The organism is Microbacterium sp. ZW CA_36, assembly GCF_044987475.1.
Lineage (GTDB): Bacteria > Actinomycetota > Actinomycetes > Actinomycetales > Microbacteriaceae > Microbacterium.
On sequence record NZ_JBJDRL010000035.1, the window covers coordinates 1 to 44179 of the forward strand.

The window sequence follows — 44179 nt, forward strand, 5'->3', positions numbered from 1 at the left end:
GCACCGCGGCGGCGCCGAGAGCGGCGGCATCCGCCGCCAGCGCGTCGTCGCCGACGATCACCGCGACCGGCGTGCCGACCGTGGCGGCCGCGCCCAGCAGCTCGGCCGCCGACTTGGCGAGCCCGCCCGACGGGGTTGTGTCGAGGAAGACCAGGATGGAGTCATCTGCAAACGTCATCACGCACGCACCCTCACGCAAGCCGGTTCTGGATCAGGAACTCCGCGAGCTTCTGGCCTGCGTCGCCCTCATCGACGATCTTCACGCCGGCTTCGCGCGGCGGCTTCTCGCTCAGCGCGATGACGATCGACCGCGACGCGGCCGGGTCGTGCGGCTCGATCTCGAGCTCGGCGAGCGACAGTGTCTCGAACGGCTTCTTCTTCGCCGCCATGATGCCCTTGAAGTTGGGGAAGCGCGCGTCGGGAAGCGCCTCGGTGATCGAGATCACGGCCGGAAGCGGTGCCGTCACCTGCAGGCTCGCACCGTCCGACGCGCGTGTGCCCGACACGGCGTCGCCGGCGATCTCGACCGAGCTGAGGTAGGTGGCACTCGGCACGTCGAGGATCTCGGCCACCATCACGGGGATGACCCCGCCCGTGCCGTCGGTGGACTGGTTGCCGGCGATGACGAGGTCGAAGCCGGTCCGCTGCAGGGTCGCCGCGAGCACTTCGGCGGTCAGGCCCAGATCGGCGCCCAGGAGCGCCTCGTCGACGACCTGCACGGCCGACGACGCGCCCATCGCGAGGCCCTTGCGCACCGTCGCGGAGGCGGACTCCGGCGTCATCGAGAGCACGACGACCTCGGTGCCGGGCGTCTTGTCGGCGTACGACAGCGCGACCTCGAGGGCACGCTCGCCGATCTCGTCGAGCACCGTCTCGCTCGCGGCGCGATCTGCCAGGCCGGTCTCCAGCGACAGCTTGCGATCCCCGTAGGTATCCGGGACTTCCTTGACCAGGACGACGATCTTCATGACGATCTCCTCACGCTGGGCACGAGTCTATGGCGCGGCGCGCAATGTACCCAATCCCGCGGAATGCGCCGATCGGACCGACCCGTGACCCGCCGTGTGTATACATAAACACCCCTTCGCGGCCCCCGGATCGGGCGCTGCAACCGGGGACCGGTACGGTGGGAGGAGGAGGTCGTCATGGCAGCACCCAAGCGTCTTCCGGTCGACCCGATCGCCGAAGCCAAGCGCCAGTGGATCGCCCATGGCTGGGAACCCGCGGCTGCGGGCATGACCGCCGTGACGTCGATCATCAGGGCGCAGCAGCTCTTGTTCGCGCGCATCGACACGGCACTGCGGCCCTTCGGACTCTCGTTCGCCCGGTACGAGCTGCTGCGCCTGCTCGGCTTCACGCGAGAGGGACGGATGCCGATGGCCAGCGCCATCGCACGCCTGCAGGTGCACCCGACCAGCGTCACCAACACCGTCGACCGGCTGGCCCGCGACGGCCTCGTCTCGCGCGAGCCGCACCCGGGCGACGGGCGCGCGGCGATGCTCGTGCTCACGGACACCGGTCGCGAACTCGTGGAGCAGGCGACCGAGGCCCTCAACAGCGAGGTGTTCGAGGATCCCGGACTCACCGACGCCGACACCACGGAGCTGGTGCGGATCATCGCCCGGTTCCGCAAGGACGCCGGCGACTTCACCGACCCGAAGCCCCAGCCCGAGCCCCTCTGAGAGACCGGTCGTTGAGCGAGGGAGCGCAGCGACCGAGACGAAACGCCCCGAACCGAACGGATACGCCGGGTGCGGCTTGTCGTCTCTGCGTTTCGTCTCGCAAGCTCGCTCAACGACCGCGTTCCTCGCTCGCTCAACGACCGGAAACAGGTTCAGCGACCCTCGAACTCCGGAGCACGCTTCTCGCGGAAGGCGGCCATGCCCTCCTTCTGATCAGCGGTGTCGAAGAGGCTCGCGAACACGTGCTTCTCGAGGCGCAGGCCCTCGGCCAGCGACGTCTCGAGGGCGGCGTCCAGCACGGCCTTCGCGGCATACAGCGACGGCAGGCTCTTCGACGCGATGGCCTCAGCCGTCTTCTGCGCCTCGTCGAGCAGATCGGCGGTCGGCACGACCCGCGAGACGAGCCCGGAGCGTTCGGCCTCTGCGGCATCCATCACCCGTCCGGTGAGGATCAGCTCGGCGGCCTTGTAGTAGCCGACGGCGCGGATGAGCCGCTGCGAGCCGCCCATGCCGGGGATGACGCCGAGGTTGATCTCGGGCTGCCCGAACTTCGCGCTGTCGGCCGCGAGGATGATGTCGCACATCATCGCCAGCTCGCACCCTCCGCCCAGCGCGTACCCCGAGACGGCGGCGATGACCGGGGTCCGCACCGCGGCGAACTGCGCCCAGCCGCCGAAGTGGTCGCCCATCAGCATCTCGAGCCCTGACTTGGACTCCATCTCCTTGATGTCGGCGCCGGCCGCGAACGCGCGTTCCGAGCCGGTGAGCACGATGGCGCCGATGCCCTCGTCGGCATCGAACGCCGATGCCGCGGCCACGACCTCCCAGCACACCTGCGTGTTCAGTGCGTTGAGCGCCTCCGGCCGGTTCAGCGTGATCCACCCGACTCGGCCGCGGGTCTCGACGAGGATCGTCTCGTACTCGGTCATCTCTACTCCGTCCCGCTTGCGCGTGTGCTGCTCCGCTGTCACATTGTGTCGGCTCCGCTGCAGATCGTGACAGGTGAGCAGATCCGCCTCCATGCATGGGCCGCTCGACTGTCACGTCCTGTGGGCTCCGCCGCCACAGGGTGACAGGCGAGCCGACCGAGGTCAGGCGCTCTCGGCGCGGATCGTGTTGATGATCCCCGAGAAGTCCTGGCCGGCGCCATCGCCGGCAGCGTACTGCGCATAGATCTCGCGGGCGAGCATACCCATCCGTGCTTCGACGCCCGTCGCCGAGATCGCGTGCTCGGCGAGCCCGAGGTCCTTGTTCATGAGCGCGCCGGCGAAGCCCGGCTGGTAGTCGCGGTTGGCGGGGCTCGTGGGCACGGGTCCCGGCACCGGGCAGTTCGTCGTCAGCGCCCAGCACTGGCCCGACGCATTCGATGCGACATCGAACAGCGCCTGGTGCGAGAGCCCGAGCCGCTCCCCCAGCACGAACGCCTCGGCGACCGCGATCTGCGATACCGCGAGGATCATGTTGTTGCAGACCTTCGCGGCCTGCCCCAGCCCTGCGCCGCCGCAGTGCACGGCGCGGCGTCCCATCGCCTCGAGCAGCGGGCGCGCGGCCTCGAAGTCCTCGTCCGTCCCGCCGACCATGAATGCGAGCGTGGCGTTCTCGGCGCCGACCACTCCGCCCGAGACCGGGGCGTCGAGCGACCGGTGCCCGGCCGCCTCGGCGAGCGCGTGAGCGGCGCGCGCCTCGTCGACGGCGATGGTCGAGCAGTCGATGAAGAGTGCTCCGGATGCCGCGACACCGAGCAGCCCCGCAGTGCCGTCCGAACCGCGATAGGCGTCGAGCACCTGCGCACCGGTCTGGAACATGGTGATGACGACGTCGGCGCCGGTGGCGGCATCCGTTCCCGACTCCGCGGTGGTGAGTCCCCCGTCACGCGCTGCGGCGACGGCGGCAGGCATGACGTCGAAGCCCGTCACCTCGTGACCGGCGGCCGCCAGATTCTTCGCCATGGGCAGGCCCATATGGCCGAGCCCCAGGAATGCGATCTTCATTTCGGACCTCCTCGTCGGTGCTTCTCGAACGCGCGGCGACCGTCAGTCGGCGAGCAGCTGGCGTCCGATGATCACGCGCATGATCTCGTTGGTCCCCTCCAGGATCTGATGGACACGCAGATCCCGCACCACCTTCTCGATCCCGTACTCGTGAAGGTAGCCGTAGCCGCCGTGCAGCTGCAGTGCCTGGTTCGCGACGGTGAAGCCGGCATCGGTCGCGAAGCGCTTGGCCATTGCGCACTGCAGCGACGCATCGGGCGCCTTGGCGTCGAGCGCCGCCGCGGCACCGCGCACGAGGGCGCGCGCGGCGTGCAGTTCGGTAGCCATGTCGGCGAGGGTGAACACGACGGCCTGCTTCTCGGCGAGCGGCTCGCCGAACGTGAAGCGCTCGTGCACGTAGCGCAGGGCGCGGTCCAGTGCCCACTGCGCGCCGCCCAGCGAGCAGGCGGCGATGTTGATTCGTCCGCCGTCGAGCGCCGACATCGCGATCTTGAAGCCCTGGCCCTCGCCGCCGAGGATGCTCGCGGCGGGCACGCGCACCTCGTCGAGGATCACCTGGCGGGTCGGCTGCGCGTTCCAGCCCATCTTGTGCTCGATCGCGCCGAACGACAGTCCGGGGGCGTCGGCGGGAACGAGGAACGCCGTGATGCCGCGAGCCCCCGGCTCGCCCGTGCGCGCCATGACGATGTAGACCGATGCCTCGCCCCCGCCCGAGATGAACTGCTTCACACCGGTCAGCACGTAGTCGTCGCCCGACCGGATCGCGCTGCTGGTGATGGCCGCGGCATCCGATCCAGCCCCCGGCTCGGTGAGGCAGTAGCTGCCGAAGCCCGACATCGAGGTGAGGAGCGGCAGCCACTCGCTGCGCTGCGCGTCACTGCCGTACGTGTCGATCATCCACACGACCATGTTGTGGATCGAGATGTAGGCGGCGATCGCAGGGTCGCCCTGCGCCAGCTCTTCGAAGATGGCAGCCGCATCCGAGCGCGACAGCCCTGATCCGCCGAGGTCGTCGCGGGCGTAGATGCCGCCGAGCCCGAGCTCGCCGGCGCTGCGCAGCGTGTCGCGGGGGAAGAACGACTTCGCGTCCCACTCCAGCGCGTGCGGCGCCAACTCGTTCTGCGCGAACTCGCGGACGGCATCGAGGATCGCGGCGCGCTCCTCGGTGGTCAGGCTCGAGGTGAGAGGGGTGATCGTGGACACCGTTGCTCCTTCAGAGATGCAGCACGCCCTCGTGGGGCATCCTGATCAACGCGATCGTGCCGGCATTGGCACCTCGATCATTTTACATGGACTTCCAACTATCTGTTAGGTGAACCATGGAACAACCGTCGGTCACGCTCGCCCGCCCCGTCGAAAGGGCGACTCCCGCAGGAGCCGCCCTTTCGTGATCGCGGATGCCGCCGCTCAGGCCCCGGCGGCCGGCTCCGCCTCGGGCCAGACCATGAACGGCCGCAGCTCGAGCTGTCCGTTGCGGGCCATCGGATGCCGCGACGCGATCTCGATCGCCTCCTCGAGGTCGTCGACCTCGAGGATGTCGAAGCCGCAGATGACCTCGGCCGTCTCGACGAAGGGGCCACGAGCGGTGAGGACCTTGCCGCCGCGGACCTTCACGACGGTGGACTCCGCCTGCGGGGCGAGCACTTCGCCGATGACGCGCTTGCCGCTGGCGTCGAGGGGATCGACCCACAGGTCGACGTCTGAGTCGTCCGCTTCGGTGTCGGGCTCGAGCGAGGTGACGACGAACATCATGTACTTCATGGTCTGATCCTTCCGTTGCGGGCGGGCGCTCGCCAGCCTCACTCCGGTCGTCGCGCGGGGCCTGACGATGTCGACACTTCTCTCGAGAATCTTTTCTGGCTCGGCTCGGGCTCGGCGCCGACTCCGACGGAGCGCGGACGCTCGCGCGACGAGCATCATCCTCTGGACGGACGACGATGAGACTCAGGAGGGACGCGGCAGGACGGGCGGCTCCGTAGCGTCGAAGCATGGCCAGCACCACATCGACCGTCCCGATCGCCCGCCGCCGCGAGTTGCCCGCGGCGGCCGCGCTGCTGCTCACGATCGGCGGCAACATCCTCGTCCTCGCGATCTCCGCCGTCGCCGTGGCCGGTGTCGCCGTCGCAGCGGTCGCCGTCTTCGGCCCCGGCATCCTCGACGCCCTCTGATCCCCTGTCGCCGGGCCGCCCCATCGGGCTAGCCTGCGTCTGTGAACGAGCGCGCCGTCCCGATCCTCCTCAGCCGTGACCTTCGTGAGACCCTCGCGTTCTTCGAGAGGCTGGGGTTCGAGAATCGCGGAGCGCCGCCCGAGGAGTGGGGCTACCTCATCATCGGCCGCGGCACCGCCGACCTGCACTTCACCGAGGACCTCTCGGTCGATCCGCTGCGCACATCGTCGATGTGCTACCTCTACGTCGACGACGCGCAGCGCGTATACGAGGAGTGGGCGGACGCGGTCGATCCCGACCCTGCGACCGGCAGCCGGATCGTCGCGCCGGTCACCACGGACTACGGCATGCGCGAGTTCGCCGTCGTCGACCGGAGCGGAAACCTCGTCCGCGTCGGAAGCCCGCTCTGACGCTAGGCTCGCGCCATGACGGACGTCGCGACGAAGCCCCGGCCCGGAACGAGCCTGCGAGGTTTCTCGGCACCCATTCTGCTGGTCGGCGCTCTCGTCGTCGTGCCGGTGGCGTTCGGCCTCCTCTTCAACAGTTGGACCGCGCCCGACGACGAGGCCCACGTGCGGATGGCCTTCGCGACCGTGGCGGGGGCGACCCTCGCCATCGCCACGGTGCTGGGGCTGCTCGTCGACCGGATCATCCGCCGCGCGACCGTCTCGACGATCGCGATCTTCACCGTGATCGCGTTCGTCGTGGTGCCATACGAGCTCAACGCGATCTCGCGCGCCGCGGAGCTGCTGCTCACCCGACTGAACATGTGACGAGGCGGCACACCCGGTGCCTGGATGAGCATCGGCGCCCGGCGCATTCCCGTTGGCCGCTGGCCGCGGGCACCGCGATCACGTGCGCATCGCGATCTGATCTCGCCGCCTGGTCGGGGATTTCGTGGCAGGCCGCCACTTCACCTCGGCGTCCCACCAGTACGGGCCCCTCACGTGCGGCACGCCGTCGATCATGCGCACCTGCCATCCACCGGTGTCGATGGTGCGATGGTGGAACCAGCACAGCAGCACTCCGTTGTCGGTGTGCGTCGGGCCGCCCCGTGAATGCTCTTCGACATGGTGGATTTCACCCCATTGCGGCGGCACGTGACACCCCGGGATGACACAGCCGCCGTCACGCAGCGTGATCGCACGCCGCTGATGGTGGGTGAACACGCGATCGAGCGTCACCAGGGACACGATCCGGCCGCGCTCGCCGAGCATCACCCGCTGCACCGCACCCGCGCAGGCGATGTGCCGGGCTGCGGCGATCGAGATCGGCTCGTCGTCACCCGGCAGGTGCGCATACCCGCGCCCCGTCGCGAGGTCGTCTTCACGCACGTGCACCACGAGTGTCGGGGCCGCGCCGCCGAGCATCGGCAGTTCACCGGATGCCGCAGCCGCCGTCAGCAGCACTGCCAGGGCATCATGCCGCCGCTGCGCCGGGGTACGGGAGTCGGCGGCGTCCTCGTACGGACCGTCCCCATCGGGCTCGGCGCCCGTCTCGATGAAGCACGGGCCGGGCACCGGCGCGCCGTCGACTCGCGGGTTCAGCACGCTGTCGATTCCGAGCTGCAGCTGCGCGGCGACCTCGGGCAGCAGGCCGCCCCGCACCGGAACCAGCCCGTCGCCGTCGCGTCGCCCGAAAGTCAGCCCCCGCTTGCGCAGCGCCCGCGCCTCGACCGGCTCGGCACCGTCCGGATCGAGATACGCCGCCCACACCTGCGCAAGGGCGCCCAGTTCGTCGGCGCACGCCGGCCCCGCAGCATCCGCGCCCTCGCCGCACGCTGCCGCGGCGAGCTCCTCATCAGCCGCGAGCAGCCCTGCTCGCCCCGCGCCTGCACGCCGGAACGCCGACGCGACCGCGACGACCCCGTCCACACCCACGTGCGCGCCCGCCAGCGCCGCGCGCAGTCGAGGGAACTCCGCCGGCAGCAGCTCCCCCGTCGACAGCGCCGTGCGCCGCTGCACGGCACGCGCGGCGGCGGCCAGACCGGTCGCGCTGCGGCTCGACATACGCGTCGCCCGCTGCACCAGCTCGCTGAGGTTGCGGCATCCGTAGCGGGTCGTGATGCGGTCGGAGTGCGCACGCAGCTCGTCACGCTCACGCACCGTCGCGACCGCCTCGATCATGACTGCCTCGACACCACGCTGTACGCGGCCCGCCGCCGCAAGAGCCGAAAACACCTCGGCGTCATCGCGGATGCGCATTCCGTCGTCAGCGAGAGCCGCGGACGACAATGCCACGAGCGCATCGCCGACCGCCGCGAGGGCCTCGGCGAAGTTCGTCATACCGCCATTCTGACCAGGGGTTCCGACATTCAAACTCCCAGATCAAATGCCGTTTCGCACCTGTGGATAACTCCGGTTGCGCGCCGACTTCGCATCCCTGTGGAGGAGGCATGGCCGATGTCCGACGGCTGCCATACGGTGCCGCCATGACAGACAACGAACCCTTTGTCGAACGTGAGCCGGCACTCGTCATCACCGGCGCTCGCCCGCCACGTGACGGGCGAGCGCCGGGAGCGTCAGCGACGCTGGGCTTCGACGAGCACCACCGCGGTGCGCGCCGGCACCGTGATCGTGCCGGTCGCGGCATCCCACGTCGTGGTCTTCACGACGGAATCCGAGCCGTGGGCGAGCGCCGGCGTCAGCGAGAACTTCCGGCCGGCGAGCTCGGCGACCGTCTGCGTGGTGGGCTCGGTGCCGGCGTTGAAGACCACCAGCGCGCCCTTCAGCTTCGGGTCGACGTCCTTGCCGACGAGGTCGTCGATGAGCATCACGATGACGCCGGGAGCGGCATCCGTCCCGCTGTTCGGGAACGAGACCTTCTGCTCGATGAGCGCGGCGGATCCGAGTCTCAGCAGACCGACCTCGTCGCGCACCCGCAGCAGATCGAGGGCGGATGCCTCGGCCGTGGCGATGTCGGATGCGCCGGGCTTGTTCGCGGGATCGGCCAGGAGCGGCGCCAGGTCGTCCCAGTGGTCGCCGTTGTCGGCCTCGCGCGGCAGGCCCGACCCGAAGGTGGACTCCTGCCCGGTCCAGTCGATGCGGTTGAACCAGTCGCCCGAGTTGTAGCTGTTGCGGTCGAGCGACTTCGAGCGCAGCAGCTCCGTGCCGGCGTGCCAGAACGACGGCGTCTGGGCGTAGGCGGTGGTCGCGAGCGACAGCGTGTTCATGCGCACGCGGTCCGCCATCGAGGTGTCAGCCGGCAGTTTCAGCACCGAGAGGTCGTACAGCGTCTCGTTGTCATGCGCGTCGACATACGTGATGACCTCGTCGGGCTGGTCCGCGTAACCGGCGGGCGAGCCGTTGTAGTCCAGCTCGTCGCCCGCCTTGAGCGTGCCGTCCGCCGACATGAAGGTGAAGTCGCGCAGGTTGCCCGCGAGCCCGAGCTTGACGAGATCGGTCTTGTGGGCGAGATCGGCGAACGGATCGCCGGGTGCCGACTGGTCGCTGCCGTTGGGATCGGTCGCGAGGCCCGTGCCGAAGCCCTGGTAGAACTTCGAGCCGGCGTCGACCGGGCTGCCGCCGTGCACGGCATCGCGCAGCCGGTCGCTGAACGTGCCGATGCCGGTGCCGCCGAGCTGACCCTGCGTGGCCTGCTCGAAGAGGGCGTTGTTCGCGACCTCGCCGAAGTTCCAGCCCTCGCCGTACAAGTAGATCGCCTTGCCGTCGACGCCGTCGCGCTTGAGCGTGAGCTCGTCGAGGGCGTCGCGGATCGCCAGCATGTTCTCCTTCGAGTGGTGGCCCATGAGGTCGAAGCGGAACCCGTCCACCTTGTACTCGCGAGCCCACAGCACGACGGAGTCCACCATGAGCCGCTGGGCGACCTCGTGCTCGGTGGCCACGTTCTGGCAGCACGTCGACGTCTCGACCCCGCCGGCCGCATTCAGGCGCTGGTAGTAGCCGGGCACGACCTGGTCGAGCACCGAGGTGTCCGCCTGTCCCGACGCCGAGGTGTGGTTGAACACCTGGTCGAGCACGACCTGCAGGCCCATGCCGTGCAGCGCGCCCACCATCGAGCGGAACTCGGCGACGCGTGCACCGCCCTCCGGGTCGACGGCGTACGAGCCCTCGGGCACCGAGTAGTGGTACGGGTCGTAGCCCCAGTTGAAGCCATCGGCATCCACGATGTTCTCGATGCACGCCTGCTGCTCGGTGCTGTCGGCCGGCATCGACGCGAGGTCGCAGTCGGGCACGGCCTGTTGCGTGCGGTCCTCCTCGATCGTGGCGATGTCGAAGGTCGGCAGCAGGTGCACCGTGTTGATGCCGGCGTCGGCGAGCTGGCGCAGCTGCGCCGTGCCCGCGCTGTCACGCGTGAACGCCCGGTACGTGCCGCGCTCTGCCGCGGGCACCGACTCGTCGGTGACGGAGAAGTCGCGGACGTGCAGCTCGTAGATGGCGCGGTCGACGGGCCGGGCCACGACGGGCGCCTTCGTCTTCTCCCACGCCTTCGGGCGCCACTGCTTGTCGTCCAGGTCGATCGCGACCGACGCTTGCGAGTTGGTCGTGAGCGCCACCGAGTACGGGTCGGTGACCTGGTTCGTCTCGACCACCCCCGTGGTCGGCGCGTAGACCACGACCTCCCACAGGTACTCGTCGCCCTTCAGCGCCTTGGCACCTGCGACGGTCCAGATTCCGGATGCCGCATCCCACGTCGCCTCGTGACGCACGGGGTCGCCGGCCTCGGCCCCTGAGCCCGTCGAGGGCTCCCACGTGAGCAGCGTCGCGCTCTGCGCGGTCGGGGCCCACAGGCGGAACGTCGGCTTGTCCTTCGCGAACGTCACGCCGAGGTCGGCGTCGGCGACGGCATCCGCGTAGAGGTCGTCGAGCACGCCCGGGATCTGCACCCCGGTGAACGCCCGCACCGTGCCGTCGGCGTCGCGCTGCGAGACCAGGAGCTGGCCGCGCAGGAAGGCCGCGGCATCCGTCCCATCCGCCACCCGCAGCGCGACGTAGCCCGCCAGAGCCGGGAACCGCTCCTTCTGCGCGTCGGTGAGATCGCCCTCGACACGGGTGAGCTCGACAGTCTCACCCCCGACGACCTCGCCGTCTTCCAGAGCGAGGGATGCCGCCGCCGCCGCGTGCAGCTGCCACGACGCCTCTGCCGGGTCGGCGCCGAGGTCGGCAGGCCACGCGAGCGTCTCTTCGTCGATCCAGTGCGCGCGCTCCTCGCCGAGGCCGGGGAGCCCGTCGCCGATCTGCAGCACGTGGGTCGCGAGCGTGTACCGGAACACCACGGGCACGCCGTCCTCGGCGGTGAACGAGTAGTTGGACCCGCCCGCAACACCGCCGACGCCGTAGTTTTCGCTCCAGCTCATGCCGTGCGCGACCTTGCCCTCGTACGCACCGGCGGGGAGGTCGACGGTGAGCTCGTAGACGCCGTCCTTGTCTCCGTCTGCCATGAGGCTCGCGAGGCAGTCCGGCGCCCAGTCGCCCGTGCAGCCGCTCTCGCTCTGGTGCGAGCCCGGAACCGTCACGATGGGGCCTTCGGCGCTCGACTGCACGATGTTCGTGCGTGGGTCGAAGTAGAACGAGATCGGGCCGCCGGGGTGCGTGATGGCGATGTTCCCGCCGCCGAGCACGCCGTTCGCGCCGTAGTTGATCGTCCACGAGCCGTCGATGGCGACCTTGTACTCGTAGTCCCCGGGCGCCAGGTCGAACGTACCGGCCCAGATGCCGTCGGCGCGCAGCGTCAGCTTCGCCGCCTCGCAGCCGGGAGCCCAGTCACCGGCGCAGCCCATCTCGGAGTTGAGGCTGCCGGGCACCGTCACCATCGAGATCGGCGACTCCGGCTCCTCCGGCACGTCGAGCGTCACGGCGTTGCCGACCGATGCGTAGGTCGACGCGGCGGCGTGGGCGCCGGCGGCATCCGTCGTCACGGCGCGGTACTCCACGAGCGTGCCGTCGGCGAGGCCCTCCGCAGTGTGGAACACGCGGGGGTCGGTGTCTTCAGCCGTGCCGAGCGCGTGCCATTCGTCCGAACCGACCACGCGCCACGCGAAGCTGGTCTCGGTCCACGTCGCATCGTCGACGTCGGCGGCGATCGGCGCCGAGCCGGTGACCGCCGCGCCGGCGGCGGGCGCCGAGACGGTGACGGCGAGCGGCGCCTCGGGCGCGGTCACCGGCCGGTCGGCGCGGTAGACGACGGCCGACAGAGCCGGGACGGTGACGGATGCCGTGGCTGCGGCATCCGTCGAGATCGCCGTCGTCGTGCCGTAGACCGGCTCGAGGGACGCGCCGCGGGTGAGTGTGGTGAGGCTCACGGTCTTGTCCGAGGCGGTGTTGTTGAGGGCGACCAGGTACTCCACCTTCTCGTCGCGGTCGACGCGCGAGAAGGCGTAGACGCCCGCGCCGCTGTCGGCGTAGCGCTCGATCTGTGCGCCGGTGACGAGCGCCGGGTGCGCATCACGGAGCGCGGCGAGCGCGGCGATCCGCTCGTAGATCGGCGCGGAGGTGTCGTAGCGGTCGACCGAGCCGGCGGTGGCACCCGTGATGAGGTTCTGGTTCTGGTACGCGGCGACCTCGGTCGCGAAGAGGCTCTGGCGGGCGTCCTTGTCGCCGCCCGCGCCTGCGAAGCCCTGCTCGTCGCCGTAGTAGACGACGGGCTGGCCGCGGCCCAGGAACATCAGGTCGTGCGCGAGCAGGTCGCGCTCGAGCGGGTTCGACGTCGACTGCAGCATGTAGCCGACACGGCCCATGTCGTGGTTGCCGAGGAACGTCGGCAGGGCCGTCGCCGACGAGTCGGGCGTCGTGTACCAGTCGTCGCCGGCGTAGAGGCTCTGCAGCCCCTTCGCGCTGTTGCCCGACGCGTAGCTCACGGCCGAGGACTGGAAGGTGAAGTCGAGCACGCTCGACATGTCGGTGTCGCGCACGTACGGCGAGAGTTTCACCGGATCGGCGTCGTATACCTCGCCGAACATGAAGAAGTCGGTCTTGCCCTTGACGTCGCGCGCGTAGTCGAGCACCTCGGTGGTCCACTGCTCCCAGAACTCGAAGTTCACGTGCTTGGCGGTGTCGATGCGGAAGCCGTCGATGCCGAGGTCGATCCAGTCCTGATAGACCTCGACGAAGCCGTTCACGACCGCCGGATTCTCGGTCATCAGGTCGTCCAGGCCGTCGAAGTCGCCGTACGTCACCGACTCGCCCGTCCAGGTCGAGTTGCCGCGGTTGTGGTACAGCGTGGGGTCGTTGAGCCAAGCCGGGGTCTTCGCGTCCGCGTCCTCGGCCGCGATCACCGGCGGGTGCGGGAACGAGGTCGCCGGGTCGAGCGCCGGGAACGAGTCGGTGCCGGCATAGGTGGCCGGGTCGAACGCGGTGCCGGCGGCGTCGCGGTAGGGGGTGGTCGCCTGGTCGACGTAGCCGTACTGTCCGTCGGCATACGAGACGACGTCGGCGGTGTGGTTCGTGATGATGTCGAAGTACACCTTGATGCCCTTGGCGTGCGCCTCGGCGATGAGCGCCTCGAGCTCCGCGTTGGTGCCGAGATGCGGGTCGATCTGCGTGAAGTCCGTGATCCAGTAGCCGTGGTAGCCGGCGCTCGCGTTCGCGCCCTCGCCCTGCACGGGCTTGTTCTTGAAGCTCGGCGTCAGCCAGATCGCGGTCGTGCCGAGCCCGTCGATGTAGTCGAGCTTCTCGCGGAGACCGGCGATGTCACCGCCGTTGTAGAAGCCCTTGTCGGTCGGGTCGAAGCCGGTCGTCAGGCGGTCACCCGTCAGGCCGCCCTCGTCGTTCGACTCGTCCGCGTTGGCGAAGCGGTCGGTCATCACGAAGTAGAACTGCTCCCGGCTGCCGGGCTGCCGCACCGGGGCCGTGACGAGGGCGTCGTCGTCGGCGGTGTAGCCGGCGCGCAGGCTCTTCACCTCGACGCCGACGCGGTGGGTGCTGTCGTCGAACACGAACCGCAGCGTTGCCGGACCGGCGACCGTCAGCGGGATGTCATCGTCGCCCCCGTTCAGCCCGTACGACTCGTCCCACGCGTCGTTCACCGCGACCTTGTAGGCATACGAGCCGGCCGGCACCTCGAACTCGCTGGCGTAGATGTTCGCCGTCGCGGTCGGGGCGAGCTCGGTCGCGGCGCAGGCGGGCTGCCAGTCATCGGGGCAGCCGAGCTCGGACTGAAGGCTGCCGACGAGCGCGAACGTGCGCTCGGCTGCGGCGGCGGGAGCGATCGCGACCACTCCCCCGGTCAGGATGAGGGCCGCCGCGGTGAGGCTTGCGGTCACGATGCGGGCACGGGCTGAGGTCGACTTCGACACAGGAGCTCCTGAGTGGGGGGCACGGCGACGTGCCCGTTGTGGTGCGATGTGCGGCCGACATTAGCAGCGCGCTCGCGAGGACTGCAAGCGCTTACATGATGAGAACGCCCTCATCCGGCGGATGCTGAGCGCCGCGGCATCCGTTCTGTCCGCCGTGTGCGCAATCGCTTGCAGCGTGGTGTCGCAGCGGGGCCGGCGAATGCGGAATACTTCCGAGGTGCCCGTCTTCGACCACCTCGGCGTCAGCGTCGACGACCTTCCGTCCTCGATCGCGCAGTTCGATCCGGTCTTCACGGCTCTCGGATTCACCAGGTACGACGCCGACAACGGCGTGTCGTGGCACACCGAGGGCGAGACGGAGTTCATTCTGCTCCCGGCCCGCGAGCCCGGCACCGGCCCTCACCGGCATGGACGAGTGGGGTGGCAGCACCTCGCGTTCGCCGTCGACTCCCGCGCCGAGGTCGATCGCCTCCACGGAGTCGCCGTCGAGGCCGGCTGGTCCGTCGTGCGGGAGCCGAAGCTGTACCCGCGCTTCAACGATCGGTACTACGCGTCGTTCGTCGAGGACGACAACGGCATCCGCATCGAGTTCATGCACAATCCCCCGCGGGAGCCCGCCGAGGCGAGCTGATCCGGCCGACACCCGAGCGGGCTGCGTCTCCGGCACCGCCGGAGCGCGGGTTCGTGGCGACCGCGACGACCGCGACGTACTCGCCGAGCCGGCGCGAAGGGAGGACAATGCCTGCATCGACGCAGAGCGGAGTCGTGCATGGCCAACACGGTGCTGTACATGTCCATGTCGCTCGACGGGTTCATCGCAGGACCCAACGAGACCGACGAGAACGGTCTCGGCGATGGCGGCAGCCGGCTCCATGAATGGGTGTTTCCTCCCGAGGGCGGAGCGAACGCGCAGATCGTCGACGAGTTCATGTCCACCGGCGCCGTGATCGCCGGTCGCGGCACGTTCGAGCCGGCCGAGGGATGGCACGGCGACCACCACGGCGGCGTGCCGATCTGGGTCCTCAGCCGCCGGCCGATGCCGGCATGGGCACGCGACATGTCCGCCGTGCACTATACGAACGACATCGCCGCGGCGTTCCGCGACGCACGACAGGCGGCGGGCGACAAGGACGTCCTGGTGCACGGCGCCGCCACGGCCCAGCGCGCCATCGCGGCCGCCCTCCTCGACGAGATCGAGATCCACCTCATCCCCGTGCTGCTCGCAGAAGGTCGCCGGCTCTTCGAGCACCTCGGCTCGCCGCGCCGGGAGCTCGAGCGGATCAGGGTCCTCCCCGGCGAAGGCGGTGTGACCCACCTCCGCTACCGCATCAGGTACTGACGGAGGGTGCGACTGCGCACCGGTCCAGACGTCGGTGTCACCCTTCGCGGGTGATGAGCGGACGGGCGATCCGGAGGATGGTGGCATCAGCGCGAACCGCTGAACGCGGACGCCCGCGCGGTACGCCGCCCGAACGAAAGGCACGTCATCATGACCGGCAGCTTCTGGGACTTCCTGCTGTGGATCTTCTGGTTCTACATCCTCTTCGCCTGCATCTGGATCTTCATCACGATCATCATGGACCTGTTCCGTGACCACACCCTGAACGGCTGGGGCAAGGCCCTCTGGGTCATCTTCCTCGTCGCCGTCCCGTTCCTCGCCGCCTTGATCTACCTCATCGCCCGCGGCCGTGGGATGAGCCAGCGAGAGCTCGAGCGCCGCGGACAGGCCCAGAGTGAAGCCAACGCCTACATCCGCGGCGTCGCAGGCGCCCCGTCGGCTTCCACCGAGATCGAGTCCGCCAAGAAGCTCCTCGACTCGGGCGCCATCACCCAGGACGAGTACAGCGCTCTGAAGGCGAAGGCCCTCGCCGCCTGAGCCTCGCCGAGCGGGTCCCGCCGGCGCTGTCCGCAGCAGCTGGTCGCCGACGGGACCCCCGCCCGGGAACATGACGGTGTGACGATCCCGGGCGAGCAGGGCATCCCGCTCGCTTCACAGCGTGCGCCGTGCCGGTCAGGTCCATAGGCTGGCCGCATGACGGTGGATGCTGCGGATCCGCGATCCTGCCCGACCTGCGGCGACGCTCTGAGGTTCGAGATCCTCGACGATGAGCGATTCCTCGTCGCATGGTCGTGCGTGAACTGCGGCCTGATCCGCACCACGGAGCCGGTGTAGCGGCGGGCGGCTGCTTCGTCTTGCTCTGCGCGCCCGGCGCGCCGGACCCGGGGTCAGCCCTGGGCAGGTGGGACCGTCTTGCGCATCACGGTCTTGCTCTTGCCGATATGGCGCTCGAAGGTGAATCCCGCCTTCTCGAACATGGCCCTCGTGCCGTTGTGGAGGAACGAAGACGACGTCTTCTTGCCGGGGACGAGCTCGTTGGGGAATGAGACGACTTCTCCGCCGCCGGCCTGCGCGATCAGCTCGAGTGCGCCGTCCAGCGCCTCCCGCGCCACTCCCGAACGCCGGTGGTCGCGGTCGACGAAGAAGCAGGTGATGCGCCACGGCGCCGGGTTGACCTCACCGGCGTCGTACTGCTTGCGGTGGTAGATGCCCGGCAGCTCGGCCGGACTGCCGTACTCGCACCACGCGATCGCATCCTCGCCGTCGAAGACGAGCGCCGCGTGAGCCACTCCCTCGTCCACGAGTCGCCGCTTGAACGTCGGACGGTCGTACTCGCTCTTGACGGTGTGCTCGGTGTCATCGTGGAAATACGAGCAGTAGCACCCGCCCCAGACCCCGTTGTGCTTCTGCGCGAGCGCCAGCCAGGCCGGGAAGGTCTCGGGCGTCAGCGGCTTGATCACGTGCGATGTCGTCATGCACAGGCCTCAGCTCTCGGTCCAACGCGGCGGGGACGCCGCCGCGTTTTCGAGTGAGACGAGTGAACGACCACGGAGGATCACCCGCAGGGCGCGTGCCATGCCGTCATCCTGTCAGCATCACCGATCGATGTCACGGCTCTCATCGCCCGCCCCAAGCACGCTGATCGAGCCGGCGCTCTGTTCACCCTCGGTTCGAGATCTCGCCCGATCAGCGTCACCCGCGCGCGGTACGTTCTGTGCGATGACCACAGCAGGTGTTCTCTGGAGATGCGATGCCGAGGACCGTTACGACAGAACCGAGCCCTGCGCCGGGAGGTGAGCACGCCGGTCGCCCACCCGCGAAGATCACGAAGCGCGTGTGGCTTTCGGGCCTGGTGCTCGCGATCGCCGGCTTCGCCATCGGCGCCGCTGTCTTGTACGGGTGGATGATCGACGAAACCCACTTCGACCGTCCGAGTCAGGAATTCGACCGACTCGAGACTCAGCTCGAGGACATTCCCGGGGTCGTCGGCGTCGTCACGGAGCGATGGGTCGAAGCGCCGACATTCTCGAACCCGACCTCGTGGGTGTCAGTCACGGTCGACGAGGCCGGCTTTCCCGGTCTGCTCGAGGCGGCCTGCTCGACCGACTATCCCGATCCCGTCACGTGGTCCATCCGCGTGCGGACGCCCGCGGCAGCCGAGGTCTCGCTCCATTCGGCGCCGACCGTCGCGAACAGTGCCGATGGCGACGAGCGATGCCCTGACTTCGGGTTCGACGCAGCGCCCCTCGTCGACGAACTCGACCGGGCCGCCCCGGGTCTCGCTATTCAGCCGTCGATCTGGGAGAACGGCAGATTTGCCCTCGTCGTTGTGGAGGAGGAGGAGATGCCTGCGGGGTTCACCCACCTGCTGCCGCTCATCGAGCACGCCGACGACCTGCTCGTCGCCGCCGGTCTCGATGCGAACGAGGCCGTCGAGATCAACTCGGCGAATCTCGGCTTCGTACTCGAACCAGGCGAGAGTGACCAGTACCTCGCGCTGCTCACCGAGCTCACCGAAGACCGCGCGGTCCGCAGTTACTGGGCCGACGGCGGGGGCACGACTGTCGACGGAGTCGAAAAGGTGCAGATCGTCGCCCCGGATCAGCAGCACGCAGCGATCGAAGAGGTCATCCGGTCTTCGGGGCTGCACATCGCAGATCTCCCGGTGAGGTTCGTCGGGCAATGAACTCGTGACTTCGATGGGCCTCAGTTCTCGTTCGACTCCTCGGCACGCATGACGAGAATGCGATGCCGCGGCTCGCGGCGAGTGAGGGGTCCGTACGTCTCGGCTCCGCCCCCGTCGCCTATACTCCACTGAAGTATCCCCCCACGTACGATGCCGTATTCCCCCGATACGACGCCGTATCCCATGCGGGCACCCACCCGCCGTCCATCGGAGTGCTTGTGGCTCGAGTGCAGCCGAACACGCCCGCCAGCGACAGTGCGCCCACACGCGCGGCCGCGCGTGCTGCGCAGCAGCGGAGGCGCTCGCTGATCCTCCTGGGCGTCATCATCGTTCTCGCCGTCGCCGTCGCGGTCGTGCTCGGCGTGTTCTTCCTGCGCGGAGCCCCCGGTGAACCCGAGCAGGACGCGTCGTCGACGTCGACGAATGACTGTCTGCCGGCGAGTCTGCGCATCACTGCGGATCCGGCAGTCGCGGGCGCGATCGAGGCGACCGTCGCCGAACTGACCCGATCCCGCGCTGACTGCCCCGGCGTGACGATCAACGTGGAGGACAGCTCGGCCACGGCGGCGGCGCTGGCCTCGGGGTCTGCGCCGGAGTTCGACGTCTGGGTGCCCGACTCCGCGATGTGGCCCGCGCGGGCGACCGGTCAGGCGGAGCTCACCGGGGTGGACGCCGCGGAACTGGTCGTCAGCGACCCCGTGGCCAGCACGCCCGTCGTCTTCGCCGCGACCGAGGCGACGGCGGCTGCTCTCCAGACCGCCGGGGCCGGGTTCGCGAGCCTGGCGGCACCTTCGGTCGCCGCCGTGCTGCCGGATCCGTCGACGGTCGCGGCGAGCTCCGCCGCGCTGCTGGCTCTGCAGACGGCGGTCGCCGGAGACGCGCGGATGTTCACGGCGATCGCGCTCGGCCTCGACGCCGGCGTCGTTCCCACCGCCGCCGACGCGCTCGCGGCGGCCTCCACCGCGACGACGCCGACGATCGCCGTGACCACCGAGCAGGCCGTCCTGGAATACGACGAGGATGCCGAGACCCCCCTCGTGCCGATCTATCCGGCCGACGTGAAGCCCGCGGTGAGCGTGTCCCTCGTGACGCTCGCCGACGCCTCGGACGACACACTCGCGGCCGTGAAGCAGCTCTCCGCTTCCCTGGTGGGCGGGAGCGACCGGCTCGCCGAGTACGGACTGCGCGATGCGGCGGGCAGCACGCTGGACTCCACCACGGAGGACGCCGGTGCGGCATCCGAACCCGTCGACAGCGCCAACCAGGCCGAAGCGCTGCGCACCTGGCAGATGATCACGGCGCCGTCGCGGATGCTCTCTCTCAACGACGTGTCGGGTTCCATGCTCCAGCCCGCGACCGCCGACATGCGGCGCATCGACCTGTTCGAACAGGCCGCGGTCCGGGCGATCAACTCGCTGTCGACCGACTCGTCGCTGGCCACCTGGGTGTTCTCGAGCCGGCGGATCGGCGGGCAGGACTGGCAGGAGATCGTCCCGTTCGGTCCGCTGGGCGATCCGGCGCACAAACAGCGCACGATCGACACGGCGAACGGGCTCGACAGCCTGGTCGGCGGCGGGACCGGGCTCTACGACAGCGTGCTCGCGGCGGTGCAGTACATGCGCGAGACCTACGTCCCCGGTCAGGTCAACCTGGTCCTGCTCAACACCGACGGGTACAACGAGGACGACGAAGGCCTCGACCTGCCGGGGCTGCTCGCGCAGCTCGAGACGCTCCGCGACCCGGCGAAACCCGTCGCCGTCATCGCGATCGGCTACGGACCCGACACCGACCAGGCCGCCCTCGAGCAGATCGCCGCCGCCACCGACGGTGCGGCTTATCAGGCGCTGCAGCCGACCGACATCGGCACGGTGCTGGTCGACGCGGTCACCCAGCGCGGCTGCCGCCCGAACTGCGGCTGAAGACGAGGTGACGTCCGCGTCGACGCCCTCACGGGCAGACGCGCACCCGTCGTCCCTCGAAGCCGACGATGTCGCCGAGCTGCAACTGGCGTCCGCGACGGCGATCGACCTCGCCGTTCACGAGCACATAGCCGTCGATGATGGCCTCTTTGACGTTTCCGCCGGAGTCGAGGAGTCCGGCGAACTTCACGAACTGCCCGAGGCGGATGTCGTCACCGCCGATCGAGACATCTTCGATCGGCGGCAGGTTCGTCATCCCCGAATGCTAGCCGACCGGGCGCCGGCCGGTGCGGGCGATCGGCCTACTCGGGCGCGTACTTGAAGGACAGCTGGACCCGGGAACGGAACAGCAGCGTCCCGTCGTCGCCGACCACGACGTCCTGCTTCGTCACCTCGGCGACGCGCAGGTCGTGCAGTGATCCCGCGGCGGTGGTGATGGCCTCTCGTGCCGCCTCCTCCCAGGACGAGGCACTGGTGCCGATGACGTCGATCACTCGGTAAACGCTCATCTTTGAACCCCTCATCGCTCGATGCCGACGAACCCATACTGATCGCGCTTGCGCCCGGATGGAAGGGCTGCACCCCTTTCGACGCGCGGCGCGCCGCGCGAGGAGGTGCGCGCATCGCGGTACGGCGCGAGGCTCCCGTGGCCGGCGTCAGTTCGTGGTCGTCCGAGGCCGTCGCATGGTCACCAGCACAACCGCCCATGTGACGAGGAGCATGCCCGTCAGCACGAACCCGAGTCCGTCGATGCCCACCGATGCCACCCAGGGAAGCGGACCTCCGATGTTGAGATTCGCAACGAGGACGTCCGACAGCTGGACGATCGCGATCAGCACGGCGGCCACCACCGATATGCCGGTCATCACGAGCGCGTACACCTCACCCAGGTGGCGCCGACCGGGCTGCCAGCTGTACGCGCGGCGCATCACGGCGCCTTGGGTGGTGTCGAAGGCGCTCATTCCGGCGGCGAACAGAATCGGCAGGGTGAGCGCTGCCCACCAGGGCACGGCTCCGAAGCTGGCGGCACCCGCGAGCGCGAGCAGCCCGATCTCCGTCGCGGTGTCGAAGCCCAGCCCGAACAGCAGTCCGACCACGTACATGCGGGACGGCCGATCCACCGCTCGCTCGAAGGGCCCGAGCATCCGCAGCACCGGACCGCCTGCGTGCCCGTGGCGGCGCCGCAGCGACGCGATGTTGATGGCGGCGATGATGAGGAGGAAGACGCCCGAGACGGTGGGGCCGATGATCCCGGTCCAGGTGCGAAGGGCGGAGGAGTCATCGGCGAGCGACGTGCCGATCGCCGTGATTCCGAGTGCCAGCAGGATGCACAGCACGACGACGATGGTCGAGTGGCCGAGCGAGAACCAGAATCCGACGGTGTTGGCCGGCTTTCCGCGTTCGGCGAGGCGGCGCGTGGTGTTGTCGATCGCAGCGATGTGGTCGGCGTCGAACGCGTGGCGCACTCCGAGGGCGTACGCGGTGAGCCCGACGCCGAGAGTGACGAGCGTGCCCCCGCCGCCACCGAGCGGGATGCCGGCGGGGATCACCAGGAGGACCAGGACTCCCCAGCCGAGCACGTGCAGGATCGCGATCAGCGAGATGACGCCGATCGTGCTCCGCCGGATGCGTGGCCCGGTCTGATCATCGCGGAGTGCTGTCAATGTGAGTCCTTTCCGGCTCAGGCGTGAAGGGGCGCTCCTGCGCGTGCGAGACCCAGGCATCCCACACGCGGTCCAGGGACGAACCGTGCGTGTGGTCGGAGAGGTGACGCGCCATGGATCCGGGCCGATCGAACTCGAGGTCGCCCGCACGGGCGGGCGGGCGGAATCCGACCGCGATCACGGCATCGATCACCCGGTTGCTGCCGAGCACCCCGGGCTCGGGCATACTGCCGGCTGCCTCCAGCCGTTCCACGAGGAGGGGTCCGCCGCTATCGGAGACCGCGAGCGCCGAGGCGAGTCGCCCGCCCCGTTCGCCGTGCCTGCCGAGCACGAGCGTCTCGCGGATCACCGCTCGCGCGTCGGAATCCAGGGTGATGCAGGTGCGGCGTTCGACGTCCGCCCCGTCCGTGACCACGAAGGGCAGACCGTGCCACAGCAGCGTCCCGCCGGCTCCGACCGCCACGTCGAGGATCCACGACGAACGCGCGCCGCGATAGGCGACCGTCCCCCCGACGTCCTCGATCTCGACCGTGCACCCCGGTCCGACGTCGATCTCCATGTGCACCTGATCGCCGCCGAGCAGCACCATGCCGGCTGCGGCGACCGCGATCTGCGCGTGTGTGCGATCGCGCGAGATGAGGCGCGGTGCGAGCGCGCCCACGGCGAGCTCCACATGCGCCCGCGGCTCACCCGCGACGACCGCGATGCGCGTCGAGGTCACTCGTTCGTCTCAGCGCCCCGCGGCCTGCGTGCGGGAGTGGTCATGGACGTGGGTGGCGTCGGCGGCATCGTGGTCGTGGGAGTGGACGAACCCGCCCTCGGGATGCTCGTCATCGGCGTGGAAGTGCGGGGCCATCGGCCCGGGGTCCTGCGCGATGTGGGTACCCGCCCGGTGGCTCGCGAGGATCATCAGCACCCAGGCACGCAGCGCCGCGACCGAGGCTGCGTCGTGCCGCGACAGGGCCAGCACGGCGCGGCCGTCTCGTGCCCCTTCGGCATCCGTCACCATCTGCGCCACGTCGACGCCGACATACGGCGCCAGGTCGGTCTTGTTGACGACGAGGAGGTCGGCGCGACCGATGCCCGGGCCGCCCTTCCGAGCGACATCGCCTCCGCCGGCGACGTCCAGGACGAAGATCTGCGCGTCCACCAGGGCCGGCGAGAACGTCGCCGTCAGGTTGTCGCCGCCCGACTCGATGAGCACGACGTCGAGGGGCGCGAAGTCCCGCTCGAGGTCTTCGGCGGCCAGAAGGTTGGTGGTGATGTCGTCGCGGATCGCGGTGTGCGGGCAGGCACCGGTCTCGACGGCCCGGATGCGCTCGGGGTCGAGCACACCGGCGGAGCGGAGGAACCGGGCGTCCTCATCGGTGTAGATGTCGTTCGTGATGACGCCGAGGCGAAGGTCGGTCGCGAGCGCGCGGCACACCGTGGCGATGAGCGACGACTTGCCGGTGCCGACGGGGCCGGCGACGCCGAGCCGGAGCGCGCGGGGAGCGAGTGGTGAGTCAGGCACGGAAGAGTCTCCTGTTCGTTGCGGCGTGGGCTTCTGTCCACGCTTCGGATTCGGGGGCGCTCGCCGCAGGGATCGCCTCGGGTGAGTCGAGTGCCGCGAGCTGCAGGATGAGGGGATCGACCGCTGCGCACGCGTCGATCACGAGCCGCACGCCGTCGACCGGGTCGCCGGGTTCGAGCTTGAGGAGAGCGGCGACGCCGCCGGCCATGTCGTCGTACACGGCGACGCGCACGAGAGTCTCGGCATCGAGCCCCGCGTGAGCCGCGATCGCGCCGAGGACGATCGGGCGAGGCGGCGTCGCCGTGTCCCCTCCGGTCAGTGCGGCGATCGCCGGCGACTGCGGCCACAGGCGCTGCGCGAGTCGCAGCAGCCCACGGCCGAGGTCGATCGAGGCGGTCCGCGCTGCGCGGCTCGGGGTGCGCGCCGCCCACGCCCGTTCGACCGGCGTATAGGGCGCACCGCTGAGGCCGGCCCGCCGCGCCACGACCGCGGTCGCGGCATCCACGAGCGTCGTCGTGCGCGCCCGGGCACGCAGGAACGCCCCGACGTCCGCTCGCGCGAGCCCGCCCTGGACGGCCGGCTCGACGCCCGCCGAGAACGCGTGCCCGCCCGAAGGCAGACGTGCGTCGGCGAGCAGCATGGTGACGGTGTGCGCGGCGGAGTCCATGGAGCGTCTCAGAACATGGTGTACAGCTGGGCCAGCGGGAGGGATGCCGCGGGTGCCGGTTCGACGTCCTCGCCGTCGATCGCGATCTCGAACGTGTCGGCACGGATGCGGATCGACGGCAGACGGTCGTTGTTCTTCATGTCGGCCTTGCCGATGTGACGCGTGGGCTCGACCGCCGCGAGTCGGCGGCGCAGCCCGAGCGTCTCGGCGATGCCGTCCTGCAGAGCCGCGGGTGAGACGTAGGTGACCGACAGGTCCGCCCCGATCGTGTCGCCGAAGGACGGTCGCATCATCACGGGCTGAGGTGTCGGGATCGACGCGTTCGGGTCGCCGAGCGCGGCCCACGCGATCGCGCCGCCCTTGACGACGACGGCCGGGCGGACGCCGAAGAACTTCGGGTCCCACACCGTCAGGTCGGCGAGCTTGCCGACCTCGATCGATCCGACGTCGTAGGCGATGCCGTGGGCGATCGCGGGGTTGATCGTGTACTTCGCCACATACCGCCGTGCGCGTTCGTTGTCTGCCGGCATCCCGCCGTCCAACGCACCGCGACGGTGCTTCATGACGTGCGCGACCTGCCAGGTGCGCGTGACCACTTCGCCGATGCGGCCCATGGCCTGTGCGTCGGAGGAGGTCACCGACAGCGCTCCGATGTCGTGGAGGATGTCTTCCGCGGCGATCGTGGTGGCACGGATGCGGGACTCCGCGAACGCGAGATCCTCCGGCACGGCGGGGTTGAGGTGATGGCAGACCATCAGCATGTCGAGGTGCTCGGCGACGGTGTTCACGGTGTGCGGGAGGGTCGGGTTCGTCGAACCGGGGATCACGTTCGGCAGCCCCGCGATCGAGAGGATGTCGGGCGCGTGACCGCCGCCCGCTCCCTCGACGTGGAATGCGTGGATCGACCGGCCGCCCATCGCCGCGATGGTCGACTCGACGAAGCCCGCCTCGTTCAGCGAGTCGGAGTGCAGCGCGACCTGCAGCCCCCACTCCTCGGCGGCGCGCAAGGACGCGTCGATCGCGGCGGGGGACGAGCCCCAGTCCTCGTGCACCTTGTAGCCCGCGGCGCCCGCGAGCGCCTGCTCCTTCAGTGCGGCCATCGAGACGGTGTTGCCCTTGCCGAGCAGCAGGACATTGACGGGGAGGGGATCGAGCGCGCGGTGCATGGCGGACAGATGCCATGCACCGGGTGTGACGGTCGTCGCCTTCGATCCCTCGGAGGGGCCGGTGCCCCCGCCCACGATCGTGGTGATCCCGGTGGCGAGGGCCTCGTGGATCTGCGAGGGCGAGAGCAGGTGGACGTGCGAGTCGATGGCGCCGGCGGTGACGATGCGCCCCTCGCCCGAGATGACGTCGGTCGAGGGTCCGATGACCATGTCGATGCCATCGCTGATGTCGGGATTGCCGGCGTGCCCGATGCCGACGATGCGACCGTCACGGATGCCGATATCGGCGCGGATGATGCCCCACCAGTCCAGGATGACCGCGTTGGTGATGACCGTGTCCAGCGCTCCTTCCGCCCGCGTCGCCGTGGCCTGGGCCATGGATTCGCGGATGGACTTGCCGCCGCCGAAGACGGCTTCCTCCCCGCCTGCGGTGAGGTCGCGCTCGATCTGTATCCACAGATCGGTGTCGCCGAGGCGCACCTCGTCGCCCACCGTCGGACCGTAGATCGCGGCGTACCGCGACCGATCAAGCCAGACCATCGAGGAGCTCCTCTCCGTCGGTCTTGACCCGGATGCCGGGAACCCGACGCGCTCCGCGCAGCGCGACGGCGTCGAGCTCTCGTGACGCGCCCGGCTCGAAGCGCTGCGAGGTTCCGGACGCGATGTCGAGGCGGAATCCGTGTGCGAGGGCGCGGTCGAACTCCAGGGCCGCATTCACATCGGGCAGGTGGATGTGCGAACCGATCTGGATCGGCCGGTCTCCGGTGTTCACGAACACGAGCCGGATGCGCTCCGCCTCGCTCCGATCGGCATTGAGCTCGATGCGTCCCGGTCGGATCCGGTAGGCGCCAGGGCCTTGGGAGGTAGCGGATGCCACGGCGACTCCTCAGTCGATCGGATGGTGGACGGTGACGAGCTTGCGACCGTCGGGGAAGGTCGCCTCGACCTGCACGTCGGCGATCATCTCGGGAACGCCCGGCATCACCTGGTCACGCGTGAGGACGGCGCGGCCCTCCTGCATCAGCTCGGCGACGCCACGGCCTTCTCTGGCCCGTTCGATCACCCAGCAGGACAGCAGCGCGACCGTCTCGGGGTGGTTGAGCAGGATGCCGCGCTCGAGCCGATCGCGCGCGACCATCGCGGCGACCGACAGCAGGAGCTTCTCGGTCTCGGCGGGAGTGAAGTGCATTCGGGCCTCCGGCTGGTGATGTCAGAAGTGTGCCACAACGCCCGTATTCGCCGACGGCTGCCGAGAGCCCTCACTTCGGCATTCATTCGCGGTTTCCCGGAATTACGCGCTTCTGCGGCCGAACTACGGCGCACGATTAACAGAACCGGAACAATCGAGAAATGTCAGAGTAATGTCACGCGCCCATGCTGGCAGGACCGCAGCAGTCGGCGACCACCTTCCGCCGATCTGAACCGGCACGCGAAGCCCGGCACCAGCAGGCATCGAGACGCACCGCACCACCGGCCCACCCCTGCACCACACCGCTGACCCACCGATCAGCCCGCGCCACCACACCCTCGACGCGCCTCCCTTTCGGCGTTCCTGAGGACAGTGCCGGTGCGACGGCGTCATTCGGCGTGCCCGCAGGGCGGACCGGCCCACCCGAGAACGCACCACCTGCATCACACAGAAACGGAGTTCCCATGACAACGAACAGGACACGGCGGGCGCGAAGCCTGCTGGCTGTTCCCGCCCTCGCGGCGACGGTCGCCCTCGTTCTCGCCGGCTGCGGTTCCCGCGCCGGCGATGCCCCGGCGGCGGCCGAATCGGATGCCGCGGCACCGGCGAGCTGCATCGACACGTCGGGCGACACGATCAAGCTGGGCTTCCTCAATTCGCTCACCGGCGGCATGGCGATCTCGGAGCAGACCGTCTCCAACGTCCTGCACATGGCCGCGGATGAGATCAACGCCGACGGCGGCATCCTCGGCAAGCAGATCGAGTACATCCAGGAAGACGGTGCCACCGACTGGCCGACCTTCGCGGAGAAGACCGAGAAGCTGCTCACCCAGGACTGCGTCGCCGCGATCTTCGGCGGCTGGACCTCGTCCTCCCGCAAGGCCGTCAAGCCGGTCGTCGAGGAGAACAACGGACTGTTCTTCTACCCGGTGCAGTACGAAGGCCTCGAGTCGTCGCCGAACATCTACTACACCGGCGCGACCACCAACCAGCAGATCATCCCCGCGATGGACTACCTCGCCGCGCAGGGTGTGGAGACGCTGTTCCTGGCAGGCTCCGACTACGTGTTCCCGCGCACCGCGAACGCGATCATCAAGCTCTACGCCGAAGAACTCGGCATCGAGATCGTCGGCGAGGAGTACGTTCCCCTCGACAAGGACGACTGGACCACCCAGGTGTCCAAGATCGTCGCGGCGGACCCGGACTTCGTCTTCAACACGATCAATGGCTCGTCGAACGTCGGCTTCATCAAGGCCTACTACGACGCCGGTCTCACCCCCGAGACGACCCCGATCATCTCGGTGTCGATCGCCGAGGAGGAGGCGCCGGCCATGGGACACGAAGTCACCGGCAACTACGCGTCCTGGAACTACTTCCAGTCGATGGACACTCCCAACAACCCGGCTTTCATCGAGCGATGGAAGGCCTACCCCGGCAGCAGCGGGGTGACCTCCGACCCCATGGAGGCGGCGTACATCTCGATGTACCTCTACAAGGCGCTGGTCGAAGCGGCCGGCTCCTTCGAGGTCGACGACGTGAATGCGGCAGCCGCGGCAGGCGGGATCACCGTCGACGCGCCGGAGGGTGTCGTCACGCTGGACGGCGAGAACCACCACATCTCGAAGCCGGGCAACATCGGCAGGATCAACGCCGAGAACCAGTTCGACATCGTCTGGTCCTCCGACGGCTTCATCGAGCCGGACCCGTACCTCGAGGGCTACGACTGGTTCCCCGCTGACGTCCGCGATGCTCTGGTAGCCGCCGCGGGCTGATCCTCACCGGATGCGGGGTCCCGTGTCCCCCGGACGCGGGACCCCGCACCATCACCACCGAAGAACTCCCGACCGCACAGAGAGCGAAGCACGTGGATGCACTCTTACCGCCCCTGCTGAACGGCACCGCGCTGGGTGCGCTGCTGCTGCTGGCCGCGCTCGGGCTCACCCTCACCTTCGGTCAGATGGGGGTGATCAACATGGCGCACGGCGAGTTCATCATGGCCGGCGCGTTCATCGCCTACATGACCCAACTGGTCGTCACCTCGAGCAACATCTCGATCCTGCTGGCCCTGCCGCTCGCCTTCGTCGGCGCGGGCCTGCTCGGCCTTCTTCTCGAGATCGGCATCATCCAATGGATGTACCGACGGCCGCTGGACACCCTCCTGGTCACGGTCGGGGTGGCTTTGATCCTGCAGCAGCTCGCGTTGCAGATCTTCCCGGCACAGGGCGTGCCCGTGGAGGCGCCCGGGTGGCTCGACGGGCAGATCGACGTCTTCGGCTACGCGTGGCCCCTTCGCCAGGTGTTCACGATCGTGCTGGCCGCCCTGTGCCTGGTCGCACTGGCGGCGTGGCTCAAGTACTCGTCCTTCGGACGCCGGATCAGAGCGACGGTCCAGAACCGCGACCTCGCCGAGACCAGCGGCATCCGCACCCGCAACATCGACCGCATCACGTTCTTCGTGGGTTCGGGCCTGGCCGGTGTCGCCGGAGTCGCGGCATCCCTGATCGGCGGCACGAACTCTCAGATGGGCACGCAGTACATCATTCCCGCCTTCCTCGTGGTGGTCGCCGGCGGCGTCGGCCAGATCAAGGGCACCGTGATCGCCGCGTGGGCCTTCGGCATCGCGCTGTCGTTCTTCGCCGACTGGACGACCGGAAGCATGGCCCAAGTGCTGGCCTTCGTGCTCCTCGTCGTGTTCCTGCAGTTCCGTCCACAGGGCCTGTTCACGGTCCGCACCCGGGGGTTGACATGACGAGAATCAGACCGTGGCTTCCGCTCATCGGCATCGCGGTGTTCGCCGTGCTGCTCCTGGTCGTCGCGCCGGCAGTGCTGTCGATGCACTGGCTCAACAACCTCGGCAAGTACTGCTGCTGGGCGATCGCCGCGGTGGGGATCGGGCTGGCCTGGGGTCGCGGAGGAATGCTGGTCCTCGGCCAGGGGGTCTTCTTCGGGCTCGGGGCGTACGCCATGGCGATGCACCTCACACTCGAGAGCACGGCACCCGGCAGCCTTCCCGTCTTCATGATCCTGTACGACCCGTCGGCGTCCCTTCCCGCCTTCTGGGAGCCGTTCCGCAGTGACGCGTTCACGCTGGCGGCCATCGTGCTGCTGCCGGTGATCGTGGCCGGGGTGCTCGGCTACGCCCTGTTCAAGCGCAGAATCAAAGGCGCCTACTTCGCGATCCTCTCCCAGGCGCTCGCCGTGGCGCTCGCGGTCCTGATCAGTTCGACGATCCGCGAGACCGGCGGCGACACCGGGCTCAGCGACTTCAAGTACTTCTTCGGGTTCGTCCTGAACGACGACGCGAACAAGGTGATGGTCTTCATGATCGCCGCCTCGCTGCTCATCCTGTGCCTGCTCGCGGTGTGGCAGCTCAATCGCAGTCGCTTCGGCGAGCTGCTGATCGCCACGCGCGATGCCGAAGAGCGCGTGCGGTTCCTCGGCTACGACCCCGCCAACATCAAGCTGGTCGCCTACGTGGTCGCCGCGGTGATGGCCAGCATCGCGGGAGCACTGTTCGTCCCCATCGTGGGCATCATCACCCCGGCCGAGATCGGCGCCTCCGCCTCGATCCTGATGATCGCCGGCGTGGCGCTGGGAGGCCGCGCCTCGCTCTTCGGCCCGGCTCTCGGGGCGATGGCGATCGGATGGGGCCAGTCGAGTCTCGGTTCCAACTGGCCCGACGGGTGGATCTACATCCTCGGCCTGGTCTTCATCCTGGTGACGCTCTTCCTCCCGATGGGGCTGTCCTCGCTGTTCGGGAAGGCGAAGGGTCTGGTGTGGCGCTCGCGCGAAACACCCCCCGCTGCGCTCGCCGATCCCGCACCCGTGCTCGAGCCCGTCGGTGAAGAGGTGACGAAGTGACCGCCGCCGAGGGTTCGCTCGTCGTCACCGACCTGCGGGTCGAGTTCGACGGATTCGTCGCCGTCGGCGGCGTCTCCTTCGACGCCCATCCGGGCGAGGTCCGCTTCCTCATCGGTCCGAACGGGGCCGGCAAGACCACGTGCATCGACGCCATCACCGGCCTCTCCAAGGGCACGGGATCGGTCACGCTCGCGGGCCAGGAGCTCCTGGGCAGGTCCACCCAGAAGATCGTGCGGCTCGGCGTGGGCCGCACCTTCCAGACCGCGAGCGTGTTCGAGCAGCTCTCCGTGCTGCAGAACCTCGACATCGCGGCGGGGCTGCACCGCTCTTCGCTCTCGCTGCTGCGAGCCCGCCGCGGCGTCGACCCGGCGATCGAGTCGGCGCTGGAGGAGACCGGCCTCAGCGATGAGCGCGAGACTCCCGCCGGCATCCTGTCCCACGGCCAGAAGCAGTGGCTCGAGATCGGCATGATGCTCGTTCAGGAGCCCCGCGCGCTGCTGCTGGACGAGCCCGTCGCCGGAATGAGCCAGGACGAGCGGACCGCCACGGGAGAGCTGCTGCAGCGAATCGCCCAGCGCCGCATCGTCCTCGTCGTCGAACACGACATGGACTTCATGCGCCGCTACGCGTCGCGCGTCACGGTGCTGCATCAGGGAAAGGTCCTCTCGGAGGGGGCCGTCGCCCAGGTGCAGGCCGACCCCAGGGTGCAGGAGGTCTACCTCGGCACCGCCGGGGCAGCGACCACCGCCGCCATGTTCGTGGTGCCCGACGGGACGACGGATGCCGCAATGCAGGAAGAGGGAGCCTGACGTGCTCGAGCTGAACGAAATCCAGGCAGGGTACGGCCCGACGCTCGTGCTGCACGGTGTGACGCTGCCCGCCGCCAAGGTGGTCGCCGTGCTCGGCCACAACGGAGCCGGCAAGTCGACTCTGCTGCGCGTGGCGATCGGACTCATCAAGCCGCGCAGCGGTCGGGTGATCTTCGACGGAGACGACGTGACGTCACTGCCGCCCAACAAGCGCGTCGCACGGGGCATGGCGTATGTGCCGCAGGGCCAGCAGTCGTTCCCGCAGCTCACCACGATGGAGAACCTGCAGCTCGTCGCCGACGGTCGCAAGCGCGGCAAGGCGCTCATCGAGCAGCAGCTGTCACGGTTCCCCGCCCTGGAGAAGTTCGCGAGCCGCAAGGCCGGGCTGCTCTCCGGCGGTCAGCGCCAGCAGCTCTCGATCGCCCGGGCGCTCATCACCGAGCCGAAGATGCTCATCCTCGACGAGCCGACGGAGGGGATCCAGCCCACGATCGTCGCCGAGATCGAGCACACGGTGATGCAGCTTGCGAGCGAGGGACTCTCCGTCCTGCTCGTCGAGCAGCACATCGGCTTCGCACTGGAGGCGGCGGACAAGTACCTCGTGCTCGCGAGCGGCTTCGTCTCGAGCGTGGGCGACGGCGGAGCGTCCGCGGCCGAAGGCGTGCGGGCGGCAATGGCGATCTAGCGCTGTCTCTTCGCAATGCGGCTGTAACACGCGGGGCGCAGAATGAGCCTGACGCGAGCCGCAGGGGGTCCGACGTGGGCAGGGCAGACAACGCGCGGGCAGCCGCCGAGGACAGCCTCGAAGACTACGCCTTCCGCTACGTCCCCCGTTCGTTCCGGCGCTGGAGCGCGGGTTCCATCGGGGTCACCGCCCTCGGCTCGATCGCCTTCCTCGCCGACTTCTCCATCGGGGCCAGCGGCGGGATCGAGCACGGCACCAACAACGCCGTCCTCGGCATCCTGTTCGCATCGATCACGATCTTCATCGTCGGTCTGCCCATCGCCTACTATGCCGCTCGCTACAACCTCGATCTGGACCTGATCGCGCGCGGATCGGGGTTCGGCTACTACGGCTCGTCGATCACGACCGTCATCTTCGCGGTGTTCACGTGCATCTTCTTCGCCCTCGAGGGGGCGATCATGGCGCAGGGACTCCACATCGCGATCGGCATCCCGCTCCCGATCGGCTACCTCGTCTCCACGGTGGTGGTGATCCCGATCGTGATCTACGGAATGCGCGCACTCGAGCGACTGCAGTTCTGGACCACGCCGCTGTGGCTCGCGCTCGCCCTGCTGCCGCTGCTCTGGGTGATCGTGACCGATCCCGATGCGGTGAGCGCGTTCGTCGCGTTCCCGGGCGAGTCCGATGGGACTGTCAGCTTCCAGGCGATCGTCGCCACTGCAGCCCTCTGCTTCGCTCTGACGCCGCAGCTCGCCGAGCAGATCGACGTCATCCGGGCGATGCCCCCGCGCACGCGCCTGAATCGGCGGGTGTGGTGGGCTTCGCTGCTGTTCGCGGGACCCGGCTGGGTGCTCTTCAGCGGCATCAAGCAGGTCATCGGCGTGTTCCTCGCGGTCTACCTCATCACGCGTGTCGATCCGGAGCTTGGCCAGAAGGCCGCCGAGCCGGTCCGCCAGTTCATCGCGCTCTACGAATCGATCATGCCGGAGTGGCTGGCGATCGGGCTGGCGCTCGTTCTCGTCGTCGTCGCGCAGGTGAAGATCAACGTCACGAACGCGTACTCCGGGTCGCTGGCGTGGTCCAACGTGTACACCCGCCTCACCAAGACGTACCCCGGCAGATCCGTCTTCATCTTCTTCAACCTCGCCATCGCGCTCGCGCTGATGTGGATGGACGTCTTCAGCCTCATCAGCTTCGTGCTCAGCCTCTACGCCAATGTCGTGATGGCATGGCTGGTCACGATCGCCGCCGACATCGCGATCAACAAGCACGTCCTCCGCATCTCGCCGTTGTTCCCCGAGTTCCGCCGCGGGATGCTGCGCGATTGGAACCCGGTCGGCCTCGTGTCGGTGAGTCTGGCGTCGCTGCTGTCGCTCGCGGCATTCGCTGGTGTGTTCGGGGAGGATCTGCGGCCCCTCTCGGTGCTGATCGCGATCGGCGTGGCGGTGATCACGACCCCGCTCATGGCGCTGCTGACGCGCGGCAGGTACTACCTGCGACGCCAGACCGATGGCATCGCGTCACCGATCCTCGACGTCGACGGCAACCCGTCCGGTGAGCGGCTGCGCTGCCACGTCACCGGCTATACGTTCGAGCGGCCGGATATGCTGGCATCGGCGGAGCGCGGGACATTCGGCGAGACCCAGTACGTGTCGTCGCTCGCACTCACGCTGGACGACTCGGATCGCTATGTCCTGCCCGCCGAGCCGGCGTCATCGCAGGACAGCTCGCCTGGGCGGACCGCCGAGCAGGCCAGACGGCAGAAGGAACGAGGCTGACGATGGCGGAGGGCGTCGACACTCCGACAGCGATCCTCGCCAACGCCGCCGCGGCTCTGCGCGAGCACCCGTTCGACGACATCTCGTACCGCACGCTCGGCGACGCGGTCGGCGTGTCGGAGCGGACGGTCTACCGTCACTTCCCGACGAGATCGCACCTGCTGGAGGGTGTCGCGGGGTGGATCGAGTCCACCGAGTTCCCGCTTCCGCCTTTCGTCACGATCGCTCAGTTCCGGGCCGCCTCGCGCGCCAGGTTCCACGCTTTCGATTCGTCACCGGCGTTCGCTTTCGTGTGTGCGCGGGCGGCGACGATCTCGCCGACCGGCGAGGCGGAGCCGACCTTCCTCACCAGAGCCCTGGTGGCGATGCTCGCCACGAATCACCCTTCTCTGAACGAGCGGGATCTGCAGCGCGTGGCAGCGGCACTGCGCTATTTCGCGTCGCCCCAGTTCTGGGCCCGCATGCGCACGGGCTTCGATATGAGCGCGCCGGAGATCGCGGATGTCTTCGACCGCACGTGCGCCGAGGTCCTGGGCGACCTGCTGATCCCGAGAGAGACCGAAGTGGGCGCGGCACGACGGGGAGGCGGATGACCGTGCCGGCGACCTCCGACATCGATGCGCAGGCAGCGCACGAGGTGAGTCGCACCCAAGAGGCGATCCTCGCCGCCTACGCCGAGCTGATCGAGGAGCTCGGCACAGACGACGTGTCATTCCGGCTGATCGCCCGCCGAGCGGGCGTCGGCGAGCGAACCGTCTTCCGCAACTACGCGACACGGGTCGATCTGCTGCTCGCGACGGCGGCATGGGTCGAGAGCAGGATCTTTCCCCGGCAGGACTCCGCGAGCATCTTCGACATGCCCCTCGCGATCCGGGCGGCGATGGAGTCGTACGATCACCGCCCGGAACTGGCCCATGTGGTGGCTGAGACGACGATGCGAGGGATCAGCGGCGCGGCACCCAGCCCCACGCGGGCGAGGCTCGAGCAGATGGTCGATGCCGAGATCCCCTCTCTCGAGGATGCCGAACGCATCGCGATCGTCGCGGGCCTGGCGCACCTCGACTCGGCTGCGACCTGGGTCACCTTCCGCCGGGAGTTCGGAATGAGCCGTCGCGACATCGCCGACGCCGCCGCATGGGCGGCGGAGGCGGTGCTGGATCCGGTTCGATCACGCGTCGGCTGAGAGCGGATCCCCGGAGGGCAGCTGGGGCCCGCGTCGATCGCGCAGCCGACCGCTCCCCCGCTACAGGCGCTCGATCACCGTGGCGTTGGCCATGCCGCCGCCCTCGCACATCGTCTGCAGGCCGTAGCGGCCACCGGTCGCCTCGAGGTACGACACGAGGGTGCCGAGCAGGCGGGTGCCCGATGCCCCGACCGCGTGGCCGAGGGCGATCGCGCCGCCCCACGGGTTGAGCTTCGCAGGGTCGGCATCGACCTCGCGCAGCCATGCGAGCGGCACCGACGCGAACGCCTCGTTCACCTCGTACGCGTCGAGGTCGTCGATCCCGAGGCCGCTGCGCTCGAAGATGCGCTTCGTCGCCGGAATCGGTCCGGTCAGCATCATCATGGGGTCGTCGCCGACCACCGCGAACGAGTGGAAGCGCGCCCGCGGCGTCAGGCCGAGCTCGGCCGCCTTCTCCTCGCTCATGATGAGCGCCGCGGATGCCGCATCCGTGAGCGGCGACGAATTGCCCGCCGTGATGCGCCAGTCGAGGTCGGGGAACCGCGCAGCGAGCGCATCGGTGCGGAAGGCGGACCTCAGCCCCGCCAGCGACTCCGCGGTCGTGCCCGCGCGCACGGTCTCGTCGAACGCCACCGCGTCGGCGGCGCCGCCGAGCACCGGGATCACCTGCGAATCGAACGCACCTCGGGTCCAGGCATCCGCTGCCCGCCGATGCGATTCTGCCGAGAACGCGTCGAGCTCTTCCCGGCCGAAGCCCCACCGCTGGGCGATGAGCTCCGCCGACACGCCCTGGTTCACGAGGCCTTCGGGATAGCGGTGCGCGACGCCCTGCGAGACGGTCCCGCCGTGGGCCGACGAGCCCAGCGGCACGCGGCTCATCGACTCGACGCCCGCGGCGATCACGATGTCGTACGCGCCGGCGATCACGCCCTGCGCCGCGAAGTGCGCGGCCTGCTGGCTCGACCCGCACTGGCGGTCGATCGTCACAGCCGGCACCGTCTCGTCGAAGCCGGCGGCGAGCACGGCCTGCCGCGCGATGTTGAGGGACTGGTCGCCGATCTGGCTGACGCATCCCATCAGCACGTCGTCGACCTGCCGCGACTCCAGCCCGCTGCGCTCGAGCAGCGCCGTGAGCACCCCGGCGACGAGGTCGACCGGATGCACTGCGCTCAGCGCGCCCCCGGGCTTGCCGCGCCCCGACGGGGTGCGGACGACGTCGACGATGACGGCCTGTGGCATGGAGACCTCCTGTTCAAGAGCCTAAGACGGCCCCGGATGCCGCGGGCCGCGGCATCACCGACGCGTCTCGGGCGTCGCGTAGGTACTGCGCTGCTCGATGACGGCGAGCGTGCACCGCGAGATGCACACGAGCTTGCCGGCGTCGTCGACGATGCGGATCTCCCACACGTGCACGCGGCGGCCGATGTTCACCGGCGTCACGGTCGCCGTCACCCAGCCCGACGAGATCGGGCGGATGTGGTTGGCGTTGATCTCCTGCCCGACGACGTGGAACCGCTCGCGATCCACCGCGAGGTAGCCCGCCCACGACGCCAGCGTCTCGGCGAGCGCGACCGATGCCCCGCCGTGCAGCACGCCCGCCGGCTGGACGGTGCGATGGTCCACCGGCATCCGTCCGACCAGTGCGTCGTCGCGGATCTCGACGATCTCGATGCCGAGGGTCTCGATGAGCGTCCCTGCTGCCATCGCCCCGAGATCGACGGCGTCGGCGCCGTGCCAGAGGCTCATCGGCTCACCCCGCCGCTTCCTCTTCGCGCTGGGCGGCGGCGAGGGTCGCGGCATCCGGCACATAGCCCTCGATGTGGCGCTCGTCGGGGCCGTTGTACTCCGACAGCGGGCGGATGAGCGCGTTCGAGGCGAGCTGCTCCATGATGTGCGCGGTCCAGCCGGTGACGCGCGCCGCGACGAAGAGCGGGGTGAAGGTAAGCGTGTCGAAGCCCATGAGGCTGTACGCCGGACCCGACGGGTAGTCGAGGTTCGGGTAGATCCCCTTGCGCGCGACGAACTCCGACTCGAGCGTGTCGTAGAGCGCAGCGACGTCGGGCCGCTCGTAGTGCTCGACGAGTGAGTCGAGCGCGGCCTTCATCGTCGGCACGCGCGAGTCCCCGCGCTTGTAGACGCGGTGGCCGAAGCCCATGATCTTGCGCTTCTCGGCGAGCGCCTCGTCGAGCCACGGTCCGACGTTCTCGGCGGTGCCGATCTCGTCGAAGATGTGCAGCACGGCCTCGTTGGCCCCGCCGTGCAGGGGTCCCTTGAGGGCGCCGATGGCTCCGACGACCGCCGAGTAGAGGTCGCTGAGCGTCGAGGCGATGACGCGGCCGGTGAACGTCGAGGCGTTGAAGGAGTGCTCGGCGTACAGGATCATCGAGCGATTGAAGGCATCGACGACGACCGGGTCGGACTCCTCGCCGAACGTCATCCAGAGGAAGTTGGCGGCGTAGTCGAGGTCGTCGCGCGGTGCGACCGGCTGCTGGCCGCGCCGGCGGCGCTGGCCGTAGGCGATGATCGCGGGGAGCACGGCGAACAGGCGGACGCTGCGCGCCAGGTTCTCCTCGGCGCTGCCGCTCACGTCGAGCACCGAGCCGGTGCCGGCGAGATCGCGGGCGCCGATGAGGCTCACGGCCGTGCGCACCTCGTCCATCGGGTGCGCGTCGATCGGCACGAGGTCGATCGCGGCACGCACATCAGCCGGGAGGTGACGGTACGCCCGCTCGGTCGCGCGCAGCTGCGCCAGCTGCACGTCGGTCGGCAGGTCGCCGTGCCACAGCAGGTAGGCGACGGCCTCGAACGACTGCGTGGCCGCGAGCTCCTGCACCGGGTAGCCGCGGTACAGCAGCGAGTTCGTGTCGGGGTTGACCTTCGAGACCGCCGTGTAGTCGACGACGACGCCCGCGAGCCCCTTCTTGATGTCGGGTTCGGTCATGCTCTGCTCCTTTGCTCAGCCATCGTTCGTTGAGCGAGTCCGCGCGAGTCGAAACGCGTTTCGTCTCGTCGCTGCGCTCCTCGCTCAACGACCCGAGGTGTCGATCTGGAAGTTGAAGACGTCCTGGTCGAAGTGGTTGTACTGCTCGTAGTCGATGAGGTCGTAGAGATCGGCCCGGTGCTGCATCTCACCCAGCTTCGCGGTGAGGTGTCCGTCTTCGATGAGCGTATCGAGTGCACGGGATGCCGCGCCCATCGCGATGCGCAGCAGCGACACCGGCCAGATGACGATGTTCACCCCGACGTCCCGCAGCTGGTCGACCGAGAACAGGTCGGACTTCCCGAACTCCGTCATGTTGGCGAGGATCGGCACGTCGACCGCGGCCCGGATCGCGGCGAACTCGTCGAGGGATCTCATGGCCTCGGGGAAGATCGCGTCGGCTCCGGCATCCACCAGCGCCTTCGCGCGGTCGATGGCGGCATCCATCCCCTCCACCGCGCGGATGTCGGTGCGCGCCATGATCAGGAAGTTCGGGTCGCGCCGGGCATCGGCGGCCGCACGGATGCGCTTGATCGCGGTGCCCTCGTCGACGACGGCCTTGCCGTCGAGGTGACCGCAGCGCTTCGGGTTGATCTGGTCCTCGATGTGCGTGCCGGCGATGCCGGCGTCCTCGAGGGTCTGGATCGTGCGTGCCACGTTCATCGGCTCGCCGAACCCGGTGTCGGCGTCGATGATGGCCGGCAGGTCGGTCATCCGCGCGATCTGCTGGCCGCGGGCGGCCACCTCGGTGAGCGTCGTCAGGCCGATGTCGGGCAGGCCGAGGTCCGCGCTGAGCACCGCCCCCGAGATGTACACGCCCTCGAACCCCTTACGCTCGATGAGCCGGGCGCTGAGCGGGTTGAACGCGCCCGGGAAGCGCAGCAGCTCGCCGCTCGCAAGCCGCTCGCGGAACAGCCTGCGCTTCTCGTGCGCCGGGACGGTGGAGTACAGCATCAGACGCTCCTCGTCGGCTCGGGGCGTTTCGTCTCGGTCGCTAGCGCTCCCTCGCTCAACGACCGGGGGGAGACAGGCCTGGTCGTTGAGCGAGCGAAGCGAGTCGAAACGCGCATCAGAACAGGCCCTTCGGCGCCGGTGCACCCGCGAGGACGCCGAAGTCGGCGACGATGGTGAGCTGCTGCACCTCGGCGGCGGTCAGCTCGGGCAGGCGCTGGGCGAGGTCGAGGAAGCGCTCGATCTCGTCGGCCGCGAGCACCGGCTCGGCCAGCAGCCGGAACTTGCGCACGTAGTCCTCGCGGGCGAACGGCCGGGCGCCGAGCGGGTGGGCGTCGGCGACCGCGATCTCGTCCTCGATCGTCTCGCCGTTCGTCAGGCGGATCTCGACGCGGCCGCCGAACGCCTTCTCGTTCGGGTCCTCGGAGTGGTAGCGGCGCGTCCACTCGGGGTCCTCGGCCGTGGTGATCTTCTGCCAGAGGTCGACGGTGTCGGCGCGGCCCGCACGCTCGGGCGTGTACGAGTCGACGTGGTGCCAGCCGCCGTCCTGCAGCGCGACCGCGAAGATGTACGGGATCGAGTGATCGAGCGTCTCGCGCGACGCCGTCGGGTCGTACTTCTGCGGGTCGTTCGCGCCCGAGCCGATCACGTAGTGCGTGTGGTGCGAGGTGTGCAGCACGATCGCCTCGACGTTCGCCGGGTCCAGCAGCTCCGCGTGCTCGCCGTGGAGCTTGCGGGCGAGGTCGATCCATGCCTGCGCCTGGTACTCGGCCGAGTGCTCCTTCGTGTAGGAGTCGAGGATGCCGCGCTTGGGCTCGCCCGCACCGGGGAGCGGGACCTCGTAGGTGGCGTCGGGGCCGTCGAGCAGCCATGCGATGACGCCGTCCTCGCCCTCGTAGATGGGGCTCGGCGACGTCTCGCCGCGCATCGCGCGGTCGACGGCCTCGATCGCCATCTTGCCGGCGAACGCGGGTGCGTGCGCCTTCCACGTCGAGATCTCGCCCTTGCGCGACTGCCGCGTCGCGGTGGTGGTGTGCAGGGCCTGGCCGACCGCCTGGTAGATGGTCTCGACGTCGAGGCCGAGGAGCGTCCCGATGCCGGCCGCGGCCGACGGGCCGAGGTGGGCGACGTGGTCGATCTTGTGCTTGTGCAGGCTGATCGCGCGCACCAGGTCGATCTGGATCTCGTAGCCGGTCGCGAGTCCGCGCACGAGCGCGGCGCCGTCGGCACCCACGTGCTGCGCCACGGCCACGATCGGCGGGATGTTGTCGCCCGGGTGCGAGTACTCCGCTGCGAGGAACGTGTCGTGGTAGTCCAGCTCGCGCACGGCGACGCCGTTCGCCCACGCCGCCCATTCGGGGCTGGTCTTGCGGTCGAGCGCGCACCCGAACACGGTGGCTCCGCGGCCGCCGACCGACACGGCGTGGTCGAGGGCCTGCTGGCGGGCGGCGCTGACCGGCGCACGGGTGAGGGATGCCGCGGCCACCGCCGCGTTGTCGATGACGCGGTTGATGATCATGTCGACCACGTCCGCGTCGACCGCCACCGGGTCGGCGGCGACTTCGGCGATGTGCCAGGCGAGCTGCCCTTCGCGGACGAGGTTCTCGTCGCTGCGGTGGACACGGAGGTGGTGGATGACGGTCATGACCGGCCTTTCAGATCGAACGAGGAGTCGAGGAGTTCGTGAGCGCTGCGGCGCGGAGCGACTCGAGGATGCTGTGGAGGGCGTTGTGCAGGTGCACGTGCGTCGCGTGGGCCGCGAGATCCGCGTCGCGCGCCGCGATCGCGGCGGCGATCAGGCGGTGCTCGGCGACGGACGCCGCGAGCCGCGCGGGGTTGTCGCGTGCCAGGCGCCGCACGCGGACGAGGTGCGTGCGCACCGTGCGCAGTGCTGCGGTGAGGTAGTCGTTGGCCACGGCGGCGTCCAGCGCGAGGTCGAAGCGCTCGATGAGCGCGTAATAGGCGTCGGTGCCGTCCGCGCGGGGCGAGGCGGTGCCCGGTGCCTCGTCGCCCGCGAGGTCGACCTGTGCGAAGTCGCGCGCGAGATCGGCGAATGCGGCGGCGTCGCCGCGCTCGGCGGCCAGGCGCGCGGCGGATTCCTCGAGGGCCCGCCGCACCTCGAAGATCTCACGGATGTCGCCGGCGTCGATCGCGGTCACGACGGTCACCCGCGGGGACTGCTGCGCGACGAGCCCGTCTGCCGCGAGGCGGCCGAGCGCTTCGCGCAGCGGGGTGCGGCTGACGCCGAGGCGGGCCGCCTGCTCCACCTCACCGAGGACGGCGCCGGGGCGCAGGATGCCGGACTGGATCTCGTCGAGGAGAGTCGCGTATGCGCGGTCACTGGCGCGCATGCGCATCACTTCGTCGTTCGACATCCGGCCAGTGTATACATTGTTCCCGTCTGGCGCCACTGTGGGTGGATCGGGAGCGCTTTAGGTATACATTTACCGCTGCGCCGGCAGCGTCAGGCGCCCGAACCCTCCCGGTCGCGGCGCGCCTCGGCCCGGGTGCGCGGGACGCCGGCCGACGCGGCAGCGGGCGGCGCAGGCCGGGCTGCTGCATCCGCTCCCCCGCGGTCGCCGCCGTCGACACCGACCCGGACACCGGAGCCGGCGATCCGGCCGTCGTGCACCTCGATGACCCGGTCGGCGCGCGCGACGAGCAGGGGGTCGTGCGTCGAGACGATCGCCGCGAGGCCCTGGCGGTGGGCGAGCTCACCGAGAAGGTCCATGATCGTCGCGGCGGTGCGCGAGTCGAGCTGCCCGGTCGGCTCATCGGCGATCAGCACGCGCGGGCGCGCCACGATCGCCCGCGCGATGCCGACGCGCTGCTGCTGGCCGCCCGACAGCTCGGCCGGCCGCTGTTCGGCATGCGCGGCGAGCCCGACCATCGCGAGGGCGTCGGCGACGCGCTCGTCGCGTTCGGCGGGGTCGGTGCGGGCGATCCGCAGGGGCAGCTCCACGTTCTCGCGGGCTGACAGCACCGGGATGAGCCCGAAGGACTGGAACACGAAACCCAGGGCATCCCGCCGCAGCGCGGCGAGCTCGTCCTCGGGCAGATCGGTGGTGTCGACGTCGCCGATCCACACCCGCCCCGTTGTCGGGCGGTCGAGCGCGCCGAGGAGGTTCAGCAGCGTCGTCTTGCCCGCCCCCGATGCACCGCGGACGGCGAGGAGCTCGCCGGCCTTGAGCTCGATGTCGATCCCGTCCACTGCGTGCACGTCGCCCGCCGCGGACGGGAACACCCGCACGAGGCGCTCCCCCCGCAGTGCCACGCGGGCGTCGTGAGCCTGGTCGATGGTCATCGCTCCTCCTCCGTCGGGCCGTCGGGTGTCGCCGGCGCATCCGTCACGACGCCGTCGTGCGAGGTCCCGCCGGCGACCACCGGCGCGGGATCGGCCGACGCCTCGCGGCGGTGCCCGGGCCACACCCCGACATGATCCGGCTCGAGGGCGAGGCGCACCCGCTGGCGGAGGTCGAGCGTCGTGACGAAGTCGTCCGGCAGCTGGAGGCGGCCGACCTTGTCGAGCACGGCGTACTCCTCGGCGACGTGGTGTTCGGCGCCGTCCTCGTCGGTGCGGGTCGAGCGCAGCACCTCGGTCGCCGTGCGCCCGTCGCGGATCTGCACCGTCCGCGCGACGTGCTCCGACACGGCGGGGTCGTGCGTCACGATCAGCGTCGTGATCCCGATCTCGCGATTGACGACCCGCATCGCCTCGAGCACGTGGGCACTCGTCTCGTCGTCCAGCTCCCCCGTCGGCTCATCGGCCAGCAGCACGCGGGGCTCGTTGGCGATGCCCACAGCGATCGCGACGCGCTGCTGCTCGCCGCCCGACATCTCCGCCGGACGGCGGTCGGCGCAATGGGAGACCTCGAGCAGGTCGAGCAGCGCGCCCACCCGTTCGGCGCGGGCCGCACCCCTGACGGATCCCGTGATCGCGAGGACCGCGGCGACGTTCTCCGCCGCGGTCAGGTAGGGCAGCAGGTTGCGCGAGGTCTGCTGCCAGACGAATCCGACGCACTCCCGCCGGAAGCGCACGCGCTCGCGCCGCGAGAGGGTCAAGAGGTCGCGGTCGGCGACCCGCGCGACCCCGGCCGTGGGGGTGTCGAGTCCCGAGAGGATCGACAGCAGGGTCGACTTGCCCGAGCCCGAGGCACCCACGACGGCCACGAGCTCGCCCCGCTCGACGACGAGGCTCAGCCCTTGGAGCGCCTGCACCTCGACGGCCTCGGTGGTGAAGATGCGCACGAGATCGGCGCACACGATGTCGGGCTCGACGGTGTGCGCCACCGCGGGCGCGTGGGTGACGGTGGTGGTCATGTGTCCTCCACGGTACGCAGGACGGCGGCGACGCGAGCGCGTCGGGTGATGGCGAGTGCGGCGGCAGTGACGAGCAGGGTCACGACGGCGAATCCGCCGAGGGTCGACAGCAGAACGAGGGGGTCGGCCGCGTACGGCGGCGGGTCGACGCCCCGGGTGAACGGCCGCAGATCGACCACGGATGCCAGCAGCACCGGCATCAGCAGCCCGAGGATGCCGCCCACGATCAGCGCGGCGATCCCCGCGGGCGCGAGCTCCCACGCCACGAGGCCGCGGGCCGCGCGCGGCGGCGCACCGAGCGTCTGCAGGAGGGCGAGGATCCGGCGTCGCGGGCGCGTGCCCAGCACGAGCGTCACCACCACCGCCACGGCGCTCAGCACCGCGCACACCAGCACGCCGGCGACGAGCGCACCGCGCAGCCCGGCGAAGGCCGGGTCCGCGTACACCGCATCGAGGGCATCGGCGGATGTCGCGACGCGCACCCCTGCACCGAACGTCTCCCGCAGCTCTGCGGCGACCGCGGCCGGGTCGGCACCGGGTGCCACGCGGACGAGGAGCCGGACCGGGATGGGTGCGTCGTCCGAGATCTGCTCGGCGTACGCGACGTCGGCGAGCACCCACGACGACGAGGAGGAGGTGAAGGGGACCGCCTCGCGGACGGCACCGGCGAACGCGGCGTCGGCCTTGACGATGTGCACCGGCAGCTCGGCCGCATCGATGCGGTCTGCCACCTTCTCGGAGAAGAGCAGCCGCGGCACGCCCGAGCCGTCACCGAGCGAGACGTCGGCGGGCACGATCCGCGGGAAGTCGCCCTGCACCTCGTCGAGTCGCTCCCGGTCGACGAGGTAGAGGGAGACGCGCGACAGCCGCTCTTCCACCTTCAGCTGGGCGGAGCGCAGCAGGTCGACGCGCGCGACGGCCGCGACGCCGTCCACCGCCTCGGCGGTCGCGACCGCCTCCGCGTCGAAGCGGCTCGCCGACAGCTGGATGTCCGCACCCGCCGTGGCTCGGGCGGCGTGCACCGCTCCCGTCTGCACCATCGAGAGCACGACCGCACTCGCGACGGCGAAGGACACACCGACGATGAGGGCGAGCACGGGCGCCACGCCGGTCGCCGGGTCGCGGAGCGCGCGGGCGGCGCCCAGGACGCCGAGGAATCCGTCGCGGGATCGCTCGTGCGCGAGCACGGATCGCAGTGCCACCGGGTACAGCCGGAGCGTGAGGACGCAGGCCACCAGCGCGAGCAGCAACGGCGCCGCCACGGCGAGCGGGTCCACCGTCGCGGTGGCGTCGGTGCCCCGCAGCACGAGCAGCGCGGTGGCGAGGACGGCGAGCGCCACGACCCCGGCCTCGACCACCGCGCTGCTCGTGCTG

The 44179-nt window shown here is 69.7% G+C and carries 44 protein-coding genes; 18 read left to right on the forward strand and 26 right to left on the reverse strand.

Going from position 1 to position 44179, the window contains the following annotated elements; all coding sequences use genetic code 11:
• Positions 1–191 precede the first annotated feature (191 nt).
• Positions 192–968 (reverse strand): electron transfer flavoprotein subunit beta/FixA family protein, encoded by a 777-nt coding sequence (locus ACI3KX_RS14450; RefSeq protein WP_404910176.1) that lies wholly within the window; start codon positions 966–968, stop codon positions 192–194.
• Positions 969–1145: 177 nt separating this feature from the next.
• On the opposite strand from ACI3KX_RS14450, the gene ACI3KX_RS14455 reads away from it, so the two are divergent.
• Positions 1146–1682 (forward strand): MarR family winged helix-turn-helix transcriptional regulator, encoded by a 537-nt coding sequence (locus ACI3KX_RS14455; RefSeq protein WP_404910177.1) that lies wholly within the window; start codon positions 1146–1148, stop codon positions 1680–1682.
• Between the two features lie 152 nt (positions 1683–1834).
• Here the strand turns inward: ACI3KX_RS14455 and ACI3KX_RS14460 are convergent, their stop codons facing one another.
• The 4 genes from ACI3KX_RS14460 to ACI3KX_RS14475 all read right to left on the reverse strand — a co-directional run bounded on the left by ACI3KX_RS14460 (position 1835) and on the right by ACI3KX_RS14475 (position 5434).
• Positions 1835–2611 (reverse strand): enoyl-CoA hydratase, encoded by a 777-nt coding sequence (locus ACI3KX_RS14460; protein WP_363355109.1) that lies wholly within the window; start codon positions 2609–2611, stop codon positions 1835–1837.
• Positions 2612–2773: 162 nt separating this feature from the next.
• On the reverse strand, positions 2774–3673 hold the full coding sequence (mmsB, locus tag ACI3KX_RS14465; protein ID WP_404910178.1) for a 3-hydroxyisobutyrate dehydrogenase: 900 nt from the start codon (positions 3671–3673) through the stop codon (positions 2774–2776).
• Positions 3674–3715: 42 nt separating this feature from the next.
• Complete coding sequence (locus tag ACI3KX_RS14470) at positions 3716–4876, reverse strand: acyl-CoA dehydrogenase family protein (RefSeq protein ID WP_404910179.1); 1161 nt, start codon at positions 4874–4876, stop codon at positions 3716–3718.
• 204 nt (positions 4877–5080) lie between these two features.
• Positions 5081–5434 (reverse strand): YciI family protein, encoded by a 354-nt coding sequence (locus tag ACI3KX_RS14475; RefSeq protein WP_349425366.1) that lies wholly within the window; start codon positions 5432–5434, stop codon positions 5081–5083.
• A gap of 227 nt (positions 5435–5661) precedes the next feature.
• Here ACI3KX_RS14475 and ACI3KX_RS14480 point away from each other — a divergent pair, with 227 nt between their 5' ends.
• The 3 genes from ACI3KX_RS14480 to ACI3KX_RS14490 are packed head-to-tail and all read left to right on the forward strand — an operon-like array spanning position 5662 to position 6614.
• A complete protein-coding gene (locus ACI3KX_RS14480) occupies positions 5662–5841 on the forward strand; it encodes a hypothetical protein (RefSeq protein ID WP_363355113.1) in 180 nt (59 codons plus the stop codon).
• A 41-nt stretch (positions 5842–5882) separates the two neighbouring features.
• Positions 5883–6251 (forward strand): VOC family protein, encoded by a 369-nt coding sequence (locus ACI3KX_RS14485; RefSeq protein ID WP_363355115.1) that lies wholly within the window; start codon positions 5883–5885, stop codon positions 6249–6251.
• Positions 6252–6266: 15 nt separating this feature from the next.
• Positions 6267–6614, forward strand: a complete 348-nt coding sequence (locus ACI3KX_RS14490) for a hypothetical protein (RefSeq protein ID WP_363355117.1) — start codon at positions 6267–6269, stop codon at positions 6612–6614.
• A 78-nt stretch (positions 6615–6692) separates the two neighbouring features.
• Here ACI3KX_RS14490 and ACI3KX_RS14495 read toward each other — a convergent pair whose 3' ends face one another.
• Both ACI3KX_RS14495 and pulA read right to left on the reverse strand, forming a co-directional pair.
• Entirely contained in the window at positions 6693–8126 is a 1434-nt protein-coding gene (locus ACI3KX_RS14495; protein WP_404910180.1) for a DUF222 domain-containing protein, read from the reverse strand.
• A gap of 236 nt (positions 8127–8362) precedes the next feature.
• Entirely contained in the window at positions 8363–14095 is a 5733-nt protein-coding gene (pulA, locus tag ACI3KX_RS14500; protein ID WP_404910181.1) for a pullulanase-type alpha-1,6-glucosidase, read from the reverse strand.
• Positions 14096–14312: 217 nt separating this feature from the next.
• On the opposite strand from pulA, the gene ACI3KX_RS14505 reads away from it, so the two are divergent.
• From ACI3KX_RS14505 to ACI3KX_RS14520, 4 genes are all read left to right on the forward strand, one after another.
• Positions 14313–14726: a VOC family protein gene (locus ACI3KX_RS14505; protein ID WP_363355121.1), complete on the forward strand. Its 414-nt coding sequence runs from the start codon at positions 14313–14315 to the stop codon at positions 14724–14726.
• 138 nt (positions 14727–14864) lie between these two features.
• A complete protein-coding gene (locus ACI3KX_RS14510) occupies positions 14865–15434 on the forward strand; it encodes a dihydrofolate reductase family protein (protein WP_404910182.1) in 570 nt (189 codons plus the stop codon).
• Positions 15435–15584: 150 nt separating this feature from the next.
• Positions 15585–15971, forward strand: a complete 387-nt coding sequence (locus ACI3KX_RS14515; RefSeq protein ID WP_404910183.1) for an SHOCT domain-containing protein — start codon at positions 15585–15587, stop codon at positions 15969–15971.
• Between the two features lie 156 nt (positions 15972–16127).
• Positions 16128–16268, forward strand: coding sequence for a hypothetical protein (locus tag ACI3KX_RS14520; protein WP_349425374.1), 141 nt, complete (start codon positions 16128–16130; stop codon positions 16266–16268).
• Between the two features lie 53 nt (positions 16269–16321).
• On the opposite strand, the gene ACI3KX_RS14525 is transcribed toward ACI3KX_RS14520, so the two are convergent.
• A complete protein-coding gene (locus ACI3KX_RS14525) occupies positions 16322–16909 on the reverse strand; it encodes a GNAT family N-acetyltransferase (protein ID WP_404910184.1) in 588 nt (195 codons plus the stop codon).
• Between the two features lie 359 nt (positions 16910–17268).
• On the opposite strand from ACI3KX_RS14525, the gene ACI3KX_RS14530 reads away from it, so the two are divergent.
• Together ACI3KX_RS14530 and ACI3KX_RS14535 are read left to right on the forward strand one after the other, a co-directional pair.
• The gene (locus ACI3KX_RS14530) at positions 17269–18120 is read left to right on the forward strand and encodes a hypothetical protein (RefSeq protein WP_404910185.1); all 852 of its coding nucleotides are present in this window, start codon (positions 17269–17271) and stop codon (positions 18118–18120) included.
• 218 nt (positions 18121–18338) lie between these two features.
• Positions 18339–20039: a substrate-binding domain-containing protein gene (locus ACI3KX_RS14535; RefSeq protein WP_404910186.1), complete on the forward strand. Its 1701-nt coding sequence runs from the start codon at positions 18339–18341 to the stop codon at positions 20037–20039.
• 28 nt (positions 20040–20067) lie between these two features.
• Here the strand turns inward: ACI3KX_RS14535 and ACI3KX_RS14540 are convergent, their stop codons facing one another.
• The 9 genes from ACI3KX_RS14540 to ACI3KX_RS14580 all read right to left on the reverse strand — a co-directional run bounded on the left by ACI3KX_RS14540 (position 20068) and on the right by ACI3KX_RS14580 (position 26238).
• Complete coding sequence (locus ACI3KX_RS14540; RefSeq protein WP_349425377.1) at positions 20068–20295, reverse strand: RNA-binding S4 domain-containing protein; 228 nt, start codon at positions 20293–20295, stop codon at positions 20068–20070.
• 46 nt (positions 20296–20341) lie between these two features.
• Positions 20342–20548 carry a dodecin family protein gene (locus ACI3KX_RS14545; protein ID WP_331905830.1) on the reverse strand — a complete coding sequence of 69 codons (207 nt, stop codon included), beginning with the start codon at positions 20546–20548 and terminating at the stop codon, positions 20342–20344.
• 147 nt (positions 20549–20695) lie between these two features.
• Positions 20696–21703, reverse strand: a complete 1008-nt coding sequence (locus ACI3KX_RS14550; protein ID WP_404910187.1) for a HoxN/HupN/NixA family nickel/cobalt transporter — start codon at positions 21701–21703, stop codon at positions 20696–20698.
• Positions 21684–22424, reverse strand: a complete 741-nt coding sequence (locus ACI3KX_RS14555) for an urease accessory protein UreD (RefSeq protein WP_363355134.1) — start codon at positions 22422–22424, stop codon at positions 21684–21686. Before ACI3KX_RS14555 ends, ACI3KX_RS14550 begins: the two co-directional genes overlap by 20 nt.
• A 9-nt stretch (positions 22425–22433) precedes the next feature.
• Positions 22434–23216 carry an urease accessory protein UreG gene (ureG, locus tag ACI3KX_RS14560; RefSeq protein ID WP_363355136.1) on the reverse strand — a complete coding sequence of 261 codons (783 nt, stop codon included), beginning with the start codon at positions 23214–23216 and terminating at the stop codon, positions 22434–22436.
• The gene (locus ACI3KX_RS14565) at positions 23209–23883 is read right to left on the reverse strand and encodes an urease accessory UreF family protein (RefSeq protein WP_363355138.1); all 675 of its coding nucleotides are present in this window, start codon (positions 23881–23883) and stop codon (positions 23209–23211) included. The genes ureG and ACI3KX_RS14565 overlap by 8 nt, the downstream gene beginning before the upstream one ends.
• Positions 23884–23891: 8 nt before the next feature.
• Positions 23892–25589 (reverse strand): urease subunit alpha, encoded by a 1698-nt coding sequence (locus ACI3KX_RS14570; RefSeq protein WP_404910188.1) that lies wholly within the window; start codon positions 25587–25589, stop codon positions 23892–23894.
• Entirely contained in the window at positions 25576–25926 is a 351-nt protein-coding gene (gene ureB, locus ACI3KX_RS14575; RefSeq protein ID WP_349425384.1) for an urease subunit beta, read from the reverse strand. Before ureB ends, ACI3KX_RS14570 begins: the two co-directional genes overlap by 14 nt.
• A gap of 9 nt (positions 25927–25935) precedes the next feature.
• Entirely contained in the window at positions 25936–26238 is a 303-nt protein-coding gene (locus ACI3KX_RS14580) for an urease subunit gamma (RefSeq protein WP_349425385.1), read from the reverse strand.
• 464 nt (positions 26239–26702) lie between these two features.
• On the opposite strand from ACI3KX_RS14580, the gene urtA reads away from it, so the two are divergent.
• The 8 genes from urtA (at position 26703) to ACI3KX_RS14620 (ending at position 34554) form a co-directional block, all read left to right on the forward strand.
• Positions 26703–28010 carry an urea ABC transporter substrate-binding protein gene (gene urtA, locus ACI3KX_RS14585; RefSeq protein ID WP_349425386.1) on the forward strand — a complete coding sequence of 436 codons (1308 nt, stop codon included), beginning with the start codon at positions 26703–26705 and terminating at the stop codon, positions 28008–28010.
• A gap of 92 nt (positions 28011–28102) precedes the next feature.
• Positions 28103–28987: an urea ABC transporter permease subunit UrtB gene (urtB, locus tag ACI3KX_RS14590; RefSeq protein ID WP_363355143.1), complete on the forward strand. Its 885-nt coding sequence runs from the start codon at positions 28103–28105 to the stop codon at positions 28985–28987.
• Complete coding sequence (gene urtC / locus ACI3KX_RS14595) at positions 28984–30099, forward strand: urea ABC transporter permease subunit UrtC (RefSeq protein WP_404910189.1); 1116 nt, start codon at positions 28984–28986, stop codon at positions 30097–30099. The genes urtB and urtC overlap by 4 nt, the downstream gene beginning before the upstream one ends.
• Positions 30096–30908 carry an urea ABC transporter ATP-binding protein UrtD gene (urtD, locus tag ACI3KX_RS14600; protein WP_349425389.1) on the forward strand — a complete coding sequence of 271 codons (813 nt, stop codon included), beginning with the start codon at positions 30096–30098 and terminating at the stop codon, positions 30906–30908. The genes urtC and urtD overlap by 4 nt, the downstream gene beginning before the upstream one ends.
• Before the next feature lies 1 nt (position 30909).
• Entirely contained in the window at positions 30910–31593 is a 684-nt protein-coding gene (locus tag ACI3KX_RS14605) for an ATP-binding cassette domain-containing protein (RefSeq protein ID WP_404910190.1), read from the forward strand.
• A 74-nt stretch (positions 31594–31667) separates the two neighbouring features.
• Positions 31668–33371: a purine-cytosine permease family protein gene (locus tag ACI3KX_RS14610; protein ID WP_404910191.1), complete on the forward strand. Its 1704-nt coding sequence runs from the start codon at positions 31668–31670 to the stop codon at positions 33369–33371.
• Positions 33372–33373: 2 nt separating this feature from the next.
• On the forward strand, positions 33374–33964 hold the full coding sequence (locus ACI3KX_RS14615; protein ID WP_363355151.1) for a TetR/AcrR family transcriptional regulator: 591 nt from the start codon (positions 33374–33376) through the stop codon (positions 33962–33964).
• Positions 33965–33966: 2 nt separating this feature from the next.
• On the forward strand, positions 33967–34554 hold the full coding sequence (locus tag ACI3KX_RS14620) for a TetR/AcrR family transcriptional regulator (RefSeq protein ID WP_404910192.1): 588 nt from the start codon (positions 33967–33969) through the stop codon (positions 34552–34554).
• Between the two features lie 60 nt (positions 34555–34614).
• On the opposite strand, the gene ACI3KX_RS14625 is transcribed toward ACI3KX_RS14620, so the two are convergent.
• The 9 genes from ACI3KX_RS14625 to ACI3KX_RS14665 form a co-directional block, all read right to left on the reverse strand.
• Positions 34615–35793: a thiolase family protein gene (locus tag ACI3KX_RS14625; RefSeq protein WP_404910193.1), complete on the reverse strand. Its 1179-nt coding sequence runs from the start codon at positions 35791–35793 to the stop codon at positions 34615–34617.
• 54 nt (positions 35794–35847) lie between these two features.
• The gene (locus ACI3KX_RS14630) at positions 35848–36300 is read right to left on the reverse strand and encodes a hotdog fold thioesterase (RefSeq protein WP_363355157.1); all 453 of its coding nucleotides are present in this window, start codon (positions 36298–36300) and stop codon (positions 35848–35850) included.
• A gap of 4 nt (positions 36301–36304) precedes the next feature.
• Positions 36305–37495 (reverse strand): bifunctional 2-methylcitrate synthase/citrate synthase, encoded by a 1191-nt coding sequence (locus ACI3KX_RS14635; RefSeq protein ID WP_404910194.1) that lies wholly within the window; start codon positions 37493–37495, stop codon positions 36305–36307.
• Positions 37496–37579: 84 nt separating this feature from the next.
• Entirely contained in the window at positions 37580–38488 is a 909-nt protein-coding gene (prpB, locus tag ACI3KX_RS14640) for a methylisocitrate lyase (RefSeq protein WP_349425397.1), read from the reverse strand.
• Between the two features lie 115 nt (positions 38489–38603).
• A complete protein-coding gene (locus ACI3KX_RS14645) occupies positions 38604–40130 on the reverse strand; it encodes an MmgE/PrpD family protein (RefSeq protein ID WP_404910195.1) in 1527 nt (508 codons plus the stop codon).
• A gap of 10 nt (positions 40131–40140) precedes the next feature.
• Entirely contained in the window at positions 40141–40836 is a 696-nt protein-coding gene (locus tag ACI3KX_RS14650) for a GntR family transcriptional regulator (RefSeq protein WP_363355756.1), read from the reverse strand.
• Positions 40837–40949: 113 nt separating this feature from the next.
• On the reverse strand, positions 40950–41789 hold the full coding sequence (locus ACI3KX_RS14655; protein ID WP_404910196.1) for an ABC transporter ATP-binding protein: 840 nt from the start codon (positions 41787–41789) through the stop codon (positions 40950–40952).
• A complete protein-coding gene (locus ACI3KX_RS14660; RefSeq protein WP_404910197.1) occupies positions 41786–42805 on the reverse strand; it encodes an ABC transporter ATP-binding protein in 1020 nt (339 codons plus the stop codon). Before ACI3KX_RS14660 ends, ACI3KX_RS14655 begins: the two co-directional genes overlap by 4 nt.
• Positions 42802–44179 (reverse strand): FtsX-like permease family protein (locus ACI3KX_RS14665; RefSeq protein WP_404910198.1); only part of this gene is annotated, 1378 nt, incomplete at its 5' end. The genes ACI3KX_RS14660 and ACI3KX_RS14665, both read right to left, overlap by 4 nt.

Bases quoted from the DNA above. Each gene is read 5' to 3' on its own strand.
- ACI3KX_RS14450 (WP_404910176.1), bottom strand. From the start codon at position 968: ATGAAGATCGTCGTCCTGGTCAAGGAAGTCCCGGATACCTACGGGGAT.
- ACI3KX_RS14455 (WP_404910177.1), top strand. From the start codon at position 1,146: ATGGCAGCACCCAAGCGTCTTCCGGTCGACCCGATCGCCGAAGCCAAG.
- ACI3KX_RS14460 (WP_363355109.1), bottom strand. From the start codon at position 2,611: ATGACCGAGTACGAGACGATCCTCGTCGAGACCCGCGGCCGAGTCGGG.
- mmsB (WP_404910178.1), bottom strand. From the start codon at position 3,673: ATGAAGATCGCATTCCTGGGGCTCGGCCATATGGGCCTGCCCATGGCG.
- ACI3KX_RS14475 (WP_349425366.1), bottom strand. From the start codon at position 5,434: ATGAAGTACATGATGTTCGTCGTCACCTCGCTCGAGCCCGACACCGAA.
- ACI3KX_RS14480 (WP_363355113.1), top strand. From the start codon at position 5,662: ATGGCCAGCACCACATCGACCGTCCCGATCGCCCGCCGCCGCGAGTTG.
- ACI3KX_RS14490 (WP_363355117.1), top strand. From the start codon at position 6,267: ATGACGGACGTCGCGACGAAGCCCCGGCCCGGAACGAGCCTGCGAGGT.
- ACI3KX_RS14495 (WP_404910180.1), bottom strand. From the start codon at position 8,126: ATGACGAACTTCGCCGAGGCCCTCGCGGCGGTCGGCGATGCGCTCGTG.
- ACI3KX_RS14510 (WP_404910182.1), top strand. From the start codon at position 14,865: ATGGCCAACACGGTGCTGTACATGTCCATGTCGCTCGACGGGTTCATC.
- ACI3KX_RS14515 (WP_404910183.1), top strand. From the start codon at position 15,585: ATGACCGGCAGCTTCTGGGACTTCCTGCTGTGGATCTTCTGGTTCTAC.
- ACI3KX_RS14520 (WP_349425374.1), top strand. From the start codon at position 16,128: ATGACGGTGGATGCTGCGGATCCGCGATCCTGCCCGACCTGCGGCGAC.
- ACI3KX_RS14525 (WP_404910184.1), bottom strand. From the start codon at position 16,909: ATGACGACATCGCACGTGATCAAGCCGCTGACGCCCGAGACCTTCCCG.
- ACI3KX_RS14540 (WP_349425377.1), bottom strand. From the start codon at position 20,295: ATGACGAACCTGCCGCCGATCGAAGATGTCTCGATCGGCGGTGACGAC.
- ACI3KX_RS14545 (WP_331905830.1), bottom strand. From the start codon at position 20,548: ATGAGCGTTTACCGAGTGATCGACGTCATCGGCACCAGTGCCTCGTCC.
- ACI3KX_RS14565 (WP_363355138.1), bottom strand. From the start codon at position 23,883: ATGGACTCCGCCGCGCACACCGTCACCATGCTGCTCGCCGACGCACGT.
- ACI3KX_RS14570 (WP_404910188.1), bottom strand. From the start codon at position 25,589: ATGGTCTGGCTTGATCGGTCGCGGTACGCCGCGATCTACGGTCCGACG.
- ACI3KX_RS14580 (WP_349425385.1), bottom strand. From the start codon at position 26,238: ATGCACTTCACTCCCGCCGAGACCGAGAAGCTCCTGCTGTCGGTCGCC.
- urtA (WP_349425386.1), top strand. From the start codon at position 26,703: ATGACAACGAACAGGACACGGCGGGCGCGAAGCCTGCTGGCTGTTCCC.
- urtC (WP_404910189.1), top strand. From the start codon at position 28,984: ATGACGAGAATCAGACCGTGGCTTCCGCTCATCGGCATCGCGGTGTTC.
- ACI3KX_RS14615 (WP_363355151.1), top strand. From the start codon at position 33,374: ATGGCGGAGGGCGTCGACACTCCGACAGCGATCCTCGCCAACGCCGCC.
- ACI3KX_RS14625 (WP_404910193.1), bottom strand. From the start codon at position 35,793: ATGCCACAGGCCGTCATCGTCGACGTCGTCCGCACCCCGTCGGGGCGC.
- ACI3KX_RS14630 (WP_363355157.1), bottom strand. From the start codon at position 36,300: ATGAGCCTCTGGCACGGCGCCGACGCCGTCGATCTCGGGGCGATGGCA.
- ACI3KX_RS14635 (WP_404910194.1), bottom strand. From the start codon at position 37,495: ATGACCGAACCCGACATCAAGAAGGGGCTCGCGGGCGTCGTCGTCGAC.
- prpB (WP_349425397.1), bottom strand. From the start codon at position 38,488: ATGCTGTACTCCACCGTCCCGGCGCACGAGAAGCGCAGGCTGTTCCGC.
- ACI3KX_RS14645 (WP_404910195.1), bottom strand. From the start codon at position 40,130: ATGACCGTCATCCACCACCTCCGTGTCCACCGCAGCGACGAGAACCTC.
- ACI3KX_RS14650 (WP_363355756.1), bottom strand. From the start codon at position 40,836: ATGCGCGCCAGTGACCGCGCATACGCGACTCTCCTCGACGAGATCCAG.
- ACI3KX_RS14655 (WP_404910196.1), bottom strand. From the start codon at position 41,789: ATGACCATCGACCAGGCTCACGACGCCCGCGTGGCACTGCGGGGGGAG.
- ACI3KX_RS14660 (WP_404910197.1), bottom strand. From the start codon at position 42,805: ATGACCACCACCGTCACCCACGCGCCCGCGGTGGCGCACACCGTCGAG.